The 57671-nt window shown below is 54.6% G+C and carries 47 protein-coding genes and 1 pseudogene (1 of these 48 running past the window's edge); 11 read left to right on the forward strand and 37 right to left on the reverse strand.

Annotated elements, in window-relative coordinates; genetic code table 11:
• Positions 1-393 precede the first annotated feature (393 nt).
• Positions 394-1449, reverse strand: a complete 1056-nt coding sequence (locus NFS35_RS08490; RefSeq protein WP_251206704.1) for a LacI family DNA-binding transcriptional regulator — start codon at positions 1447-1449, stop codon at positions 394-396.
• 279 nt (positions 1450-1728) lie between these two features.
• Between NFS35_RS08490 and NFS35_RS08495 the strand changes: the two genes are divergently transcribed.
• Positions 1729-3216 (forward strand): glycoside hydrolase family 5 protein, encoded by a 1488-nt coding sequence (locus NFS35_RS08495; RefSeq protein WP_251206705.1) that lies wholly within the window; start codon positions 1729-1731, stop codon positions 3214-3216.
• A gap of 8 nt (positions 3217-3224) precedes the next feature.
• Here NFS35_RS08495 and NFS35_RS08500 read toward each other — a convergent pair whose 3' ends face one another.
• The 3 genes from NFS35_RS08500 to NFS35_RS08510 are packed head-to-tail and all read right to left on the reverse strand — an operon-like array spanning position 3225 to position 5786.
• Positions 3225-3884 carry a LacI family DNA-binding transcriptional regulator gene (locus NFS35_RS08500; RefSeq protein ID WP_251206706.1) on the reverse strand — a complete coding sequence of 220 codons (660 nt, stop codon included), beginning with the start codon at positions 3882-3884 and terminating at the stop codon, positions 3225-3227.
• The gene (locus NFS35_RS08505; RefSeq protein ID WP_251206707.1) at positions 3881-4465 is read right to left on the reverse strand and encodes an IbrB-like domain-containing protein; all 585 of its coding nucleotides are present in this window, start codon (positions 4463-4465) and stop codon (positions 3881-3883) included. The genes NFS35_RS08500 and NFS35_RS08505 overlap by 4 nt, the downstream gene beginning before the upstream one ends.
• A gap of 1 nt (position 4466) precedes the next feature.
• Entirely contained in the window at positions 4467-5786 is a 1320-nt protein-coding gene (locus tag NFS35_RS08510; RefSeq protein ID WP_251206708.1) for a phosphoadenosine phosphosulfate reductase, read from the reverse strand.
• Between the two features lie 113 nt (positions 5787-5899).
• On the opposite strand from NFS35_RS08510, the gene NFS35_RS08515 reads away from it, so the two are divergent.
• Positions 5900-6580 carry a glycyl-radical enzyme activating protein gene (locus tag NFS35_RS08515; RefSeq protein ID WP_251206709.1) on the forward strand — a complete coding sequence of 227 codons (681 nt, stop codon included), beginning with the start codon at positions 5900-5902 and terminating at the stop codon, positions 6578-6580.
• Between the two features lie 3 nt (positions 6581-6583).
• Positions 6584-8744, forward strand: a pseudogene (locus NFS35_RS29635) (glycyl radical protein).
• A 51-nt stretch (positions 8745-8795) separates the two neighbouring features.
• On the opposite strand, the gene NFS35_RS08525 reads toward NFS35_RS29635, so the two are convergent.
• On the reverse strand, positions 8796-9059 hold the full coding sequence (locus NFS35_RS08525) for a Txe/YoeB family addiction module toxin (RefSeq protein ID WP_016223934.1): 264 nt from the start codon (positions 9057-9059) through the stop codon (positions 8796-8798).
• On the reverse strand, positions 9052-9303 hold the full coding sequence (locus NFS35_RS08530; protein ID WP_251206843.1) for a type II toxin-antitoxin system RelB/DinJ family antitoxin: 252 nt from the start codon (positions 9301-9303) through the stop codon (positions 9052-9054). The genes NFS35_RS08525 and NFS35_RS08530 overlap by 8 nt, the downstream gene beginning before the upstream one ends.
• 240 nt (positions 9304-9543) lie before the next feature.
• On the opposite strand from NFS35_RS08530, the gene NFS35_RS08535 reads away from it, so the two are divergent.
• The gene (locus tag NFS35_RS08535; protein ID WP_251206710.1) at positions 9544-10521 is read left to right on the forward strand and encodes a helix-turn-helix domain-containing protein; all 978 of its coding nucleotides are present in this window, start codon (positions 9544-9546) and stop codon (positions 10519-10521) included.
• A 75-nt stretch (positions 10522-10596) separates the two neighbouring features.
• Here NFS35_RS08535 and NFS35_RS08540 read toward each other — a convergent pair whose 3' ends face one another.
• Complete coding sequence (locus NFS35_RS08540) at positions 10597-11205, reverse strand: methyltransferase domain-containing protein (RefSeq protein ID WP_251206711.1); 609 nt, start codon at positions 11203-11205, stop codon at positions 10597-10599.
• Positions 11206-11281: 76 nt separating this feature from the next.
• Positions 11282-12115, reverse strand: coding sequence for a methyltransferase domain-containing protein (locus NFS35_RS08545; protein ID WP_251206712.1), 834 nt, complete (start codon positions 12113-12115; stop codon positions 11282-11284).
• A 280-nt stretch (positions 12116-12395) separates the two neighbouring features.
• Between NFS35_RS08545 and NFS35_RS08550 the strand changes: the two genes are divergently transcribed.
• The gene (locus NFS35_RS08550) at positions 12396-12833 is read left to right on the forward strand and encodes a hypothetical protein (protein WP_251206713.1); all 438 of its coding nucleotides are present in this window, start codon (positions 12396-12398) and stop codon (positions 12831-12833) included.
• A 109-nt stretch (positions 12834-12942) separates the two neighbouring features.
• Positions 12943-14571 carry an L-glutamate gamma-semialdehyde dehydrogenase gene (gene pruA / locus NFS35_RS08555; RefSeq protein ID WP_251206714.1) on the forward strand — a complete coding sequence of 543 codons (1629 nt, stop codon included), beginning with the start codon at positions 12943-12945 and terminating at the stop codon, positions 14569-14571.
• Positions 14572-14655: 84 nt separating this feature from the next.
• On the opposite strand, the gene NFS35_RS08560 is transcribed toward pruA, so the two are convergent.
• The 10 genes from NFS35_RS08560 to NFS35_RS08605 form a co-directional block, all read right to left on the reverse strand.
• A complete protein-coding gene (locus tag NFS35_RS08560; RefSeq protein ID WP_251206715.1) occupies positions 14656-15813 on the reverse strand; it encodes a metallophosphoesterase family protein in 1158 nt (385 codons plus the stop codon).
• 155 nt (positions 15814-15968) lie between these two features.
• Positions 15969-16517: a GNAT family N-acetyltransferase gene (locus tag NFS35_RS08565; protein WP_251206716.1), complete on the reverse strand. Its 549-nt coding sequence runs from the start codon at positions 16515-16517 to the stop codon at positions 15969-15971.
• Positions 16518-16604: 87 nt separating this feature from the next.
• Complete coding sequence (locus tag NFS35_RS08570) at positions 16605-18917, reverse strand: hydratase (protein WP_251206717.1); 2313 nt, start codon at positions 18915-18917, stop codon at positions 16605-16607.
• An 82-nt stretch (positions 18918-18999) separates the two neighbouring features.
• Positions 19000-20001, reverse strand: coding sequence for a metallophosphoesterase family protein (locus NFS35_RS08575; protein ID WP_251206718.1), 1002 nt, complete (start codon positions 19999-20001; stop codon positions 19000-19002).
• Positions 20002-20016: 15 nt separating this feature from the next.
• Entirely contained in the window at positions 20017-22518 is a 2502-nt protein-coding gene (locus tag NFS35_RS08580; protein WP_275564673.1) for a glycogen/starch/alpha-glucan phosphorylase, read from the reverse strand.
• 291 nt (positions 22519-22809) lie between these two features.
• A complete protein-coding gene (locus NFS35_RS08585; RefSeq protein WP_251206719.1) occupies positions 22810-23865 on the reverse strand; it encodes a GyrI-like domain-containing protein in 1056 nt (351 codons plus the stop codon).
• Between the two features lie 16 nt (positions 23866-23881).
• A complete protein-coding gene (gene ileS, locus NFS35_RS08590; protein ID WP_251206720.1) occupies positions 23882-27085 on the reverse strand; it encodes an isoleucine--tRNA ligase in 3204 nt (1067 codons plus the stop codon).
• 482 nt (positions 27086-27567) lie between these two features.
• Positions 27568-31350 (reverse strand): hypothetical protein, encoded by a 3783-nt coding sequence (locus tag NFS35_RS08595; protein ID WP_251206721.1) that lies wholly within the window; start codon positions 31348-31350, stop codon positions 27568-27570.
• Positions 31351-31453: 103 nt separating this feature from the next.
• On the reverse strand, positions 31454-32185 hold the full coding sequence (locus tag NFS35_RS08600) for a hypothetical protein (RefSeq protein ID WP_251206722.1): 732 nt from the start codon (positions 32183-32185) through the stop codon (positions 31454-31456).
• A 12-nt stretch (positions 32186-32197) separates the two neighbouring features.
• Positions 32198-32527, reverse strand: a complete 330-nt coding sequence (locus tag NFS35_RS08605; protein WP_251206723.1) for a hypothetical protein — start codon at positions 32525-32527, stop codon at positions 32198-32200.
• A gap of 32 nt (positions 32528-32559) precedes the next feature.
• Here NFS35_RS08605 and NFS35_RS08610 point away from each other — a divergent pair, with 32 nt between their 5' ends.
• Positions 32560-34014 (forward strand): nicotinate phosphoribosyltransferase, encoded by a 1455-nt coding sequence (locus NFS35_RS08610; RefSeq protein ID WP_251206845.1) that lies wholly within the window; start codon positions 32560-32562, stop codon positions 34012-34014.
• 37 nt (positions 34015-34051) lie between these two features.
• Positions 34052-35545, forward strand: coding sequence for a hypothetical protein (locus NFS35_RS08615; protein ID WP_251206724.1), 1494 nt, complete (start codon positions 34052-34054; stop codon positions 35543-35545).
• A gap of 17 nt (positions 35546-35562) precedes the next feature.
• On the opposite strand, the gene NFS35_RS08620 is transcribed toward NFS35_RS08615, so the two are convergent.
• From NFS35_RS08620 to NFS35_RS08680, 13 genes are all read right to left on the reverse strand, one after another.
• Entirely contained in the window at positions 35563-36492 is a 930-nt protein-coding gene (locus NFS35_RS08620; protein ID WP_251206725.1) for a phosphotransferase, read from the reverse strand.
• 126 nt (positions 36493-36618) lie between these two features.
• Positions 36619-38085, reverse strand: a complete 1467-nt coding sequence (locus tag NFS35_RS08625) for an ATP-binding cassette domain-containing protein (RefSeq protein WP_251206726.1) — start codon at positions 38083-38085, stop codon at positions 36619-36621.
• Positions 38086-38154: 69 nt separating this feature from the next.
• Positions 38155-38700, reverse strand: a complete 546-nt coding sequence (spoVT, locus tag NFS35_RS08630; protein WP_251206727.1) for a stage V sporulation protein T — start codon at positions 38698-38700, stop codon at positions 38155-38157.
• Positions 38701-38902: 202 nt separating this feature from the next.
• Positions 38903-39706 (reverse strand): ABC transporter permease, encoded by an 804-nt coding sequence (locus NFS35_RS08635; protein ID WP_251206728.1) that lies wholly within the window; start codon positions 39704-39706, stop codon positions 38903-38905.
• Between the two features lie 86 nt (positions 39707-39792).
• Complete coding sequence (locus NFS35_RS08640) at positions 39793-40650, reverse strand: ABC transporter ATP-binding protein (protein ID WP_251206729.1); 858 nt, start codon at positions 40648-40650, stop codon at positions 39793-39795.
• Between the two features lie 150 nt (positions 40651-40800).
• Complete coding sequence (locus NFS35_RS08645; RefSeq protein ID WP_251206730.1) at positions 40801-41535, reverse strand: LytR/AlgR family response regulator transcription factor; 735 nt, start codon at positions 41533-41535, stop codon at positions 40801-40803.
• Positions 41536-41642: 107 nt separating this feature from the next.
• Complete coding sequence (locus NFS35_RS08650) at positions 41643-43013, reverse strand: sensor histidine kinase (RefSeq protein WP_251206731.1); 1371 nt, start codon at positions 43011-43013, stop codon at positions 41643-41645.
• Positions 43014-43039: 26 nt separating this feature from the next.
• Positions 43040-44569, reverse strand: a complete 1530-nt coding sequence (locus NFS35_RS08655; RefSeq protein WP_251206732.1) for a Sapep family Mn(2+)-dependent dipeptidase — start codon at positions 44567-44569, stop codon at positions 43040-43042.
• Positions 44570-44610: 41 nt separating this feature from the next.
• Complete coding sequence (locus tag NFS35_RS08660) at positions 44611-45999, reverse strand: MATE family efflux transporter (protein ID WP_251206733.1); 1389 nt, start codon at positions 45997-45999, stop codon at positions 44611-44613.
• Positions 46000-46259: 260 nt separating this feature from the next.
• Complete coding sequence (locus NFS35_RS08665; protein WP_251206734.1) at positions 46260-46577, reverse strand: 4Fe-4S dicluster domain-containing protein; 318 nt, start codon at positions 46575-46577, stop codon at positions 46260-46262.
• Positions 46567-47649: a hypothetical protein gene (locus tag NFS35_RS29265; RefSeq protein ID WP_330640140.1), complete on the reverse strand. Its 1083-nt coding sequence runs from the start codon at positions 47647-47649 to the stop codon at positions 46567-46569. The genes NFS35_RS08665 and NFS35_RS29265 overlap by 11 nt, the downstream gene beginning before the upstream one ends.
• The gene (locus NFS35_RS08675; protein ID WP_251206735.1) at positions 47579-47992 is read right to left on the reverse strand and encodes a hypothetical protein; all 414 of its coding nucleotides are present in this window, start codon (positions 47990-47992) and stop codon (positions 47579-47581) included. The genes NFS35_RS29265 and NFS35_RS08675 overlap by 71 nt, the downstream gene beginning before the upstream one ends.
• A 63-nt stretch (positions 47993-48055) precedes the next feature.
• Positions 48056-48571 (reverse strand): DUF1836 domain-containing protein, encoded by a 516-nt coding sequence (locus NFS35_RS08680; RefSeq protein WP_251206736.1) that lies wholly within the window; start codon positions 48569-48571, stop codon positions 48056-48058.
• 231 nt (positions 48572-48802) lie between these two features.
• Here NFS35_RS08680 and NFS35_RS08685 point away from each other — a divergent pair, with 231 nt between their 5' ends.
• Complete coding sequence (locus NFS35_RS08685; RefSeq protein ID WP_251206737.1) at positions 48803-49633, forward strand: DegV family protein; 831 nt, start codon at positions 48803-48805, stop codon at positions 49631-49633.
• Between the two features lie 85 nt (positions 49634-49718).
• Here NFS35_RS08685 and NFS35_RS08690 read toward each other — a convergent pair whose 3' ends face one another.
• From NFS35_RS08690 to NFS35_RS08705, 4 genes are all read right to left on the reverse strand, one after another.
• Positions 49719-52544, reverse strand: a complete 2826-nt coding sequence (locus tag NFS35_RS08690; protein WP_251206738.1) for an alpha-L-rhamnosidase — start codon at positions 52542-52544, stop codon at positions 49719-49721.
• A gap of 106 nt (positions 52545-52650) precedes the next feature.
• Complete coding sequence (locus NFS35_RS08695) at positions 52651-53556, reverse strand: carbohydrate ABC transporter permease (protein WP_251206739.1); 906 nt, start codon at positions 53554-53556, stop codon at positions 52651-52653.
• Between the two features lie 14 nt (positions 53557-53570).
• Positions 53571-54530, reverse strand: a complete 960-nt coding sequence (locus tag NFS35_RS08700) for an ABC transporter permease (protein ID WP_251206740.1) — start codon at positions 54528-54530, stop codon at positions 53571-53573.
• Positions 54531-54617: 87 nt separating this feature from the next.
• The gene (locus tag NFS35_RS08705; protein ID WP_251206741.1) at positions 54618-55160 is read right to left on the reverse strand and encodes a type 2 periplasmic-binding domain-containing protein; all 543 of its coding nucleotides are present in this window, start codon (positions 55158-55160) and stop codon (positions 54618-54620) included.
• A gap of 158 nt (positions 55161-55318) precedes the next feature.
• On the opposite strand from NFS35_RS08705, the gene NFS35_RS08710 reads away from it, so the two are divergent.
• Positions 55319-56155 (forward strand): helix-turn-helix domain-containing protein, encoded by an 837-nt coding sequence (locus NFS35_RS08710; protein ID WP_251206742.1) that lies wholly within the window; start codon positions 55319-55321, stop codon positions 56153-56155.
• Here NFS35_RS08710 and NFS35_RS08715 read toward each other — a convergent pair whose 3' ends face one another.
• Both NFS35_RS08715 and NFS35_RS08720 read right to left on the reverse strand, forming a co-directional pair.
• Positions 56156-56605: a hypothetical protein gene (locus tag NFS35_RS08715; protein ID WP_251206743.1), complete on the reverse strand. Its 450-nt coding sequence runs from the start codon at positions 56603-56605 to the stop codon at positions 56156-56158.
• Entirely contained in the window at positions 56547-57146 is a 600-nt protein-coding gene (locus NFS35_RS08720; RefSeq protein ID WP_251206744.1) for an AAA family ATPase, read from the reverse strand. Before NFS35_RS08720 ends, NFS35_RS08715 begins: the two co-directional genes overlap by 59 nt.
• Positions 57147-57384: 238 nt before the next feature.
• Between NFS35_RS08720 and NFS35_RS08725 the strand changes: the two genes are divergently transcribed.
• A protein-coding gene (locus tag NFS35_RS08725) for an AAA family ATPase (protein ID WP_251206745.1) crosses the window boundary here: on the forward strand, positions 57385-57671 show its 5' portion. The gene runs 250 nt beyond the window's last position; the window shows 287 of its 537 coding nt (coding positions 1-287); its start codon is at positions 57385-57387; its stop codon lies beyond the right edge, outside the window.

Consider the following 57671-nt stretch of genomic DNA (forward strand, 5'->3'; position numbering starts at 1 on the left):
ATGGGAATAACATAGCACTTTTTAAGGTCCATTAAACGGACTTAAAAGACATACCGACCCATTTACTGACTAACACCATATGTATTTATATGCCTATATTGACTTTGTGATTTATATACAGTTTCTAAGCGCATATTTTGTATATTATATACAATCAATTTCTCTGGCACTAAAAAAGAGAGGATATTACAACCTCTCTTTCTCGCATTTACGTTTTTATATCTGCAATCGGTATCATATTTCCGTGCTGTCTCTGTCCGGCAATGCGTGTCATCCCCGCTTTCCGCTTCCCAGGGCGAAAACGCAGCGGGCCCGGCAGCCGTCTTTAGGTCTGCCAGGCCCGTTTATGGAATCCAGTCATTCTCCAGCCTCTTATCCTTTGCAGGCATCGAATCACCGTGCCCTGGCCGGGCCGCTGCTCTCCCGCACCACCAGCGTAGGCTCCATCATCTGCAGTTTCGGAATCTTCTTCCCCTCCAGAACCCCTATAGCCGTCTCCACCATCTTCTGTCCCAGTTTCTCATAGTTATAGTCGATGCTGGTGAGCTTCGGCATCATCATCTCGGCTATGTAGGTATTGTCATAGCTGACCAGCGAGACATCCTCGGGTATCCGGTAGCCGTGCTCCGCAAGGCTCCGGGCGATTCCCGCCGCGGAGAAATCGTTGATGGCAATCACCGCCGTAGGCACGATTCCCGCTTCCACCATCCTGTTCATCTCCGCGTAGGCCCCTGCGTCATCATAATGCCCCGCCTCCTGTACCAGCTCCTGCCGGAACGTAATCTGGTTCTGCTTCAGCAGCTGCTTGTACCTCTGTATCTTCTCAAAGGTGGACAGCACATTCGCCCGGCCGCCCACCAGCGCGATCTCCCTGTGGCCCAGAGCAATCAGATACTCCAGCAGCAGATCCATGGACTTCCTGGCGTCAATCTGTACCTGAAAGCACTGGGTGCCGTCCAGCTTGCCGTTGATCACCATGGGAGTCCTCTCCGGCATGGCGTTCACCAGCTCCACGTACTCCAGATTCGACACCAGGTCGTCCACCCGGCCGCCCAGCTGAATCACCGCGTCCACCCGCTGCTCCTGGAGTTTCTCCAGCTGCTGCCGCTCCAGTCCGGCCTCTCCCAGGGAATTGCACAGCAGGACCGTGTACCCCAGCTTCCTGGCCGCCAGTTCGCAGGCCACGAAGACCTCGGAATAGAAAGGATTCCTTACATCCGCCGCGATGATGCCGATGACCCGGCTCCTGGTATCGGACAGGCCCCTGGCCATGGCGTTGGGCGTGAAATTGTATTTTTCGATGAGCTCCTCGATTTTCTGCTTCTTCTCCGGCCTTACCTTGGCGCTGCCTGTCAGCACCCGGGAGACCGTGGCGGGGGATACGCCCGCCTCTTTTGCTATATCATAGATAGTGATGCTTCTTCCGCCTGTTTTCTTGTCCGCGTCCATATGCAGTACCTCGTCTTTACTCTGTTACCTGAAACCGATTTCCCCCATTTTTTTATCATATGATTTTTCGGGCTGAATGTCAAGAGAGTTTCTTATCTGCGAATTTCTCTTGTAACCTCTGCCGGGATGCCGTATACTGGAAATAGAAAAAGGAAGCCGAGGGAGGTTCAAAATGATTGACGGATATCTGCGCGCACAGGGAGGGAATAGAACGGCAGCGGGGAAACAGTGCTGCTAAAGGGCTGGGGACTTGGAAACCGGCTCCTGCAGGAGGGCTATATGTGGTATGTCTTCGGAAACAGGCGTTTCGACCGCCCCCGCCGGATCGAGGCAGTGGTGGAGGAGCTGACAGGAAAGGAGTATGCCCACCGGTTCTGGAAAAGGTTCCGGAAGAACTATGTGACCAGAGAGGACATCCTGCGGATGGCGCAGCTGGGCTATAATTCCGTGCGGATTCCATTCTGCTACCGCCTGTTTCTGGAGGAGGGACCCGGAATCGTCTGGAAAGAGGAGGGATTCGAACTGCTGGACAGGTGCATCGACTGGTGCGGGGAGGCGGGGATATATGCCTTTCTGGATCTCCACGGCGCCCCCGGCGGGCAGACAGGAGCCAATATCGACGACTGCATCGATGATGTGCCCTGGCTGTTCCTGGACAGGGAGCAGTGGGACAGGGGAATCGCACTGTGGGCCAGATTGGCGGAACGTTATAAAGACAATGTCGTAGTAGGAGGATATGACCTTCTGAACGAACCCATCGCGCCGCCCAGCCAGGAGGCCGGAGACCACGAATTCCTGATTCCCAGGCTGAAAGAATTCTATCAGGAGGCCACCGCCGCCATCCGCAAGGTGGACAGGCATCATCTGCTCTCCATCGAGGGCGCCCACTGGGCCACCGATCTGCGGATTTTTGACCACAGATACGACGACAATATGGTGCTGCACTTCCACCGGTACGGTACATACCCCGATTACGCCTGCCTGGAGCCTTATGTGGAAAAAGCGAAAGAGCTGGACGTGCCCCTGTGGCTGGGGGAGACCGGGGAGAATGTAGACGAGTGGTATACGGCCCTCTGCCCCCTGGCCGAGTCTCTGGGAATCGGATACAATCTGTGGCCCTGGAAGAAAATGGCCTGCACCAACTCCCCTTATTCCGTGAATCTGCCAAATGACTACAGCCTCATCATGGATTATATCGACAGAGGCCCCCACCCGGGCTACCGGAAAGCCCAGGAAATCTTCGATGAATATCTGGAGAACATAAAGCTTGAAAACTGTCAGGAAAATGCCGCCGTCATCCGCCATGTGCTGCGCCGGATTCCTTTCTCCCTGCGGGCCACGGACTTCGACCAGTGCCCGGGCAAAGGGCGCGCTTTCTCCGGCACTGCCAAAGAGGATGATACAATCGATTATCGCGGAGGCTGCGGCATGAGGCTGGTGGAACTGGAAAAGCCAAGCGGCGAGAAGAGGCCCGGCTTCGACTGTGGATGGGACCGCTACGGACTGCTTTTGGAAGCGGGGGAATACGCCTGCTACCAAGTCGAAATCCCGGGGCCCACAGCGCTGACAATCTCCCTTGCGCCCCGGGAACGCCCCGCTCTGCTGCAGATTTCCGACCGGGCGGGCCGGGAAGAATATGGAACCATTCGGGCAGAAAAGGACTCCGACAGCATCTCCCTCCCTCTGTCAGGGAACCAAAAAGGCATTCGGATCACTGCGAAAGAGGGAACCGTGTGCCTGGTGCGCCTGTCTTTCAGCCAGGCATAGCCCCGGCCTCAGTCCCTCTCCCGTTTTCTGTACGGGATACTGCTCTCCCTCACTACCAGGAGCGGCTCCACCATCTGAATCCGCTCCACTTCCCTGCCCTCTATCAGGCGGATTGCCGTGTCCACCAGCGTCTCCCCGTATTTCGTATAATTGTAGTCCACGCTGGTAAGCTTCGGATTGGCGCTCTCCGCCATATAGGTATTGTCAAAGCTCACCAGGGAAATGTCCCCGGGAATCCCCAGGCCGTGCTCTCTGATACTGCGCATGATGCCGAAAGCCGCGAAATCATTGACGGCAATCACCGCCGTAGGCCTCTCCCCCCCATCCAGCAGCCCGTTCATCTGCTCATATCCGGACTTGAAGTCATACCCGCCCTCCCCGGCGGCCATGCTCTCGCCATACTCTATCCCTCCTGTCCTGCACAGCTGCCTGCACCTTACGGCTTTTTCATAAGTGGCCAGCACGTCCATCCGCCCGCCCACGAACGCCACCCTCTCATGGCCCAGGGCAGAGAGATGCTCCATCACCAGCTCCATGGAACGCATGGAATCGATGCACACCGTATTGCATCTGATCCCGTCCAGCCTTCCCGTGGTGATGACCGGTATGGTCTCCCCGGGGGCGTTTTTTGTCCCTGACTGCCTGATCCTATCTTCTCTTTTTATCAATCACGCGCTTCTTCCGGCGCCTCTGCCTCTTTCCTTTCCCCGGTCTCCTCCCCGGCCGGCACGCACACCTCCTCCGGCACCCACGCCCTGCCGAACTCCGTGTCCCGGAACAGCTCCGTCAGCCCTGTGATCTGCTTCAGCCGCAGGATTTCGTCCGGATCCATGCCCAGATGCCTGGAAATCCAGGCATCGCTCCTGCCGATTTCATGAAGCTCCCGCACGATATTGCTCATCAGCTCCACATCGTGGGAGCCCCTGGCCCTGTTGTGGCGAATCGTGCTGGCCATGCGCTGGTCCAGTGGCTTGTCGATCACGGTCACGGGCAGCATGCCCTCCTCCCTGCGGTAGATGTCCGGATAGTCCCTCATCACCCGGTAGCGGTGGAAGCCGTCCACGATGATATAGACATCCCGCTTTTTATCGTAATAACAAACAATCGGCATCGTGTAGCCGTCTTCCTTGATGCTGTCGTACAGAAGACGCATCTCCGGCGGCGCCACCGCGTTTGGGTTATAGCTGTTTGGCTCAATCTTCTCGAAAGGTACTCTCACCACATCGTAGACCGGACTGCGGTATGCCATTTTAAATGCCCTCCATATTCCGATATTTCTCCTTGATAATCTCCAGCCGCTTCTTGTCCTCCCGCATGAGCCCGAAGCCCATGAACCGGCAGAGATGGTCATTCTTCAGGATGCAGTAGCACATGCGCTTCCAGGACGGGACGTCCTTGGTACTCCTGATGTCATCCGTGTCGTCCGGAATCTCCTGTTTGAAGATGATTCTGGATTTCCTGTCCAGCGTATAGTTTGATACGCCGTTCCGTTCAATCTTGTATCCGTGGTCTTGCAGCTCTTGGATAGTCTTCTCCGACAGCCCGCCTCCTGTATTATGCCAGAAGTCGATGGATGTCCGGAACTTTTTCTCATAATTCATCCGCAGCTTATCCGGCAGCGTGTCCAGGAGGAACATGGTGTAAGACTGCCATGTATGGCCCGCGGGGAGCTTTACGTCCCTATAGCCCATGGCCCGTGTCTTCCCATAGATGGATGTGAAATTAGCCCCCTGTACCCGCCCCACCAGCTTCGTCCATGTCTCCGGCTCCAGGATCCGGTACAGGTTCAGGGATTCCTTGGCATAGTCGTTGAAAGGCGATGCCACCCTCATCTGGGTGGGCAGGAGCCCCGCCTTATGGTAAAGGTCGTACAGCCTGTTGCAGGGGTAGCCGAACCTGGAATAGGCTGTCCATACATCGGAGGTGCTCCAGTCGTACATGGGGGACGCTGCCCACACATCCTTGAACTGCCTGGATATCCAGCACCTTCCCTCATAGCCGTTCCTGTTGTTCAGAAAGCCGCTGTAGCGGCGCAGGGATTCCTCCGCCCGCATCCCAAGCAGACAGACAGTCCTGCGGTTTCCGTGCTTCTGCCTGAACCATCTGCCGAACTGCTTCGCCAGATCCTCCTCCAGCATCTTGTATTTATAGAGGCTGAAAGGATTCCTGCCCATATGGATCACATAGGGTTTCCTGGGCATGGGCCGCACCCAGCTCTCCTGCATGGTATCGTCCCAGGGATACCAGTACATCTCATAGCTGCTCAGCGCCGTGCGCACCGCCATGGGCAGGCACACCCAGTAGGGCTCGGTCCTGGACAGGTACATCTCGAATACTTTCTCCACATATTCCGTAGTCACCTGATACTGGGCCTCGAAATCCTGATGGAAGACCCCTATCTTTTTCCGGATTCTCTTCCTCTCCATGTAGTCCATGACCATATGCAGCAGCAGGCCGCTGTCCTTGCCGCCGCTGAAAGAAACATATATATTATCAAACTCCTGAAAGATTATGTCCAGACGTTCCTGCAACGCCTCGTATACATTTATGTCCAGGTACTTCTTCTCCAACGCTCTCCCTCCCCCCTTTGTCCCTTTCCGCCAAATCTCCATTTCGACTATACATAATTTGCCGGAATGTGTCAAGGCGCTTCTGCCCCCCTGTCCCCAGGGCAATCCCCCGCATGGACCGAACCTTATGTCAGATATGCGGCGCATGCGTCGCAGCCTGTCCCCACAATGCCAGGGAGATAGCCGGAAAGGAATACGAGCTCCCTGCCCTGATCCGGGAGCTGGAAAAGGACAGGATGTTCTACGAACAGTCCGGCGGCGGCATCACCCTCTCCGGCGGCGAGCCCCTGGCCCAGGACATGGACTACATAGAAGAGCTGGCCAGACGGCTGCACACAAAGGGCTACAGCGTGAACATCGATACCTGCGGATGCGTCCCCTACGAGCACATCCGGCGCGTCCTCCCCTACACGGACACTTTCCTCTACGACATCAAGCTGATGGACCCAAAGGCCCACAGGCAATACACGGGCGTGGACAACGGGCTGATTCTGGAAAACCTGAAAGCCCTAAGCGCCGACGGCGGGAAAATCAATCTCCGCCTCCCCCTCACAGGCGGGGTGAACGCCACCAAACAGCATCTCACCGACATCATTCAGTTCCTGCAGAAAAACGCAGTCAACCCCTACCGCATCCATCTGCTGAAATACCACAGCGCCGGCAGCGGCAAATACGCCAGGCTGGACCGTCTCTACGACCACTCCTCCATGGCGGCGCCGGAGGCCGGGTGGCTGGAGCAGACAGCGTCCCTCTTTCGGCAGAGCGGTTTCCAAAATATCCAGATAGGAGGTTAACCCATGGCAAAGACCCAAGAACGCGGCATGAACGACCGCATCAGAAGACTTCGGAAACTCAGCACCGAGACCCAGCCCCATATCTACATAGAGCGGGCCGTCCTGGAGACAGAGGCCTATCAGAGGTACGAGGGCAAGGTATCCGTCCCGGAACTTCGGGCGCTGGTGCTGAAGCATTTCTTCTCCCATAAGAAACTCTACATCGGCGAGGACGAGCTCATCGTAGGGGAAAAGGGCGACTACCCCCAGTCCGCCCCCACGTTCCCAAAGCTGTGCTGCCACACGTTGGACGGCATGCACAACATGAACGACCGTTCTGTAGTCAATTTTACGGTCACGGAAAATGACCTGAAAATCCAGGAGGAGCAGATCATCCCCTACTGGGAGGAGCGCTCCATGCGCCACCGCATCTTAAGCAGCATGACCGATGAGTGAAAAGAAGCCTACGCCGCCGGAATCTTCACGGAATTCATGGAACAGCGGGGCCCGGGCCATACCGTAGGCTCCGTGAAGCTTTATGAGAAAGGTTATCTTGACTATCAGGAGGACATCAAAGAATCCCTGGGCAAGCTGGACTATCAGAACGACCCGGAGGCCCTGAACAAGCGCGACCAGCTGAACGCCATGTACATCGCCTGCGACGCCATCATGATCCTGGGAAAGCGCTACGGGGAGCTGGCCAGGCAGATGGCTGCGGAATGCACCGATGAACAGCGGAGAAAAGAGCTGCTGCAGATAGCGGAGGGCTGCGATGTAGTCCCCGCCCACAAGCCGGAGACTTTCTATCAGGCCATCCAGACCTACTGGTTCACCCATCTGGCCGTGACCACGGAGCTGAACCCCTGGGACGCCTATTCGCCGGGACATTTCGACCAGCACCTGGGGCCTTTCTATGAAAGGGATACGGAGGCCGGAATACTCACCCGCGACCAGGCTCTGGAGCTGATGGAATGCCTGTGGGTGAAATTCTATAACCAGCCCGCGCCGCCCAAGGTAGGCGTCACCCTGAAGGAAAGCAGCAGCCATCATCCAGGAGCTGATGAATGCCGGGAAGACGCTGGAGGACGCCCGGAAAGGCGGGTGCTCCGGCTGTGTGGAGACCGGCGCATTCGGCAATGAGGCCTATATCCTGCTGGGGTATTTCAATCTGCCCAAGGTCTTCGAGCTGACATTGTTTAACGGGGTAGACCCCATGACCGGCAGGCAGCTAGGGCCCAGGACAGGGGACGCTAAGGATTTCAAGACCTTTGACCAGCTCTGGGAGGCTTACACGAAGCAGATTGACCATTTCCTGGACATCAAGGTGCGGGGCTCCAATGTGATCGAGTCCCTGTACGCGAAATATATGCCGGTGCCGTTCCTCTCCATCCTGACCAACGACTGCATCGCCAAAGGGCAGGACTACAACGCGGGCGGCGCACGCTACAACACCAGCGTCATCCAGGGCGTGGGCACCGGCACCATCGCGGACTGCCTGTCCGCCGTGAAGTATAATGTCTACGATAATGAGAATTTCACCATGGAAGAACTGCTTGCCGCCATGAAGGACAATTTCCAGGGGCATGACAGGCTGTTTAACCTGGTGCGGAACAAGACGCCCAAGTACGGCAATGACGACGATTACGCGGACAATCTCATGCGGAAAGTGTTCAATTACTTCCTGGACAGCGTCAGCGGCAGGCCCAACATGCGGGGCGGCACCTACCGGGTGGATATGCTGCCCACCACCTGCCATGTGTATTTCGGGGATGTGATGATCGCCAGCCCCAACGGCCGCCTGGCCCGCAAGCCGGTGTCCGAAGGCATCTCCCCTGAAAAGGGCGCGGATATCCACGGCCCCACCGCCGTCATCAAGTCCTGCGCCAAGATGGACCATCTGAAGACCGGCGGGACGCTGCTGAACCAGAAATTTACTCCGGAAGTGGTAACCGGGGAGGCAGGGCTGAATCATATGGCGGATTTGATTCGCACCTATTTCGACATGGACGGCCATCATATCCAGTTCAACGTGGTGGGGCGGGATACCCTGATTGCGGCCCAGAAGAACCCGGAGGAGTATCGCGACCTGATCGTCCGGGTGGCAGGGTACAGCGACTACTTCCGCAACCTGGATAAGCCGCTGCAGGATGAGATCATCGAGCGGACGGAACAGAATTTTGGGTGATTGGGAAACAGCGCGGCATTGGCCGCGCTGTTTTTCTGTATAAATCCACTCTTACTTATCTCTATAATGAGAACCACATTGAACAATCTTTATCGTATTATCTTCTATACGATAAACAATGCGATTCGCATCATCTATCCGCCGACTCCAATAAGCTGCCAGGTCACCACTTAACCTTTCCGGCTTACCTATTCCGTCATATCCATTACGGTCAATATCTTTCAGCAGCTGAAGAATCCTTCTTAACGTTTTCTTGTCCTGCTTCATCCAATATTCAAAATCTTCCCATGCCGCATCAGACCACGACTTAATCATCAATGTTCACCTCGTGTACTGTCCCCCCTGTAGCTTCCATTTGTGCTATTGATTCCTTCAGCCTGGTCATATTTTCCTGCGAATAAAAAGGATCTACACCCACTTCAAATGGTATCCTCTTCTCTCGTCCCAGTTTTTTAAGATAAATATTAATAGCCGTAGATAAAGACATTCCAATATCAGCACAAGCTTGTTCTGCCATCTTCTTTACATCATCCTCTACCCGTAAACTAATTTGAGCCATCATATCACCTCTTCCTTTTTGATGTTATTAATATACTCTACATCATAGCATTTGTAAAGCATTTTGCTGGTTTTTACCCCCTTTTTGATTCAAGGAACGCTTGAATTTTCCAGAACTGCCAGATATCGGGCAGAATCTGAAATTCAATTATTTCTTTATAGCCGGAATCGGCGTATCCGTGCTACAATCATTTCAGAAAAAGCTTTTTCCGAAAATGACGAAAATGAGAGGAGAAAAACTATGTTTAACATGAAGCAGGTCGGCAGAAAAATCGTGGCATTGAGGAAAGCGCAGAACATGACTCAGACGGAATTGGCTGATAAAATGAACGTGAGCTTTCAGGCTGTCTCCAACTGGGAAAGGGGCAACAGCATGCCGGATATCTCAAAGCTGCCCCAGCTGGCGTCTCTGTTCGGATGCTCTGTGGACGAACTCCTGGAGGAAAAATCAGAACTTCTGCATTCCGCCATGAAAGATGGTCTTCAGGAATATGTGGAGAATAATGAGGTGTCCAGAGAGGAACTGGAAGCCGCCGTTCCCGTGCTGAAACCGGATCAGGTCGAGAAAATCGCCAACAGCATGCTGTTGAAAAACGGTGACAATATAAATATTTTTTATCCGTATCTGGACGATGACGCGCTGAGGGAAGTGGCGGAGCGCAAGGTCAAAAAGGGCGAATCCATTGACGATATGCTGGAATATCTGGAGGAGGATTATCTCGGAGAACTGGCCTTGCTTCTGTATGAGCAGGGCAGGCCTGTGGATTCGTACTATGACTACATGGAGGAAGACCAGCTGAGCGAACTGGCCAGACGCAAGGTTAAAAAAGGCGAGTCCATTGATGACATGCTGGAGTATCTGGAGGAGGATTATCTCGGAGAACTGGCCTTGCTGCTGTATGAACAGGGCAAGTCCGTAAATTCGTTCTACGAGTACATGGAGGAAGACCAGCTGGGCGAACTGGCCAGGTGCAAGGCTAAAAAGGGCGAGTCCATTGATGACATGCTGGAATACCTGGAAGAGGACTACATCGGCGAGTTGGCCTTGCTTCTGTATGAACAGGGCAAGTCCGTAAATTCGTTCTACGAGTACATGGAGGAAGACCAGCTGAGTGAGCTGGCTAAGCGTAAAATCAAAAAGGGCGAGTCCGTCGAAGATATGCTGGAATATCTGGACAGCGACTTCATCAAGGACATTGTTCTGGAGCTGATGTCCTGAGTTATGATTGGAATAAGGTCTTGACAATTATGTTTCATGCCGGAGACGGGAGACTCCATTGCCAGACGGAAGATTTTACTGCCGCCTGGCAATGATTCTCTCATAGGCATGTTCATGATGTATCCCGCCGGGGTGGGTATCCGTAAACGTCCCTTCCTGATGACGGACGATTTCCCAGTCCTTATATTTCAGAGGCAGTTCCCCTACGGCAAAAAGGCTGTGGGTAAAGGGAGCATTGTCAGGCGTAGCAGGCAGCCTGTCGGTGAAGACGCCGATGACATTATAGCCGCCGGGCTTGGTGTGTTTTTGCATTTTTGCAATGAACCGGTCCCTGACCTGCTTCGGCGGCAGATGGAGGACACCGTGGGATAAGATGATGTCATACTTTTTTTCAAAGATAAATTCTCCCAGGTCACAACAGAAAAAGTTGACTGAAAGACTCAGAGAACAGGCAATCCTTACGGCCTTTTCAACTCCGGCCGCAGAGATGTCGAAAGCATCCACCTGATGTCCCAGACCGGCCATGAAAACAGAATTCCGGCCCTCTCCACAGCCCACGTCCAGCACGGAGGCATTCTGCGGAAAAAAGGGATAAAATTCGTCGATGTCTACGGTTGGCCCTTTGGAAAATGTGGAAACATCGTTATCTGCATAAGTCCGTTCCCAAAACGGATGCTCTGGCATACTTGCACTCTCCTTTCATGTATTCCATATTCTTTCTTGACCTCCGCAATGAACTCGTCAGTAGCAGAAACGACTTTTACGAAAGGTGCATGGTTTTCTGGCCAATCAAAGTATCCATACAATGCTTATGAGGGACGCCGCCGCTGTTGCAGTCGAAGACCTCCTCCCTGCAGATATGGAACAGCCATTCATGGTAATAGCCGAACAGTTCCCCGGAATACCAGGGATGGCGCAGTTTCTCATCCTCCGGGTTATCCCAGGAGCGAGTGATGAAGGGTTTCCGGACGAACACATTCAGGGCATTGATGCCGTTCTCCGCGGTATGCGCTTTCAGCCTTTCACAGAGTTCCTTTCTTCCGGGCCGGGGGATGAAGTGAAGCATGCCGCTGCAGAAAATGATGTCATATTCCATATCCGGATCATAGTCCGATATGTCAGCCTTGAAAAATCTCACGCCCACTTTGTTGTGCTCCGCAAGCCGTTTCGCCTTTTCAATCCCCTGTTCGGAGATATCGAAAGCGGTCACGGCGTATCCGCATTTCGCCAGAAAGACCGCGTCCTTCCCCTCCCCGCAGCCGATGTCCAGCACCCGGTAGGGCTTTATGGGGGGAAGAATCTTCATGATATCATAGCAGATGCGGTTGGGCAAAAGCCCCCAGTAATACTCTTCCGTCTCGTACCGCCTGTCATAGTCCGTCACCACGCTCCTGTAGCCCAGCAGGGCGTCCACTGTGGTGTGGAGCGCTGCCGCCAGCTTCGGCAGCATTTCGATGTCGGGATAGGCAGAATTGTTCTCCCATTTCGAGACCGCCTGGAATGAAATGTTCAGGGACTGTGCCAGCTGGTTCTGTGTCAGGCCCAGCTCTTTTCGCCTTTTGCTGATGACTTCTCCTGTTTTCAGATGCTCCATGTCTGCCGCCTTTCTCTTTCCTGATTAACTATATTATATACGATATATTATCTGTTTACCTTTTTTCGAATCGGTACATGTTACATATTTATCCTAATATAAGAAAACGCAAAGCGCAATAACGCAGAGAGGGAATCCGTGCAAAGAATTCATCCGGCAGTTGAATACCACCCCGGTAACTGCGATTTTTTATTGGCATGTTAGCTGTATTGCGATTCCTGCCGGAAATATCGCCGGGAGGGCCGGTTCTTTGATGAAATATTAGAGGCAGGTGAATAAAATGGAGTATCTTACACTTGAAAAACGACAGCTTTGTGATATACAGGGCCGATTGTTTGAACTGGCACAGAAAACCGATCTGGACTGCCCTTTCTTTATAGAATCCTTTATGAACAGCAAAACGGCGGCGGCTCTTGATGATGTCTATGACAGACTGCAATGGGTCGGTGAAGAGTATCTTCTGGAAGAATTGAACGATGAAGTACATGGCCTGAAAAAGGCCGGTGCGACTTATCCCCTGGAGGTAATGTATTGGACAGGATATCTCTATCGCTATTGGCATTATTACACAAATGAATATAGTCGCGATATCTATAAAATTGCTGATGCCAGGACAATGAATGAATGCTGGCTTGGATTCCATACTTTTGATTCGGAGATGGCTATTGACGATTTAAAAGAGATTTACAGGCAAAAAAACATTTTGGATAATCCTTGATAGGTTTATAAGCTCGGGACATTCCCCATTCTTGACACTAAAAACACCCATAGTATACTAAAAACAGAATTGCACATACATCAATCATCAAACAAGGAGGTACAACCCAATGCCAAATGCATATTTCACGATTCAGAAACCGGCCAACGATCCTTTCAAGGGATATCTGCCCGGCAGTCCCGAGCACGCCGCGCTGAAAGCAGAGCTGGCAAAGCAGTCCGCCGAAGTGGTCAAGATTCCCCTGATCATCGGCGGCAAGGAAGTCTGGACGGAGGAGACCATTTCCGTCACCATGCCGCACGACCACAAGTACGTCATTGCAGAGTGCTGCATGGCCGGGGAGAAAGAACTGAAGATGGCCATTGATGCCGCCCTGGAAGTCAAGGACGCATGGGAGGCCATGCCCTGGGAGCACCGCTCCGCCATCTTCCTGAAGGCTGCCGACATGATCACCGGCTCCTACCGCCAGGTGCTGAACGCCTCCACCATGCTGGGACAGTCCAAGACCGTGTTCCAGGCAGAGATCGACATCGCTGAGCTGGCCGACTTCCTTCGCTTCGGCGTCTGGGCGGCACAGGAGATTTTCAAGGACCAGCCCGCCAGCAGCGACGGCATCTGGAACAGACAGGATTACAGGCCCTTGGACGGCTTCATCTGCGCCATCTCTCCCTTCAACTTCACCTCCATCGGCGGCAATCTTCCCACTGCACCGGCCATCGTAGGCAACGTGGCCCTGTGGAAACCCTCCCGCACGGCTGTATTGTCCAATTATTACTATATGAAACTGCTGCAGTGGTGCGGCCTGCCCGCCGGGGTCATCAACTTCGTGCCCTGCACTGGCAGCGATATGTCTAAATATGTGGTGAGCCATCCCAAGATGGCGGGATTCCACTTCACCGGCTCCACCGGGGTCTTCCAAAGCGTCTGGAAACAGGTGGGCGAGAATATCGCGTCCTATGCCAATTATCCCAGACTGGTGGGCGAGACCGGCGGCAAGGACTTCATCTTCGCCCACAATACCGCAGATATCGAGCCTTTAGTGGCCGCTATCGTCAGGGGCTCCTTTGAGTACCAGGGACAGAAGTGCTCTGCCTGTTCCCGTGCTTTCGTGCCCGCCAGCATCTGGCCGGTGGTGGAGAAGCGCCTGAAAGAGCAGACTGCCACTCTGAAAGTGGGCGATGTACAGGAGTTCGATACCTTTATGGCGGCTGTCATCGACAAGGCTTCCTTCGAGACCTGCAAGGGCTATATCGACAGAGCTGCCGCTTCGCCGGAGTGCGAGTTCGTGGCCGGGGGCACCTATGACGACAGCAAGGGCTGGTTCGTGCAGCCTACGGTTATCCGCTGTAAGACGCCTACCTGCGAGTCCATGGTAAAAGAGATTTTCGGGCCTATCGTCTCCATCTATGTATATGAGGACGACAAGCTGGACGAGACCCTGGCCATCTGCGACAGCGCTTCTCCTTATGCTCTCACCGGCGCTATCTTCGCACAGGACAGAGAGGTCATCGTGAAAATGGAGCGGGCGCTCCGCAACGCCTCCGGCAACTTCTACATAAACGACAAATGTACCGGCGCAGTGGTTGGACAGCAGCCTTTCGGCGGTGCCAGGGCTTCCGGCACCAATGACAAGGCGGGCACGGCCCTGAACATGATCCGCTGGGTCAGCGCGCACACGGTGAAAGAGAGCTTCTGCCCCTCCAGCGCCATCGCTTATCCTTATATGACGGAAGCATAACATCCGCAAATGAAACTCCCCGCAGTGCAAGAAGCATCGTTCTATCCCTGCTTCCTGCACCTATACGACCAGTCCCGGTTTTTATCATTTTTTATCTATATTCAGCACATCAAACAGCTTTCCCTCATAATCAATTGCCTGTAGCTCCAGCCGGTAAGGCGTGAGCGCAACCCGCACATAACCGGGCCGGTTGCCGACGCTCCGGGCCGAGAAACCATTCAGCCTGGCCGGAAACCAGTCGTCAAACTTCTCAAATCCCCCTACCAGAATATACCGCACACCCACCGGTGCGACTTTCCCTCCGGCAATCGGGTGGGAGCGGTCATACAGAATGGCATGGGAGTTAAAGACGATATCCACCCCATACCGCTCCAGAATCGGAGCCAGCACCTGCAAAGCCGGCACATCCACGTAGGATGAGGTATACGGCGGATAATGAAAAACGACAAATTTCCAGGGCTTATCGCAGCCCGCCAAGTCCTGTACCAGGAATCTGAACTGTTCCGATTCCCTGTAGTCCTCCGGCAATTTTGGCATGTAACTCACCAAATCCTCATAAGGGCATAAGTTAGGCGCGTCTAACACGCAGAAGTGGGCACAACCGTAATCAAAGGAATAGTAATGGGGCATGGCAAAATATTGACTGTAATAAGCATATATCTCCGGCTGCCGCCCATTCGCAATCTTGTCCCCCACCTCATGGTTCCCGATGCAGGGATAAAAAGGCGTGCTGCGCAGCAATGCGGCAAAAGGCCCGAAAATATAGGTATTCCAGGCCTCCTCCTGTGTTCCGTCGTTGACCATGTCCCCCACAGAAAGCAGGAAGTCAGGGTGCTCATATCCCATCAGCTCAATCAGAGGCCGGGCATAAATGCCATCAGGAGCGCTGCTGCCGCCATATTCCGCGGTCAGCACGAAACGGATTGCCGCATCCTCCTTTGGCGCCGTGCAGAAAGGGAAGCATTCCGTAAGGGCCGTCCCATCCTCCGACACCAGTTCATAGCAATAGTTCTTCCCGGCTTCTAACCCTGTGACCTGTACCCTGTGCATCCTGTCCGCCCCGCAGGAAAACTGCCCGCATGGCCGGCTGCGGTCAGGCTTCTGCCGGTTCGTGGCCTGATACACCCTGACATAGCCAGGCACGGACTCACTGGTCTCCCACATAATGGTGATGCCATCTTTCACCGGCAACTGCAGATAAGGTCCTTTCTTCAGACCGATTTCCTGATTCCCATGCTCCATAATCTTTCTCTCCTGTTCTGAGCACGGCTTTTTGTCTTCCTCTGCCTTTTTGGCCCCATGCCGTCCTCCGCCTGGCTTTCAGCTTATCATCCTTTTTTGAAATTTACAAGTTCATGAGCCATTCTATCCAGTCTGTGTTCACTCCCACGAAGGGTTCACAGCATCTTAACCATGATCACTTCGTCATGGTATGAGCCGTCTTTCAGCTTAAATGCCCTGGGCTGGATTCCATATTGCCGGAAACCGTATTTCTCATACAGGCGGATGGCCCGGGCGTTGTCCGCGAACGCCCCCAGCTCCATCTGCTCGAATCCGTTTTCCCGCGCCTGGTTCAGCGCGATTTCCACCAGGATGCTGCCAAGGCCCAGGTTGCAGTAGCGCTCCTGGATGGAAATGCCCATGTATGCCCTGTGGCGGTATTTCTGATGGCTGCGGACATAAGATACCCCCAGGTCCGCGATGACCCGCTCCTCCAGAAACGCCGTCACCATATAGCATTTGGGGCTCTCCGCGATTTCCGTCAGATTGGCCTGCATGACATTTATGTCCATATTGCACTCCTCGGGATACCTGGCCATGAAATCGGTTTCCGATGATGTAATCATCCGATGGATGCACAGAGACTCCGCATCTTCCGCTACCGCGCTCCTGATTGTCACCCGCTCTCCCGATGGGAATGTCATCTCCCTTGGCTTTATCAGCATTGTGTCCACCGCCTTTCCATGCTTACTATGCTTTCCACTTCCCGGTTTTAGAAGCTATTTGAGCCGCTGTCCGGGCCGCGCCTGTCCTTAATCCACCCGGTTGTAATTGATCAGGCAGCCTTTCAGGATAATCTGACGCTCCTCGTCGGTGAGCTCTCCCAGCCGCAGTTCAAAGGCCCTCAGCCCGTCTCTGCCCACCCGGCAGGCCACAATCGTCTCCGCCTTCTCCTCCACGGCCTTCCGGATGCCCGGGAGGAAGAGATAGTCCAGGTTCTGAAAGGGCAGCTCTCCCTCTTCGATCAGGAAGGGCAGCATGCCCCAGTTGATCAGGTTGGAGCGGTAACGCTTCGTCGCGTATTCATTGGCGATATTGGCCCAGCCCCCCAGCACCTTCTGGCAGGAGGCGGCCTGCTCCCTGGCGGAGCCGTCCCCGGGCTTCACGGCGAAGATGGTGGAGCCGAAGCCTGTGTTGGAGTGGTTGGCCTCCGGGTACTGCCCCTTGATCACGCCCATCAGCTCCTTCAGGATGGGCAGCTCCTGGCAGGGGTGCCCTCCGGCCATGCGGGCCTTCTCCGCCTTCTGGATTGCCTTGGCACGGCCCACATATTCCGGATCCTTGCGGCTTAAGGTGAACTCCGCCAGCCCCAGGGGATTGGAGCGGTAGGAGGAGGTCTCCCCGGAGGGAATCAGCTCGTCCGTGGTGGTGACAGGGTCGTGGATCTCGCTGACCACCTGTAGCAGGAGGTTCTCCGGCAGCGCCCCCATCTGGGGCCAGTCCTTGATGTTGGGCCCAAGCTGGATTTCCACGTCAGGGTCGGCCGCGCCCTTGGAATCGAAGACGCGGTTTGCGTATATTTTGCTGTCGAAATGATATTTGTATTTCCCGATCTCTCCGTCGAAGTCCGTGGCCGGGGTCAGCACGCCCTTGTTGGCCGCTGTGGCGGCGATGGAGCGGGCATCCATCAGGGCCACGGAGGAAATCTGGCCGTTCTGGAGCTTGCTTCCCTCCCTGTTGGGGAAGTTGCGGGTGGAGTGGCGGATGCTGAAGGCGTTGTTGGCCGGGGTATCCCCCGCGCCGAAGCAGGGGCCGCAGAAAGCGGTCTTCATGACGGCTCCGGTCTCCAGGATCGTCGCCGCACAGCCGTTCTTCACCAGTTCCATGTAGACAGGCATGGAGGCCGGGTACACGCTTAAGGTAAAGCTGTCGGAGCCGATGGAGCTGCCCTTCAGGATGTCCGCCGCGGCGCAGATGTTCTCGAAGCCGCCGCCTGCGCAGCCCGCGATGATGCCCTGCTCTACCATGAACTTCCCGTTCTTCACCTTGTCCTTTAAATGGAATTCCAGCGGCGAGCCGTCCGCGGCCTTTGCCCCGCCCAGGCTCACCAGCGCGCGTTTTTCCGTCTCCTCCAGGATGTCCGTGAGATTGGCGTTCAGCTCCTCTATGGTGTAGGTATTGCTGGGATGGAAGGGCATGGCAATCATGGGGCGCACCTTGGACAGGTCTACCTGAATCATGCCGTCATAATAAGCCACTTCGCCGGGAGCCAGCTTCCTGTAGTCGCCTTTGCGCCCGTGGATTTCATAGAAGTTCTCAATTTCCTCGTCTGTCTCCCAGATTGACGACAGGCACGTAGTCTCCGTGGTCATCACGTCGATGCCGATGCGGAAGTCCGCGCTCAAGGATGCCACGCCGGGGCCTACGAACTCCATGACCTTGTTCTTCACATAGCCGTTCCCGAACACGGCGCCGATGATGGCCAGGGCCACGTCCTGAGGGCCCACGCCCTTCACGGGCTCTCCCGTCAGGTACACGCCCACCACCTGGGGCCTGCCTATATCATAGGTCTGGTTCAGCAACTGCTTCACCAGCTCCGGCCCGCCCTCGCCCACTGCCATGGTGCCCAGAGCGCCGTAGCGGGTGTGGGAGTCGGAACCCAGAATCATCTGTCCGCCGCCGGAGAGCATCTCCCGGGCGTACTGGTGGATGACGGCCTGATGCGGGGGCACATAGACGCCGCCGTACTTCTTGGCACAGGAGAGGCCGAACATGTGGTCGTCCTCATTGATGGTGCCGCCTACGGCGCACAGGGAATTGTGGCAGTTGGTGAGCACGTAGGGCATGGGGAATCTCTCAAGCCCTGAGGCCCTGGCGGTCTGGATGATGCCCACGAAGGTGATGTCGTGGCTGGTGAGCTTGTCGAATCTGATCTTCAGCTTGTCCATGTCGCCGGAGGTATTGTGGCTCTCCAGGATTCCGTAACAAATCGTCTGTTTTGACGCTTCCTCCCTGGTGATATCCTTTCCGGTCCTGCCGCGAAGCGCCTGCTGCGCCTCGGGCGTATCGGCTATGATCTCCCTGCCGTTGAGGAGGTACGCGCCGCCTTGCATCAATTTTACCATATAGTCGGTTCCTTTCTTCGTTTTTACTTGATATGCTTTTTTAATAACCCCAGATACCAGAAAACCACATATGCCCCTCTCTTTATTCGCCGCCGGTGATATGAACCAGTATGGCATTCCCCTGGAACCCCGCTCCTCCTACCAGCTGCAGCACCTGTCTTTCTCCTTCTATGACATCCCTGTCATAAAAGTGGACATGTCCCGCCAGCACCAGCTCCACCGGGCTGTCCGCAGCCGTGGTCAGGCTCACGAACCGCTCCGAATCCTCATTGGGATAAATCCCGCCGTAATTACCCGCCCCAATCACTACAGGGCTGCTCCAGGCCTCCCTGGCCTTTTCCAGCACTGACTGGGTCATGAACGGCACATGGGCCAGGACGATCACCGGCCTGCCCTCTGCCAGAATCTCCTCATATGCCGGGAACACGCCAACCTCCACCTGGCCCGGGCTGTCGTCAATGCCCACCACCGTGAATTCTCCGAAATCCAGCGTATGAATCACCGTATTATCCTGCATGAACGGCTCCAGCAAAGGCAGATAGGCCTCCTTCCCCGCCTCCGTCATATACTCCCAGGGATAGGTCCAGTCGTGGTTGCCATTGACATACAGATAGGGCATGTCCAGCTGCCCCAGCTGCTCTTCCAGCCACCTGAGATTGGCTTCCGAGGGCGTGTCGATGATGTCTCCGCCCAGCAGGACGGCATCCACCCCGTTCTCATTGGCATACCGGACCCACTCCGGGAACTGCTCCGCTGACGGCACCCCTTCCTCATTGAAAAAGGTGGGATACCGGGCCTCCTCGTTGGCCTCCTCCTGCTCCGAAGCCCCCTGGCTTTGGACGATTGCATGGGTATCCGTCAAAAACAGCAGGGTATACTCCCCCTCGATTCCCTTCAGCCGGACAGTCTCCTCCGTGATATGCTTCTCCCAGGCTCCACCAGGCCCCGTCCCTTCCTTTTGGCCTCCCTCACCGGCATTGCCGCAGCCCGTGAGAGCGGCCAGGCCCAGCAGGCATATTACTGCAAAGGCGTGCCCGATCGCACGCCTTCGCAACATTTTATCCTTTTTATTCAAATAAGACACTTCTATTTCTCCAGTTTACAGGGTCACCTTGTCCAGATGCCAGATTTCATCCACATACTGCTGGATGGTCCTGTCGGAAGTGAACTTGCCGGAGCAGGCCACATTCAGGATGGCGCTCTTCGCCCAGCCCTCGCGGTCTCTGTAGGCTGCCTCCACCTGTCTTTGCGCCTCCGCATAGGGCTTGAAGTCCTTCAGGATGAAGTAGGTGTCCGCCCTGGAGGTGGACAGGGTGTTCAGCAGGGAATTGTACAGGGTGCGGAACAGCTCCTTGTCCTTGTCATAGGTTCCGTCAATCAGCTGGGTCAGCACCTTGTGGATGTCCTTGTCGCTGTTAAAGATCTGCATGGGATTGTAGCCGCCGTTGTTTTCGTAATTGATGACCTCATCGGAGGACAGGCCGAAGATGAACGCGTTCTCCTCTCCCACCTCTTCCACGATCTCCACATTTGCGCCGTCCATGGTGCCCAAAGTCAGGGCGCCGTTGAGCATGAACTTCATGTTGCCCGTGCCGGAGGCCTCCTTGCTGGCGGTGGAAATCTGCTCGGACACATCCGCCGCGGCAAAGATGATCTCCGCGTTGGACACATTGTAGTTCTCGATGAATACCACCTTGATTTTGCCGCCGATGGAAGCGTCGTTGTTCACCACTTCCGCCACCGCGTTGATCAGCTTGATGGTGAGCTTGGCGTTCTTATAGCCCGCCGCGGCCTTGGCCCCGAAGATGAATGTCCTGGGGAAGAACTCCATCTCCGGATGGGCCTTCAGCTCATTGTACAGATACATCACATGGAGGATGTTCATCAGCTGCCTCTTGTACTCATGGAGACGCTTTACCTGTACGTCGAAGATGGAGTTGGAATCCACTTCGATGCCGTTGTGCTCTTTGATATATTTCGCCAGGCGCAGCTTGTTCTGGTACTTGATTTCCATGAACTCCTTCTGAGCCTTCTTGTCCTCCGCCAGGGCCTTGATGCCCGCGATCTGGGGCAGATCCGTAATCCAGCCGTCGCCCACCTTGGAGGTGACCCAATCGGCCAGCAGGGGATTGCCGTGGAGCAGGAAACGGCGCTGGGTGATGCCGTTGGTCTTGTTGTTGAAGCGCTCCGGGAACATCTCGTAGAAATCCTTCAGCTCCTGGTGCTTCAGAATCTCCGTGTGGAGCCTGGCCACGCCGTTGACAGAGTATCCGGCCACGATAGCCATATGGGCCATCTTCACCTGTCCATCGTAGAGGATGGCCATCTTGCGGATTTTCTCCTGTACGTCCACGCCATGGACGCCTCTGTATTTCTCCTCAATCTGACGGATGAACCTGCGGTTGATCTCGTCCACAATCTGGTATACCCTGGGAAGCAGCCTGGAGAACAGGTCGATGGGCCATTTCTCCAATGCCTCCGCCATGATGGTGTGATTGGTGTAGGCGCAGGTCTTGGTGGTGACTTCCCAGGCCTCGTCCCAGGTCAGATCATAGTCGTCCAGAAGGATGCGCATCAGCTCCGGGATGGCCACCGTAGGATGGGTATCGTTGAGCTGGAAGGTCACTTTCTCATGGAAGCGGCGGATATCGCTGTGCTTCCGCATATATTTGTCCACTGCTTCCTGGACGGAGGCGGAAATGAAGAAATACTGCTGCTTTAAGCGCAGCTCCTTGCCCGCGTAGTGGTTGTCGTTGGGGTAGAGGACATTCACCAGGTTCCTGGCCAGGTTCTCCTGCTCTACTGCCTTGCTGTAGTCGCCCTTGTCGAAGGAATCCAGCTGGAAGCCGCCCATGGACTCCGCATCCCACACCCGCAGGGTATTGACGATGCCGTTGCCGTATCCCACGATGGGCATGTCATAGGGGATAGCCTTAACTACCTGGTAGTCTTCCTGCACGTACCGGTTCTTTCCGTTCTCATCGGTGCGCATGGTGACATAGCCGCCGAATTTCACTTCCTTGGCGTACTCCGGCCTGCGCAGCTCGAAAGGATTGCCCTCGGCCAGCCAGTCGTCCGGAATCTCTATCTGAAAACCGTTCTCAATCTTCTGCTTGAACAGACCGTAGCGGTAGCGGATGCCGCAGCCGTAGGCGGGATATCCCAAAGTGGCCAGGGAATCCAGGAAGCATGCGGCCAGACGGCCCAGGCCTCCGTTGCCCAGCGCCGCGTCCGGCTCCTGGTCCTCCAGCACATTGATGTCCACGCCCAGCTCTTCCAGCACCTCCTTGGCGCCTTCATAGGCCTGCAGATTCACCATGTTGTTGCCGAAAGCACGTCCCATCAGGAATTCCATGGACATATAGTATACCATCTTGGGGTCTTCTTTGTCATAGGCTTTCTGGGTATTCATCCAGTTGCCGATGACCCTGTCCTTGATAGAGTAGGCTGCCGCCTGGAAAATCTGCTGGGGCGTGGCCTCCTCCAGAGTCTTACGGTACATATTCATGACATTATACAGGACACTTCTCTTAAAAAGCTCTTTGTCAAATGTGGACTTTTTTTCCGACGCTTCCTGTGTGCCTGCCTGCTTTTCCGCCACAGCAGCATCTGTCGTGTTCTTGTTCTTCACGGTCTTCTCCTTTCTTTCTCCCTCTATATTAAAACCAAATATCAATGCATCGGCTTTACAGCCCGACTGCCTTTTATTATACCAAAATTCACCAGCCATTCCAACTGCTTTTTGCACAAATTTAGAGAACAAATTTCCGAAACCGCATGATGGCATTCCCACAAAAGGCTTATACTTTTTTGAAACGGCCTAGTCTCTCCTATTCATTTTACACAGAAAATTCCTTAAAATATTGGATGCTCTTCGCCTGGGGCGGGGTGTTTACATCTGCCCGCGGGGGCGCACCGGTACGAACACAGAAGCGCAGTTCCCCTGCCGGAACCGGGCGACCACTTTCCGGGCGGAGTCGAATTCATATTCCGGATGGGCCTTGAAATACAGGCAGTCCATATGCCCGAAAGCCGCCTCATAAGGAATGGAAGGATTGTCTCCATTGAACTCCTTCTGCGTGATGTGGACATACTCCCCGCCAGGAAGCGTAATCTTCTCCACACAATCCGGCAGCCCCTCAAAGAAGCTGACGCGGCAGCCAAAGCAGCTCATATAGCTGTCCCCATGGTCAACCGGAAAGCCATAATAGTCGCTGTCATGATAAAACCTGGCTGCCTCCGAGGCGAATACCTGTCCCTGAACCTGGAAGAAGTCGAAGATGCAGCCGTCTTCCTCATCGCCGTGAGGCCGCGTACAGCAAGCAATCTTCATGGGCGGCAGCAGCACAGGCATGCATTCCAGGGACGCGAACCGATCCGCTTCCCCTGCCGCTTTGCGGACAGGCTCGTATTTGGTCAGCAGATTTCCCCTTTCGTCCCAAGTATTCATGGGACAGGCTCCGGCATCATACACATACCCCGTCTCCTGCCGAAAGCTGCCGATAAAGTATTCATCCGCAGCCATCCGTTCCTCGTATCCTCTGCGGCCCGGCTGCTTCTGTTCATTGATTTCCATCTTCGCATAGCGGCAGGCAGGAAGAACCAGCTCTGCCGTATGCTCCGGCAGGAACAGGGGCAATTCCTTCCCGCCATCCACAGGGATTCCTATGACTACATGATAATTGCCGTCCCGTTTTACCTGATGCCGTGTGCTGACAATCTCCGTGTCCGCCAGGGCGACTCCAAGAGTTTTCGCCAGGAAGGAAATCGTCCCATCCATGATATACTTCTTTGCAATGTCATAGTCATTCAGCTGCCTGCCAAGATAGCTCCGGCTCTCGAAATTCACCGGCACTTCGATTCCCACAAGCCGCATTGACGGCCTGTCCACGATGCTGCAGCATTCATGGATTTTTTCTACTTGTGACTCCTCTGTCCGAAGCGTCATCTCATTCCTCTCCTATTCACACTTTCTCCACAGCGATGGTGACCTTCTCGCCGTTCACGTTCCATTCCTTCGCCACGGCGAAGTCGGCTCCGGATGTCAGCTCCTCGGCCAGCACCTTTCCGGAGATGGAGTCCTTGTTGCGGGCGGCGATGGCGCTGAGTTTCCCGTTTCTGTTGACGGACACTTTGATGTGGTCCATGACTTCGAAGCCTGCGTCCTTGCGCATGGTCTGAATCTTGCTGATCAGCTCGTAGACGAAGCCCTCCTCGATCAGCTCTTCCGTCAGGTTGGTGTCCAGCACTACGGTCATCTTCCCGTTCTCCTGGGACACGTAGCCCGGCTTCTGGGTCATATCGATTAACAGGTCATCTTTTGTCAGTTCCACGTTTACCCCGTTCACCTCGAAGCTAAGCTTTCCTTCTTTGTTCAGCTCGTCCATGGCGGCGTTGCCGTCCAGGGCGGCCAGGGTCTTCTGGATGCCGCCCAGCTGCTTGCCGTACTTGGGGCCTACCGTGCGCAGCTGGGGCTTGAAGGTGTAGGTGGTGTAGTCCCGCACGTCTTCGGTGTAGACTACTTCCTTTACGTTCAGCTCGTCCTGGATGATGGTGGTGTAGAAGCTGTCCAGGCCCACGGTTCCCTTAGCGGAGTCTGCTGCGGCTGCGGAGCCGTTCTGTCCGCCGGCTCCCATCTTCACGTACATCCTGGCGATGGGCTGGCGGTTCTTGATTGCGGCGGCATTCCGGCAGGCGCGGCCCAATACCACGGCCTCCAGCACCTCCTCCATGTCCGCCTCCAGCTTCTTGTCGATGAAACGTTCTTCCGCAGTCGGGAAATCGCACAGATGGACGCTCTCCGGCGCGGAAGCGTCGCAGGAGCACACCAGGTTCCGGTAGATTTCCTCTGTCATGAAGGGAATCATCGGGGCGGCGGCCTTGCACACTGTCACCAGCGCCGTGTGCAGGGTCATGTAGGCGTTGATTTTGTCCTGTTCCATGCCTTTTGCCCAGAAGCGCTCACGGCTGCGGCGCACGTACCAGTTGCTCATCTCCTCCACGAAGTCCTGCAGCGCCTTGGCGGCCTCGGGGATGCGGTATTTGTCCAGATCCGCGTCCACCTGTCCCACCACGGTGTTCAGCCTGGACAGAAGCCACTTGTCCATCACGGGCAGTTTTTCGTATTCCAATGTATATTTTGACGCATCGAACCCGTCGATGTTGGCGTACAGCACGAAGAAAGTATAGGTGTTCCAGAGCTTATCCAGGAACTTGTGCTGTCCCTCCAGCACGGTCTTGCCGGAGAAGCGCTTGGGCAGCCAGGGGGCGGCGCTGGTGTAGAAGTACCACCGGATGGCGTCCGCGCCGTACTGGGCCAGGGCCTCGAAAGGATCCACCACGTTGCCCTTGGACTTGCTCATCTTCTGGCCGTCCTCGTCCGCCACCAGCCCCAGCACGATGACATTCTCGTAAGGGGCCTTGTTGAAGAGCAGGGTGGACTCCGCTAACAGGGAGTAGAACCATCCTCTGGTCTGGTCCACGGCCTCGGAGATGAAGTTCGCCGGGAACTGCTGCTCGAACAAGTCTTTGTTCTCAAAAGGATAGTGGTGCTGGGCAAAGGGCATGGCCCCGGAGTCGAACCAGCAGTCGATCACCTCCGGCACACGCTTCATGGTCTTGCCGCATTTGGGGCAGGGGAAGGTCACTTCATCGATGTAGGGGCGGTGCAGCTCCACTGTCCTGGCTTTCTCGTCCCCGGTCAAAGTCACAAGTTCTTCCCTGCTGCCCACGGATTCCGTGTGGCCGCACTGGCACTCCCAGATGTTCAGGGGCGTGCCCCAGTAGCGGTTCCTGGAGATGCCCCAGTCCTGGATGTTCTCCAGCCAGTTGCCGAAACGCCCCTCGCCGATGGTGGGCGGAATCCAGTTGATGGTCTTGTTGTTGCGCACCAGGTCGTCCTTCACCGCAGTCATCTTGATGAACCAGGACTCTCTGGCGTAATAGATCAGGGGCGTGTCGCAGCGCCAGCAGAAAGGGTAATCGTGCTCGAATTTCGGCGCGGAGAACAGTTTCCCCTCCTTGTCCAGATCCCGGATGATATCCGGATCCGCGTCCTTGACGAATTTCCCGGCATAGGGGGTCTCTGCGGTCATATGGCCTTTGCCGTCCACGAACTGCACCAAAGGCAGGCCGTATTTTCTGCCTACATTTGCGTCGTCTTCACCGAAAGCGGGAGCGATGTGCACGATGCCGGTACCGTCGGACATTGTGACATAGGTGTCACATGTCACGTAGTGGGCCTTCTTGTTCTGCCGGGAAGCCTCCTCCCCCGCGCAGGCGAACAGCGGCTCGTACTCCTTGTATTCCAGGTCGGTTCCCTTGCAGGTCTCCAGAACCTCGTAGGCTTCCTTCCCCTCTTCCGCCAGGCTGCCCAGGACGGTGTCCAGCAGGGCCTGGGCCATGTAATAGGTGTAGCCGTCCGCGGCTTTTACCTTTACATAGGTCTCGTCCGGGTTCACACACAGAGCCACGTTGGAGGGCAATGTCCACGGGGTCGTAGTCCATGCCAGGAAAAAGGCATCCTCGCCCACGCACTTGAACCTGGCTATGGCGGAGCGCTCTTTCACCGCCTTGTAGCCCTGGGCCACCTCGTGGCTGGACAGAGGAGTGCCGCAGCGGGGGCAGTAGGGCACGATTTTGAAGCCCTTGTACAGGAGCCCTTTGTCCCAGATGGTCTTCAGGGCCCACCACTCGGACTCGATGTAGTCGTCATGGTAGGTCACGTAAGGGTCGTCCATGTCCGCCCAGAAACCTACGGAGCCGGAGAATTCCTCCCACATGCCCTTGTATTTCCAGACGCTCTCCTTGCACTTGTCGATGAAAGGAGCCAGGCCGTACTCCTCAATCTGCTCCTTGCCGTCCAGCCCTAAGAGTTTCTCCACCTCCAGTTCCACGGGCAGGCCGTGGGTGTCCCAGCCGGCTTTCCGGGGCACCATGCAGCCTTTCATGGTGCGGTATCTGGGGATCATGTCCTTGATGGTGCGGGTCTCCACATGGCCGATGTGGGGCTTGCCGTTGGCCGTGGGCGGGCCGTCGTAGAAGGTGTAGACCGGGCCTTCCCTGCGGCTGTCGATGCTCTTCTGGAAAATCTGGTTCTCCCGCCAGAATTTCTCTACTTCTTTTTCACGTTCTACCGTGCTTACGTTTGCTGAAACCTGTTTGTACATTGTCGCGCTTCCTTTCCTGTTTCTCCTGATTTTCCTGATTCTGGATTTTGGTGGTCGCCCTGGCGGGGCTTTTCTTTGACTGTTTTCATACAAAAAGGCTCCGTCCCGTAATAGGACGAAGCCTGCGCATTCGTTTCACCACCTGTTACACCGCACTTTCCTGCATGGAAGCCCACGCGGAAGTCATGCGTCTCCCTTCTAACGGCGGGATGCCGTCCGCGGCTACTGGGGGCGCGCCTGCGCCATCCTTTTGTCCCGGCTGCTCGGAAGTGATTTTCGCTGTCCCTCTACTGGCGCCGGTCTCACACCCTCACCGGCTCGCTGGGGCTTTCCCGGAACAGTTACTCTCTTCGTCATGGCATTTGCTGTCTGTCTTTTGGTTCTTGCTTTAGCTATTATAGCCAAGGCTTTTTTATTTGTCAAGGGCTTGCCCCGTTTTCCCGCTCACAGCACGGCGGGCAGCGGCATGCATGCATGCCCTCTCAGTCAAAAAGGCATTTCCGGATTTCGTTCTCCGAGATGTCCTCCGCGTCCTTCGCTACTGCGTATTCCACCACATCCGGCTCTACAGTCCGTATGAAAAGGGAGGCTCCCTCTGTCACATCAATGCTGATCTCCTTATAAGGGACATCCGCGACGGGCAGCTGTTCCATCTTGGAGTCCGCCATGGGATTGTTGGTGTAGTAGACGCGCACCACGCTCTTTGACGCCTTCTGGAACGGAACCCATTTCTTATATGCAATCTCCGCGGGAGAGAATCTGCAGTCAAAGCAGTGCCTGTGGTCTCTGCCCAGATAGTAGTGGAAACGGGACTGCTGCAGGGCGTCGGTTTCATGGTTCTTGATTATCTTAATGGAACTTCCGTCCCTGCTCTTCAACAGGCCGTATGCCACGCCGGTCTTGGCGTTCGGCACATATCCGCCGCCTCTTTCGTTTTCTCCGGTCAGGGGATCGATCAGCACGAAAGATACATTTCCCATCCCCTCGGACATCTTCTTGGATTTGGAGTAATATTCCTCTATCTTCCTCTGGAACAGTTCCCTTACGAAGACGGACTTGCTGGCATTCCCTGCCAGGAAAATATAAATGATATCATCCTCCGCCGTGACATCCTCTCTGTTCTGGAATACTTTGATCATGCACTGGAAAAAGCTGTCTATCCCCTTCTGTATCCGGTTCTTCAGTATCTCCATCAGCTCCTGGCTGGAAAACTCCAGGACGCACTGGGGCACCGGCTCGCCGTCCATATTGTACAGGGAAACTACCATCCCCTCTTTGTCCACCTCATTCTGGGAATCGCCCTCCAGCTGATACTTCTTCCTCCATCCCTGCTCCTGGTGCCACAGGGGGCGAAGCTCTTCCTTCAGAATCGCCATGTTTCTCCTGGCAATCTGGGAATTAATCAGCAGCGTCTCGCTTCCCGCAAAGCCTTTCTCCCCCAGAGGCAGCGTTAAGGTAATTTTCTTCTCACGGAGCATGTCCAGGTTCCTCTGATAGACCTGGTATGCTATCAGCTCCAGTATGTTCTCACCTCCCAGCGTCACATCGGAGTCCGCCCCGAAGCATTCCAGTACGTAGTCATACGCCTCTTCTTCGTACTCTTCCTCCGTGGCTCCCCGGCAGATGCCGAAGTCAAAGTCCGTGGTGCCTCCGCCGAAGTCGAAGATTCCGTACATCCTCCGCTGTGTCTCGTCCTCAGGCTCCAGATTGCTCTGTTCCAGTGCCGTGACGGCATATGCCGCCGGTTCGCTGATGCCCAGCTCCACTTTGAACTGCTCCATGCACTCCCTGTCGTTTATGACACTGGAGGGCAGCGACTTCTTGATGCCTTCATAAAAGCTCTCGGCGATGAAATCCCTTGTCTCCTTCGCATACCCCACAGGAAAGGTCATCAGGTATTTCAAATAGATGCCATTGCGCATATTGTTGATGGCAAGACCGATATAGTAGGCGTAGAGCTCAATGGGGTTGACTACGCATGCGGCTTCTTCTATTTTCGCGCCCAGGGTGTACTCCGCTTTCTGCTTGTCCTTGACGACCACATTTCCTTTTTCGCGGTTTGCCCACTGCTTCAGTTCCCTGAAATACGCACAGAAGTCCTCCGGTTTGCAGTTCCGGAAATCCTCGTACGCATCGTAGGAGACGAGGACATCGTTGCAGGAAGTATGGGGCCTTCCGGCTTCTTTCTGATAGTCCTCCAGGAATTTCTCCACATTTATGAATTCAATGATGGAAGGATTTTCAAAATCCTCCTCTTTCACTTCGCTGCTGAGATTTCCCGTACCGATGCGAAGCGGGACAATCCGGTTGGTGGCGTCCTGCCGAACCACTACGGTGCTCTTGGTCCCAAAGTCGATGCCTATGACGCCCTCCCTGATATCCAGCCTCGGATCCCTGGGTATCAGTTCCTGCCCGCTGTCATCGCAATACTTTTCCCCTTCCTGGACTAATTCCCAATGCCCCCTTATGATATCATACAATATGTCCTTATCATAGGGCTCCAAACGACATCTGTTCTTATCGCAATCCAGCAACTGCTGTATTTCGTCCTGTCCCCGCACAATCCCCATTTCCTCTACTCTCCCACTTTGTTCTGTCTGTCTCTCCGATTCCTGGCCGTCCTGCCCTTCGGTGGTTTCTTCCCTGCCGGGAACGCTCTGTTCCTCAGAGCATTCCGGCTCTGCGGGATTGACTCCCTTTTCCTCTTCTGTGGCTGCGGGTTTCTTCCGATCCGTCCGGGGTGCCTCCGCTGGCTCTTCCAGGATACCCGACTCTGCAGCGGCTTCCGGATTCTCAGCTATCCCTGGCTCCGCAGCGATTTCCGGGCTCACAGGAATCCCTGGTTCCTTCTGCTTTTCCGACTTCAGCCCAGCGACTTCCCTGGACTCAACAATCGATTCGGATACCGCTTTATCCTCTCCGAAGCCTTTCCTTTGCGCTTGTCCTGCGGCTTCCCCTTGGGATTTCGGCATTGCCGCCCCCGGCTCCTCCTTTTGGGATTCTGTCCCCATGGAAATCTCAGCCTCTACAGCTTTCGACTCCTCTCGGGCTTTGGCTTCTGCAAAGGACTGCGGCACTGCTGACTTCGGCTCTTCTCGGGATTCCGACTCCACAGCAGACTCCGACTCTACGGCTTTCGGCTCCTCCCGAGCTTCGACTTCTGCAAAGGACTGCAACGCTGCTGACTTCGGCTCCTCTCGGGATTCCGGCCCCATAGCAGGCCCTGGCTCTGCTGCTTTTGACTCCTCCCGGGCTTTGGCTTCTGCAGAAAGCTGCGGCACTGCTGACTTCGGCTCCTCTCGGGATTCCGGCTCCACAGCAGGCCTCGTTTCCGCTGACTTCAGCTCCTCTCGAGATTCCGTCTCCTCCCGAACTTCGGCCTCTGCCATTGCCGGCTCCAGCTCCTCCCGGGACTCCGGCTCCGCAGCAGACCCCGGCACTGCCGCCTCTGCAGATTCCGGCTGCGCTTTCTCCTCCGGCTTCAGGGCGGTGCCATCCCTCAGCTTTGCTTCTGCCGCTCCGGCCATATTCTTATCCGCCGAGGCCGCCTCACTAACCGCCCCCGCGGATTCCGGTACCGTCCCGCTTTCCGTCTTCTCCCCTTGCAGGACGTAATCCGTAAAATCAATGTCATTAAAATTATCTCTCAAAAACTGTATTGTATTCCAGCATTCCTTGATATTGCACAATACAGCCGGAACCACGCCAATCCTCGCCCAGAGATAGATATCGTAACGCCATGAATCGCTTTTCTGGTCTTTATGTACTCTCCCGCTGTATGCATTCTCGACATGACAGATCTGCAGGACTGTCGCCTTCTCATTATTCTGCAGAAAACGTATGCCCCTGCATTTTCCGTCATATACCTTTCCGCCCTTTAAGAAAATAGTTGCGGTCTGGCAGATTTCGCTCAGGTTGTGCTTGCCGGAAACCTTCGGCAGATTCAGGCCGGCCAGGTTCGGCAGAATCTGCTGCGCTTCCAGGTCATCCAGATAATCCCAGTCCAGATTTCCTGTCTTCAGGCGGATTACGCCTTTCTCCGGCTTTCCATCCGTGCCGAACGCATGTTCCAGATACCCCTGTTCCACCGGAACAAAAATACCTGTTCCCCTGTGGTAATACCATGTCCCCTCCAGGCTCACCAGCCGGATGAATCCATTGGTCCAGACTTTCGGCGATTGAAATATTTTCTGTGCGATAGTTTCCAGTTGACGGCATCTTTCACATATTCCGGGTCTTTCCGCAATGCTCCATTTGTTGCCCATAATTTATATCCATACTCCTTTCTCAGTCAGTAAAAATCCATTCCTCGCACAAAAACACAGGCCTCCCCCACCGGGCGCACAGCAGCTGCCCTCGGATTCCGCCCTATTGTACCACCACTATAGGCTTTATGGCATCGTCCTCTGTACTATAGCCATTCAAAAGAACCGCCATGACCACTCCGTTCACTACGCTTTCCGATGTCTTGATCCACTGTCTCGAATCAAATTCCTCGCCTATAGGCACTTCGATTCTATCATAACGCTCTTTTCTGATATTGGTCATATTATAAACGCTGATGCAAAAATCAAAATATTCCGACAGCACCCGGATGTTCTCCGGTTTTCTGTCCGAATTCATGATTTCGTCCCTGATGAAATTCCACAGCTGCCTGATTCCGTTCTTATCCTTTCCCAAAGCCACAAAGGACTTCACGTCCCATGAGCCGCACAGGTTCTTCAGGTACAATCTCTGGCTCTCGTCCAATCCTGAGATTCCATTCCAGATTTCTTTTATATCTTCCAGCGGCGCGAAGTCCTTTTCCCGGCCGCGGAGCATGCGGTACGCTTCTTCCCTGGAGGCGCGGGCTTCCCTGTTTTCTTCCATCAGCCTGCGGCACTCTTCGCGCAGCTTCCCGCATTCGGTCTGCGCTTCCTCCAGTTGGCGGTACAGAAGCCTTTTTTCTTCCTCCAGCACTTCGGCTATTTTCCGGAATTCCTCTTCCTGCTCCCTGTCCTTCCTCGCGATTTCCGCTATACTTTCCCGGATTTCCATATCTTTCAGCAGTTCGCACAGAATCTGCTTCAGACCGTTCTGTATCTCATCCATTCTTTCCATCCCCCGGTTTTCCTAACGTCCCGGCCGACTTGCAACCCTCTCTGGAACGAATCCTTTCCAGCGCGGCAAGATGCCGGATTCCACGGCTGCGAGACGGATTTTCGTGCACGGATGCATTGCATTCCATTTATTTTGTCCAAACCAAAATACTTTCTTATCATACCACATTTCCTCCAAATATTCAACAGCAAATCCGGGGGGCAACAGCTCAATCAGGTTAAACTTATAAACTGTCATGCAAAGCAACACCGTTTTGCCGCCAGAACTTCCCCTTGCAATTCCCGCCCAAATGCTATATGATGGGAAAAAATCGACACATACTGTGGGGCCATCTGCCGCCATGAGCCTTTCCCATGGCAGAAAGAGAGGAAACTTTGGACAGACAGAATCTTACATTAATGACAGACCTGTACGAGCTCACCATGATGCAGGGTTATTTCATGCACAAGGACCGCAATGAGACGGTCATCTTCGACGCTTTTTACCGCACCAATCCCTGCAGCGGCGGATACGCCATCTCCGCCGGCCTGGACCAGGTCATCCGGTACATCGAGGAGCTGCGGTTTAACCGGGAGGACATCGAATATCTGGCTTCCTTAGGGCTCTTCCGGGAGGATTTCCTGGAATACTTAAGCACATTCCGGTTCTCCGGCGATATCTACGCCATACCGGAGGGCACCGTCATGTTCCCCAGAGAGCCTGTCATCAAGGTGATAGCGCCTATCATGGAGGCCCAGCTGGTGGAGACCGCCATCCTGAACATTATCAACCACCAGAGCCTGATTGCCACCAAGGCGGCCAGGGTCTGCTATGCCGCCAAGGGGGACGGTATCATGGAATTCGGCCTGCGCAGGGCCCAGGGGCCGGACGCCGGCACGTACGGGGCCAGGGCTGCCATGATCGGCGGCTGCATCGGCACCAGCAACGTGCTCTGCGGCCAGCTCTTCGATGTGCCGGTCAAGGGCACCCACGCCCACAGCTGGATTATGAGCTTTCCGGACGAATATACCGCTTTCAAGACTTACGCGGACATGTACCCCACCGCCTGCATCCTGCTGGTGGATACTTATGATACTCTGAAATCCGGCGTCCCCAATGCCATACGTGTCTTTACGGAAATGCGGGAGGCGGGCGTTCCCTTAAGCTTCTACGGCATCCGCCTGGACAGCGGCGATCTGGCCTATCTGTCCAAACAGGCCAGGAAGATGCTGGACGGAGCCGGATTCCCCGATGCGGTCATCTCTGCCTCCAACGACCTGGACGAATACCTGATCGACAGCCTGAAAGCCCAGGGAGCCGCCATCACCTCCTGGGGCGTGGGCACCAACCTGATTACTTCTAAAGACAATCCCTCTTTCGGCGGCGTCTACAAGCTGGCGGCCATCCGGGGCGCGGACGGGCATTTCGTCCCCAAAATCAAATTATCGGAAAACAGTGAAAAGATTACCAATCCGGGAGACAAAAAGATATACCGCATCTATGAGAAAGATACCGGAAAAATCAAGGCCGATCTGATCTGCCTGGCTGAGGAGGAATACCGAGCGGAGGATGACCTGGTGCTCTTCGACTCCCTGGAACCCTGGAAGAAGACAAAGCTGGCAGGCGGCACCTATCGCCTGCGCCCCCTGATGGAGCAGATTTTCAGGAACGGCAAGTGCTGCTACACTTCGCCCAAGGTCATGGATATCAGAGCCTACTGCCAGCGGGAGCTGGACACTCTCTGGGAGGAGACCAAACGTCTGGTGAATCCCCACGAGGTATATGTGGACCTGTCCCAGAAGCTGTATGACACCAAAATCCGGCTTCTGGAGGAAATGAGCGGGAAATAAGTCTACCATGCCAAAGAGAAAGGAAAGCAGGCAATCCATGAAATCACACAACAACGGGAAAAAAACTTTCCTCGTACCGGAAATCTTATTTTATCTGTCAGTGTTCGCGGCAATCACCTGTTTTGCCATGGTGCAGTCCTACGGCGAACCGCCCGACGAGGTCAATCGCTTCAAGGTGGTGAGCTTCATATGCAGGCACGGATATCTGCCCCATGGGGCAGACCCGGAGGTATTGCTGGACGGATATGGGGCGTCTTATGCCTTTCAGCCTATGCTGACCTATATCATACAGGGATTTCTGCTGCGTTTTCTGAAGCTGTTCACCACAGACAGCTATGTGCTTTTGGTATCGGCCAGAATGGTGAATGTGGTGTTCGGCGTCCTTATGGCCTATTTTGTGCGCCAGATATCCAGGGAATTGTGGGAAAATCCTTATCTGCAGTGGACTTTCACCGTCATGACCGTGTTCCTGCCGCAGAACATCTTCCTGCATTCCTATATCAACACGGACTCCATGGCCATGCTGGCGGTAGCCGTCATATGCCTGGCGCTGCTGCGCGCCCAAAGGACCGGATATGACAGAAAAGACTGCATTCTGCTTGCAGTCGGCATCATTCTCTGCGCCATGTCCTATTACAATGCCTATGGCATCATCCTGGCAGCCATACTCGTCTTTGCCCTGAACTATGTGCACATCGGAAAGCACGCAGGCACGCAGAACGCCCATGGCGCAGCTGCCGGGAAGACAGGCTTATGGATAGAATGGGGCCCCCTGCTGGGCAAGGGCATCTTCATCTCTGTCATCGTGCTGGCCGGCATCAGCTGGTGGTTCATACGCAATGGTCTTCTCTATGACGGCGACATCATCGCCATGAATGCCAGGCGTGAATGCTCCATCCAGACCGCCACGGAGGACTTTAATCCGCTGACGCGCTTTACCTATCTGAATGCCGGCATCCCCCTGACGGACATGCTTTTCGGGACATCCTATATCACTCTCGTCTTTAAAAGCTTCATCGCCATGTTCGGGGCCATGGGCATCCCCACCCACAGGCTGATTTACCATTTCTACGGATACTTCTGGCTGGCGGCCTGTGCGGCAGCCCTGTTCCTCCCGAAGCGGTTCTGGTGCCCCGCAGAAAAAAGCGAGTGGGCCAATCCGGGAAAAAGCCTGCAGAAAGGCGGCAGAAAGGCAAGGCTGCTCATTTATATCGGCATGGCGCTGTTTAGCCTGATTACCATAGGCCTGAGTATCTTTTACTCTTACACATGGGATTTCCAGCCTCAGGGAAGATATATCCTGCCGGTGCTGATACCGTTCATGTATGTCGTGACAACGGGCGTGCAAAAGCTGTGCGGCCTGCTGGAAAAATGGATATCCAGGCCCTCAGGAGCAGTACTCGGGAAACTGTTCTGTGCCGGCATCATGGCTTATGTGCTGCTGGCTTTCCTCTACAGCCTGTTCCGCTGCGTCCTGCCTTATTACAGCCATATCGACGGCCTGTTCTCGGTGTATCAGCTGATTCTGTAAGGAATCCTCTCTTGTTTTTATCGATATTGCGCCTGCAGCACATCGTTCAACCGTTCTGCCAGGGCTTCCACAGCCTCCAAATTCACCTCTACCCGGGCGTCATGATAATGGCTCACTTCCGTGTAGAGCTCGTAAAAGCGCCGCTTTGCCTGAAAGTTCCCGCTCAGGGGCATCTTCCGGGAATATCTTTCCAGCAGGCCGTAGCCCTTGCCGTTGGCATTGTCCAGCTGATACAGGTCGAACTCGCTGTCCGCCCAGCAGCAGTGGAACGGATCGATCACGGCCACCGCCCGGCTCCTGTCCCTGTCCAGCATCACGTTCCAGGTATTGTAGTCCCCGTGTATCAGCCTGGCCCGGGTAATGGGCAAATGGAAAATATTGCGGAACTGCTCTATGGACCGCCGGAAGGTCTCCATCACCTGATCCGAAATCTGCCCTTTCTCCCGAAGCCGCCCGGCCTTTTCCACAATGCCCCGGGCGATTGGATAATAATACTCCTGCCAGCTGGGGCAATACCTCCCGGAGGACAGGATGCCGAACCCTTCGGGGTTCACCACCCGGTGGTACCCAATCAGGTTGTCCACGATGCTTTCACCGATAGCTTCCCTGGCCGTCTCCGGCAGCTCGGCGGCATCGAAGTCACCGGCATTTACTCCCTCTATGTATTCCATGAAAAGCGCGTCCATGGGCAGTCCTGTCTGCTCCTTCTCCAGCACCTTATAGATACGCGGCATCTTCAGCAGGGAATGCTCCGACAGCAGCCTGGTCTGCTCGGCCTCCCTGGCCGCAAGCCCCGGGAACAGGTACAGCTTCAGAACCACGGAAAAAGGCTCCGTCTCCAGCGAGACCAGAAAGACCCTCCCATAGAATCCGCCGCCCAGGCTCCTGACGTTCCCGGGCGGAACCCCATAACATTGCAACACAGCTTCCCGAATCGTTTCCTGCATACTCGCTCCTCCATCCTGATACATTCCTTATACATTTACCCGTTCCGGCACGGCTGCCCTTCCCCTGGCAGAGTCCGGTCTCCGTGCCCAAGCCTCATGTCTGTCTCTATGGTTCCATTATATTCCTTATTTGGGAAGGTGGCAATAGATGCTTCGGCGGTACTTCTTCAGATTTTGGACTGACCGCCCGCAGAAAAACCAGCCGCCAAGCTCAACTAACCTCGCATTCCCCATAGGCCGTTCCCCGGCAATCACCCGCAGCACGGTGCGTCCGTCCCGCTCATTGCGCAGATTGCTTACGTTCAGCTCCGCCACATACCTGTCCGCATGCCCGGCGGGGACTGCACATTCCCACACCTGCCCCTGGATTTCCGAGATAATCTCGCCGGGCCTGCCGCAGTGGACGATCTGCCCGGATTTCATCACCAGAATCCGCTCCGCGATGAACTCCACATCCGACACGATGTGGGTGGACAGGATGACGATCCGCCCCTTGGAAAACGCGCTGATCAGGTTGCGGAAGCGCACCCTTTCCTTGGGGTCAAGCCCTGTGGTAGGTTCGTCCAGAATCAAGATCCGCGGGTCGTTGAGCATGGCCTGGGCAATCCCCAGCCGCTTCTTCATGCCGCCCGAAAAGGTCTTTATCCGGTGCCTGGCCTCACAGGAAAGGCCCACCTCCTCCAGAAGCTCCCAGGCCCTCCGCTCCCCGGCCTTTCCTTCCAGCCCTTTCAGGGCGGCGATGTACCGCAGGAAATCGATCGCCCGAAAATCAGGATAGTATCCAAAGCCCTGGGGCAGATACCCCAGCAGACCGCGGTACCCCTCCCCCAGCTTCTCTATGTTTTTCCCATCCAGCAGTATCCGCCCCTCCGTGGGGCGCTGCAGGGCGCACAGCAGACGCATCAGCGTGGTCTTCCCCGCACCGTTGGCCCCCAGTGGCCCGTTTTTGAAAAAAGCCGTCACTTTTGCGCCGCTGGCGCCGTTCTCCACCTTCAGCCACCCGCCGTGGCGCTCGCTGAGCAGCCTACAGATATAAAGCCCCAGCCCGAAATGCTCCTCCCGCCTTTCCTCCCCCGTGACATAGGAGTTCCATGCCTCCCGGAGCATCTTCCCGTCGAACCCGGGGCCGTCATCGGCCACCGTCAGGGCCAGCCCGCCGTCCCGCTCCTCCAGGATAAGCGTGACCTGGGTGTCCGCATACCGGGCCGCGTTTGCCACAAGGTTGCCGCACACCTGAGACAGGAACATTCCGTCCAGCCGGAAATGCCCGGAGACTGCCTGATTCCGGAGGCAGATTTTCTTGTCGTTTTCCCGGCAGATAATATTCGCGTTTTCCTCTATCTGTGTCAGGAGCTCCGAAAGGGATATCCGCTGATATTCCGGCTGTCTGTCCTCCAGCCGCTGAAGCTGGCTCATGCTGTCCACATAGCGCTCCATGCGGGCGATATGCTTCCCCATGGTGACAGCAACGCTTCGAACCTGGCTGTCCTCCCCAGCCTGAAGCAGCTCGTCATAGCCTTTCAGAACCGTCAGGGGCGTGCGCAGATCGTGGTTACTGCAAGAACGTTCCTCATATGACAAAAGCTGCCGCACATACGATTCTTCTATCGTACATGCGGCAGCTCCCTATGCGTTTTTGTCTCTCGTCAGCCCGTTCTGCCCTTACTGCTCCATCTGCCTCCCCAGGAACCCGGCGGCAGACTGCAGAAGCTTCTGCTCCACCTCGCCCATGCGGGTCTTGTTGTCGTTCTGGAGCAGCACCACGCTGCCGATGATGTCCCCCTCGCAGAGGATCGGCGCGATGGCCTCGTGCTGGTACTCGTCCCCGCCCTCGTCGCAGACCGGGATGAAGCTGCGGTCTCCCCTGGTGGCCATGATGGTCTCCCGGTTGTGTATCTTCTCCTCCATCTGCCTGCTGACGGACTTGTTCACCATCTGCTTATAGCCCCCGGCCGCCGCGATGAACTGGTCCCTGTCCGCGATCAGCGCCGCGTGCCCCGACACCTGTGCCAGGCTCTCCGCGTACTGCTTGGCGAAAGTGCTCATCTCCCCGATAGGGGAATACTTCTTCAGGATGACCTGTCCCTCCCTGTCCGTGAAGATCTCCAGGGGATCCGACTCCCTGATGTGCAAAGTCCTGCGGATTTCCTTGGGGATGACTATTCTGCCCAAATCATCTATTCGTCTCACAATTCCTGTCGCTTTCATAAATACATTCCCTCCATTTATCGAGTTTACCTAAACCTCTGTCCGACTTCAGTCCCTTCACAGAAGCCTTCTGCCTGAAAACGTCCGGCGCAAAACGGCCCTGGAAAGCACAAACCGCCAAAGCCGCTTTGTCATCATCCGGTGTGGAGTTAGTATCTGTAAAAAAAGGAATTATATACAAGTTTTCTGCATTGCAAAAAAACTAATCTTTCTCATACCCATTCCGCTTATAAAGCACCAAAAATACCAGAACGCTGATCAGCAGCTCCCCGAACAGCACCGCCATGTCCAAAGGCGACATCACATATGTCTCCCCTGCCGCCAGGCATTCCGTCATCCCCGTCATGACCCCGGTGAACAGGAATCCCGAGATTTTGTGGAGCGCCTCCGACATGTTCCCGAATATCGGCACCATCATGAACACCATCAGGAAGGGATAGGAAATCAGATTGGCGTTCATCTGGTTCTTGGCGCAGATTCCCACGATCATCCCCAGCACGCAGCTGGTGAGGGAGACCACCATGCTCACAAAGAAAAAGGGAATCCAGGGGACGATGTCCATGGGAATCCCGCTGATGAAGAGCACGATGTAGTTCACCGCCATCAGCATCACAAAGGGAAACAGGATACTGCCGATAAAATACTGCATCCCCGTAATCGAAGATGTCATCAGCACCCGCAGCGTATGGCTCTCCTTCTCCTCCGCTATGGACGTGCCCACCATGATGAAGCCCTCCGCGCAGATGTTCATGGTGATTCCGATGTTCAGAAGGACCCCTCGCAGAAACGGCACCAGCGTGCCCCCTGAATTGATTCCATAGAGGATTTTGCATACATACACCATCCCGATGACCAGCACCGGCCCTATCATGATCATGGCATTCCGGCTGATGCACAGCCATTTGATCCGGGCTACCGCGGCCAGTTTATGCAGATTCCCTGCCCTTTGCGCGCTGGGGCAGCCGCCCATTTCCATCGTTTGCACATTTCCATTCAAGCTATTCATGTCCGTAAACTCCTTTCCATATGCTTTTCCTAAGCTTTTCCATGCGTTTTTTCATACTCTTTTTCCCGATTTTTCCATATGTTTTTTCATACATTCAGATCTTTCCCTGTGACCTCCAGGAACACGGTCTCCAAAGTGGGCTCACAGGAATGGATCCGCATGATCTCGTCCCGCTCCATCCACCCGGCGATTTTCCGGACGTTCTCCGGATTCTGGGCCAATACCAGCTCCCTGTCGCCCTCCAGCAGCACGCTGTATTTCTTGTTGCGGTTGTGCTTCAGGCAGATTTCCTGAGGGGAGCCGAACTCCACGATCTCGCCGTCGTGCAGGAGCGCCACCTTGTCGCAGAGCTTCGCGGCCTCCTCCATGTTGTGGGTGGTGAGGAAGATTGCCATCCCCTCCTCCTTCAGCTCCAGCAGCATCCGGTGGATGGCCACGGCGGTGGAGGGATCCAGGCCGCTGGTGGGCTCATCCAGGAATAAGACCCTGGGCTTGTGCAGCACCGCCCGGGCCAGGACAAGCCGCTGGGTCTGGCCTTTGGAGAGCTTCCCGGCGGGTTTGTTCCTATGCTCCCCAAGCCCTACCTGAGTCAGCACCTTCTCCACCCTCTCCCGGGACACCTGCCATATCCCGGCGAACACATAGAGGTTCTGCCATACGGTCATCTTCTTGTAGATGCCGCTGTTGTCCGAGACCACGCCGATTTTTTCGTAAATGGACTCGTCGATGTTGGAGGAGTCCGTGCCCAGGAGCCTGGCCTCCCCGGAGGTCTGCCGCAGCTGTCCGGTGATGATCTTGATCGTGGTGGTCTTTCCCGCCCCTGACGGCCCCAGGAAGCCCAGGATTTCGCCCTGGTGCAGGGTCATGTTGATGTCCTTCAGCGCCTGTTCCGTCTTGAACCGCTTGGAAATGTGGGACAGGGAAAGCAGTACATTCTGTTCCATATGATAACCTTCTTTCTTTGTTTTTTCGTGTAGATGTGGCTGGTTTTATGTCCAGACGCTTTGCATCTCCACTGCGCATATCTTACCACCCGCCCCAGCGCCTGTGTGGAAATGTGCCTGAATGGAAAGAGGCGCTGCCTGAGCGGAATCTCACATCCTCTCCAGCAGCGCCCCTTTCACATTCCTGGAAAAAAGGCATCTCTCCCCATTCTTCATTCGTATCTCCCGCCCTTTCAGATCCAGCTCCGCAATCTGCTCCACATTCACCAGATAAGCCCTGTGGGTCCGGAGGAACCTGCTGCCCAGCTGCCCCTCCAGCTCCCGCAGGCTCCCGATGAAGTCGAACCAGTCGTTCATACCGTGGAGGGCGATCCTGTGGGTGCGCGCCGTGGCCTCAAAAAACAGGATTTCATCCACCGGCACATGCTTCACCACATCCATCACCTTCACGGAAAAGTACTCCCTGCGCTCTCCCTGCTCCGCCCGCATCCGCTGGGTAATCACAAAAAGGCTCTGCCTGAGCCCCTCCTCCATCTTCTCCCTGCTCTCCTTCACGATGTAGTCAAGGGCCTCCAGATGATAGCGGAACGTCTCAAACGCCAGGTTCCCATAGGCCGTCACATACACCAAAAACCCCCTGGGATCCAGCTTCCTGATTTCCCGCCCCAGGGCGAACCCGTCCATGGCCTCCCCTTTCAGCTCCACGTCCAGGAAGTAGATTCCCCGCCCCGGAGCCTCCCTCACCGCCTCCAGGATCTCCAGCGGGCTGCCGCTGCACAGGGCGACCTCCATGTCATATCCCTCTATCATAATCTGTTTCTCCAGGCATTCCCTCTGAATCCCCCGGACGTTCTCCTCGTCCTCGCAAATGTATACAGGCAGCATTTCCTCACTCCTTACCCCGCTATCATAATCCGCTTCTCCAGGCATTTCCTCTGAATCCCCGGACATTCTCCTGATCCCCGCAAATGTATACAGGCAGCATTTCCTCCCTACCCGGCGTTCCTCTCCTGAATCTTAAGCTCCTGGACAAAATAGCCCTCCTGCACCGCTGTGGCCGGCAGCACGTTCCCATACCCATCCAGAATCTTCCGATAGCTGGCCAGCCCGATTCCCCGCTCCGCCCCTCTGGTGGAATAGCCCTGCTGCCAGATTCTGTGGACGTCAACCTCGTGGTACAGCCGGTTCTTTACCCGGAATGTGGTATACCCCCCCTGGCAGCTGATCATGATATGCACCCGGGCATCCTCCTTTCCCCTGACCTCATCCATGGCATTGTCAATCAGAATCCCCAGGCATCTGCACAGATCCGTCGTCCTGCATCCCGTCTCCCGAAAGGGCCGCATCACCTCCAGCTCACAGACCGTGCCCTCCTTCTGCATCTGGGAAATCTTCGCCAGGAGGAGCCCTCTCACCTCTGTCATGCAGACATTGCCCAAATGGGACATCTGCCGGATCTGCCCGCCAATCTGGCTGTCGAAATCCTCCGTCAGCTCCCGGATATAATCCATGGCCTCCGTCAGCTCCCCCTCCCTCGCCGTCAGGTACATCCCCGACATCATATTTTTGTAGTCATGCCGGAAGCGCCTCATCTCCTCCTGCATCCCCTCCAGCGTCCTGATATAGGCCTCCTGCTGTTGGACGATCAGCGACTGGGCGGCAGCTTCCTTCCGCTGCCACTCCTCCCGCCCCTTATAGTGGAAGACTATCAGCGCCGCAGTCAATACCAGGTAGGCAATGCTCATGCTGCTGTTGCGGCTCATGCCTCCATAGGTGAACAGCGCCATCATACTATATACCAGAACGGGATAAGCGCTCAGGCAGAGCATGCCCCAGTTCCAGACGTCCCTGTGCTCCAGCCACCGGCGGTACGCATCTCCCACCTTCAATTGATGCAAAAGGAACAAAATCAGCAGAACGGCAGCCGGCCCCAGTATATAATTGGACAATAAATACCGAATCCTCTCTTCCCCGATGCTCAGGTCATAGGGCCTTTCAGACGTCAGGATAAAGACCATCATCACAGAAATCTGCGCCGCAATGCCCGCAAACAGCACAATGCCCCAGCACCGTCTGAACCTCTCCCGGAAAAGAACACCGATGCAAAGGGCGTTCCCGATCAGCAGTACATATTCCATCAGAATGGACACAGAATAATACCGCAGCAGGCCCGCCTTGTAAAGCAATGCCGCAGCCCCTGCTTCCATCACGATCCACACAGCCGCCAAAACGATTCCGCCGCCCCGGAACTTCCCCTTGTCAAAAGAAAGAGTCCTTAGAACAAACAGCCCCGTACAGACAACCATTGCCAGGCTGAAAGCGCCTGAAAACAAATCATAGCCAAACACACTCAGAAAACTCATGCTCCGCCTTTCTGCCTTTCTCCCTGTCAAAGCTCCACATCGTTCAGGGCCACAATCGCGCAGGCATAGATTTTCAGTGCCTCCAGGAACAGCCGCAGGTTCAGCGCCTCGTCCGGCTCGTGCCCGCCGCCGTGTCCCGGCGCGAACATGCGCTCCCTCGCCTCCCTGTCCTCATCGCTCTCTTTCATGCCGCCGGGGCCGTAGGAAAAGGCGTTTGGCAGCTTCCTGGCGTAAGTACCGCCTCCTATCACATAACTTTCCGCCTGGCTTCCCGTAAGCTCATTGTAGACACGGGTCAGAGTATCCACCGCCGGATGCTCTTTCGGAAAATAGTTCGGCCCGGAATTGCGCTCCAGCCGCCAGTCCAGCCCGTTGGAGACCCCATAGGCCCCAAGCGCTTCGATGTTCTCCTGATCCTTTGCCGTAATGGCATAGCGGATATTCAAAGTCAGGCTCAGACGCCCCTCCTCCATGGCAAGCACCGTGCCCGCGCAGGTGGTCTGGCCGGACACTTCGTCCCGGTAAGCTATCCCTGTCTCCTCCCCGTCATACTCCCTGGTAAGCCGTCCGATCCTCCCGAACAGCTGCCTGTCATTTTCCGACAGAGATGTCATATTTTCAAGGAAAACGCACAGCTCATGGATGGCGTTGACGCTGCCGTGGGGAGCCGCGCTGTGTTTGCTGGTTCCGTAAGCCGTAATCCGGATGCCCCCGGATTCGATTTCATAGGATATCTTCCCGGCTCCCATGCCTCCGGCAGCCCCGTCTCCCCGGCCAGCGGCAGCCGCGGTATCTCCTGTCCCCTCCGCCACCCTTTCGGGAGCAACGCCGCCCTGGCCCAGCAGCCTCTCCAGCTCCCGCCGCAAAGCCCCGCTGTCCTCAACCAGCGCCCAGGCCCTGTCGGGAATCATATTGCTGGCATTGCCGCCCCCGGCATCCACCACCCGGGCGGACACCCTGTCCTCTGTGACCATCTGCCCCTCAATTATCCCTTTCTCCCCATAGCACACCGGGAAGCCGCTGTCAGGGGTAATGGACAGCTTCGGCGCGGGATAATGGGCCGTGTAATATTCCATATCCTCCATCCCCCGCTCCTCGTCCGTCCCCACGAACAGGCACAGTTCATGCCTCAACGGCACCTTCAGCTCCCGCAGGCACTGCATCACATACAGGATGCCCACCGCAGGCCCCTTATTGTCCTGAACCCCCCGGCCGATCAGGAATCTTTCTTTCACTACCGGCTCAAAAGGCCCGTTCTCCCAGCCGTTCCCCGTAGGCACCACGTCCAGATGGCTCCAGAAGCCAATCAGGTTCTCCCAGTCCTTCTCCTGCCCCCCGATGCTGCCCACGATGTCCCCATGGTTCTCACAGTGGAAGCCATGCTCCCTGCCGATGGCCAGCATCTCCTCCAGCGCCCGCAGACACCCCGTCCCAAAAGGCGTCCCGTCCGTCCCCGGGCGGGAGACACTGTCTATGCGCACCAGCCGCTTGATGTCCTCTACCATGGCCTCTTTGTGGTCATCCATCCACGCTCCCACTTTCCCATACAGTTCCATGTCCATTCCCTCCATTCTTTTCCCCAATATGCCTTTCCACGCTATTCCGCCACAATATTATTCAGCCAGACGCCTTTCTTCACCAGGATATATCCAATCACACATTTTATCAGATCCAGCATCTGGCAGCTCAGATACAGCGCCGCTATGGCCATGCCCGTATGGCGGCTGAGCACATAGGCCACCGGAATGCTGACGCACCAGAGGAACACGCTGTCGAACAGGAAAGTGATGATTGTCTTCCCTCCCGAGCGCAGCGTAAAATATGTAGTATGCAGGAAAGCGAACACGGGCATGCACACAGCCGCCACGCGCAGCAGGAGCGCAGCCAGACGCTTCACCTCATCGCTGGTATTGTACAGCTGCGGGAACAGCGGCGCCAAAAGGACTACCACCGCGCCTATGGCCACACTGCTCAGCACGGCAAAGGCGATAAGTTTCCTGTCCGTATCCATAGCCTCTTCCATCTTCCCGGCGCCCAGCAGCTGCCCCACGATAATGGACACAGCGCTCCCCATGGCCACGAACACCACATTGAACAGGTTGGATATGACCGTGGAGATATTCAGAGCCGCCACCGCGTCCAGTCCTCTGGTGGAATAGCACTGGGTCATTATCGCCACGCCCGCCGACCAGAGAATCTCGTTGAACATGAGAGGCGTGCCTTTCTTCGTAATATTCCAGGTCAGCTGGGCAGGAACCCGCAGCTCCCTGTAAGCCCCCACGATAAAGGGCATCTTATCCGGGTTCCTGTGGGTCCAGACGATTACCACCGCCGCCTGCACATACCGGGATATCACGGTGGCGATGGCAGCTCCCACCACCCCCAGTTCCGGGAAACCGAATTTACCGAATATCAGCAGATAATTCAGCGCCAGATTCACCAATACGGCAACCACGCCCGCGATCATGGGCACTTTCGTCTCGCCGCCCTCGCGCAGAGTGCTGGCATATACTTCTTCTATGACAAACGGAAACAGCCCGGCCAGCATCACCCACAGATATTCTTTCCCATATGCCAGCGTGGCCTGCAGAGCCTGATCGTTGCCCTCCCCGTGCAGATAGAGCATGATGAGCTGTTCCCCGCCGGCCACCAGCGCAAAGATGCCCAGCACCAGAATCCCCATGCACACATAAATCTTGAACCGCAGCGTATGCCGGACGCCCTGGTGGTTCTTGCAGCCGAAAAACTGCGCGCTGAAAATGCCCACCCCGGAAATCGCCCCGAAGATGGCCAGATTGAATACCATTAGGAGCTGGTTCACGATGGCGATGCCGGACATCTGCTCTGTCCCGATCCGCCCCACCATGATATTGTCCAGCAGCCCCACGAAATTGGTGATGCCGTTCTGAATCATGATAGGCACCGTCACGCCCAGCACCATTCTGTAGAACGCTTTATCTCCGAATAACTTTTTCCTGATGTTCATTTTCCTCTTGCCTCCCGTACTCCAAAGTGCAGTCTATTCTACACTAAGAATGCCGGATTTGTCTATGTATTTTCTTGACAATCCTATAAAAATCATAAGAAGGGACTGCTGCCCCAAAAGCTCATGGCCTCCGCGGCCTGGCATCCTGTTTCCCACGATATATGAATCCGCAGAGTACCTTGCGGCGAAAGCCTCCCCTCAACACAGACAGGCCAGAAGACTGCCCTGCAGCATGCCTCCTGGCCTGTCATCTGCAAAATTCACGCTTTCGGCCTTGCCGCAGGGACGAATTTCGCCTGATTCATCAAGGGATGGCGCAGGGATATAGCGCCCTTTCCGGGGCATTCCATGACGCATGCGCCGCAGTAATAGCACTCGCCGGGATACATGACCACCGGATGCTCGCCTTTCCGCTCGGCCGGGAACAGAATATCGCATTGACAGACCTGTACACACCTGTTGCATCCGATGCAGATATCAGGGTCAAAACAAATGGGATTTAAGCTCGCCGGGCTCTGCCGCACACTGTACTCTGTCCCGGAATCCTCTCCCATGCCCTGTATTTTCCTATCTTCCATTCCCTGCCGCCTCTCTTTCCATATAGTCCCTGTTGCGCTTTTCGTATTCCTCCTCCAGATCTCCGAAGAAATCCAGGGGCACCTGCCTTATGACTACACTTTCATCTTCCTGTCGGATGACGATATATTTCCTGTCCCGGGGCGAATCTGTCTCCGGATAGTCGCTTCTCATAAAGCACAGCGGCTCGGAACTGGATTTCCTGGCGAGGGATGCCTGGAGCACAAGCCGGGCCACCGTCAGGATGTCCATCACCTCATGGACCCGCATCAATTCATGGGGATTGGCCGCGTAAAGGACAGGCACAGCCTCTTCCTCATATTTCTTCAGCAAATCAAGCCCCTCCAGCAGCAGCGAATCGCATTTCACTCCGCCGCAGTAGTTCTGCATGGCTTTTGAGATTGCCTTGTTCAGCTCTTTCCAGCTGATTCCTGACTTCTCATCCCTGGAAAGCGGCGCGTACAGCCGTTCCTTTTCCGCGCGGATATCCTCCTGACTACACTGGCACAGCTCCACGCCTTCCGCATAGTCCGCGGCCTTACGCCCTGCGTAGTAGCCCGTGGCGCAGGCCGCTCCGGCGCAGTCCGAGGCGTAAAGCTGGTCTCCGCAGGCATAGATCTCGTCTATATTGGTCTTCAGATCCCAGTCGTGCATCAGGCCCCCCGGCGCGCCGAAGAACTGCCTCTCCTGCTCCAGGAAACTGGCGGACTGCCAGCCGGTCCCATAGCTCTGCAGCATATGCCTGTCAGGGTCAAAGCCCCGCTCTGTATAGTTCTGATAGACGGGAACCTTGGTCTTGGCCTCCTCCCCAACCATCATGCCCCAGATGACTTTCCGCTCGCTCTCCGGCATCCTGCTCAAATCCGCGTAAAAAGGCAGCTGGTATCCCCGCCTGATCAGTTCGTCAAAAGGAAGCGTCTCAGGCCCGCGGTATTCATATTTGGGATTGTCGATTACCCCGCCTTTTAAGAAAAACTTCTGTCCCGGCGCAGGATAGTACCGCTCAGACACAGTCCGAAGCTCCCTGCCGTCCCTGTCTGCATAGGGGATTTCCACCCCTCTGGCGTCCACCATGGTGGCGGCATACCAGGTATTGTGGTTGTTCCCGGTGCCATAGGGCGGGAAACTTCTCCCGGCAGCCGAGAACTCCGCACGCACGGTCTTTTCCATCATGGTAAATTCCAGTCCTGCCCGCCAGCCCGATGGTCTTTACCATGAATCCGATTTCGTCCATGTGGGCGGCGTACATGATTTTCTTCGCCCTGTCCCCGCCGGTGCCCTTCTTGCAGACGATCAGGTTGCCCATGGCATCCGTATATATTTCGTCCCCATAGGGCTCCGCCTCCTTTTCGATGAACTTGCGCACTTCCTTTTCAAAACCTGCGACACCCCAGAGCTGCGTCAGTTCTCTCAGCAATTTCTCGTCTCTCTCACCCTGCCTCCATCTTATTTTTATCGTTTTTTCATTCTTTTTCTTCTGTTATATCATTCCCCCGGTTTCTGATTCTTCTGCCCTCTCCATGGCTTCAAAACAGTATCTCAGATAGATGATATGCGCCATGGCAGTGATGGCGCAGCGCAGTATCTTCTTCTCCTCGCTGGCCGTGCTCCCCACCTCCTCCAGCGACTCTTTCATCCCGAAGATGTACTGCAGCATATTCTCCAGTTCCTGGCAGAAATAGTCATAGGCCTCCCGGGTGTCATGGGTGCGTTTCTGCATTTCAAACAGCCTGCTGATATTTTCCATGGACAGGACGTTCTTGGCTATGGACATGAAAAAAAGATACGCGATCTGCTCCGCGTAATACTGCTTCTTTATCGGGCTGGCTATGTACCCCTTCTTCACATAATTGCTGACCATGGAACCGGTAATCTCCTGACATCCTAAAGGCTCCAGCACATTGTTGATGTACCTCGTCACCTGATCCAGATACAGCCCCATATCGGGCAGCTCGCGATAGCGGGGCATATGCAGTTTGCTCATGTTGACGCTCATATAGCATTCTTCCTTCATCCGGGACAGCCAGCGCACTGCGGCCCTGACCGCCGGATTCCTTCTGTAAATGATTCTAAAACCTCCAAAATATTATAAAGCAGATTTACAAAAGCGTCAATAAAATACGCAAAACCACTTGACAGGTTTTTCAAAAACTGATATATATATAGCTTATAAAAAGTTTTCGAAAAACCGATATTATAGTTTTTTATACTTCTAGGAGGTTCCCCTATGAAATACAAAATTGTATCCGATTCTGCCGCCGATCTCCTGACCCTGAATCAGGTTCCCTTTTCCAGCGTCCCTCTGCACATCATCGCGGGCTCCCACGACTTCGTAGATGACAGCGCCGTGGACCTGGCGCTGATGGAGGATGTCCTGTCCTCCCATAAGGGCCGCTCCAGCACCGCCTGCCCGGGAGTGGACGACTGGCTGGAGGCTTTCGAGGATGCGGAAAACGTATTCTGCGTCACCATCACCAGCGCCCTGTCCGGCAGTTACAATTCTGCCCAGTCCGCAAAGCGGCAGTATGAAGAACGCTTTCCCGAGCGCCATGTACATATCATAGATTCCCTGTCCGCAGGGCCGGAGATGAAGCTGATCGTGGAGCGGCTGCAGGAGCTGATTCTGTCTGGCGCGACTCCTGAAATCATCCAAAAGGAAATCATGGACTACACCCGGCATACCCACCTGCTGTTCTCTCTGGAGACATTGAAAAATCTGGCAAACAACGGCCGCGTCAGCCCCGCAGTGGCGAAACTGGCAGGCATCCTGGGCATCCGCGTGGTAGGTCAGGCAAGCGCCCAGGGGGAGCTGCAGCTGCTGAACAAATGCCGCGGGGAGCAGTGCGTGCTGTCCAGTCTTCTGAAATATATGAAAGAACAGGGATATCACGGCGGAAAAGTCCGAATCTCCCACAACAACAACGAAAAGATGGCTGCTGCCCTGGCAGGGCAGATAAAAGAGCTCTTCCAGGCTTCGGATGTTCAGATTTATGGCGCCCGCGCATTGTGCAGCTACTATGCGGAAAAAGGCGGCATGCTCATCGGGATGGAATGCTGAATCTCACTCTCCCATAAAAAATATGGCGGTACGCAAAAACGCAGACCGCCATATCTTTTTCCTATTTCAGGTATCTTTTTCGTTCTTATCCAAGCTTTCCGAGGGCCTTATCCAGCTGCTCCAGCACGCCAGGTTCCATGGAACCCCCGAAGTGTCCCGCGATATCACGGAGGCTGTTGGATCTCACATGATCGGGCGCCTGGTTCACCTGCGGGAACTTCTCCGTCAGGAACTCCCGGATAGACGGCACGCTCAGCAGCTCTCTCAGGGAGGTGTCCACGCTGTAAACCTTTCTCAGCGGACGTGTAGCCTCATAGCTTACGCTGTAATCTCCCGCCTCCAGATAGCAGACGCCGTCTTCCACATGGGCGAACATGGCATTTCCCTTGTCCCCGAACAGACCCTCCGGCGCATAAGGCAGCATCAGTTCCGCCTTACATCCAAAAGGCACTGTCACTTTCAGTTCCATATGGCAGTCATTCTCCACTTTCCATGACACCTTCCACAGGCCCATGGCCGACTGATATTTCGCATCCACATATCCCAGATGGGAATCCACCACAGGGCTGATGCACACATGCCTAAAGCCCGTGCTGTCCTCCGCCTGCCGGATACCTGCCACATAGGCGTACATCCATTCCACGATGGAACCGTAGGAATAGTGGTTGAAGCTGTTCATGCCCATGGAGGAGACGGAGCCGTCTTCCAGCATGCTGTTCCAGCGCTCCCAAATGGTGGTGGCCCCCAGCTTCACCTCGTAGAGCCAGCCGGGATATTCCTCATTGAACAGCAGCCCGTAAGCCAGCTCGGACAGCCCCGCCCTGGTCAGCTCCTCGCCCAGGATAGGCGTGCCCACGAATCCTGTCTGCAGCTTTCCATTGTTGTCATCGAATTTCTTCTTCAGGCGTTTCGCCGTCTGCTCCGGATCCACTGTCAGACCGTGTCGCAGACTCAAGAGCAACGCCGTCTGGGTGTCAAGGCAGCAGCGCCCGGAGGGTGTGAAATAATCATGCCTGATTGCCGCCAGCAGCTTGTCCGCCAGTCCGGCATAGTATGCCTCTTCCTCTTTCTTCCCAAGCACTCCCGCCGCCTTAGACGTCAGCTGCGCGCTGTAGCGCAGGTAGACCAGAGCGATAAAGGCATTCTCCGTAGCGCCCATCACGCCGTCCACGCCTCCGGGGCCATCCAGGGCCAGCCAGTCTCCATAATGGAAATGTTTCCTCCATCCCTGATCCTGTTCCTCCAGTCCATTGATATGATCCACCCATCCTTTCATGCTGTCGAACTGCTCCTCCAGAATGGCTTTATCTCCGTAAAACCGATATACTACCCACGGAATCACGCACGCCGCATCTCCCCACGCGCAGGAGATTCCTTTATGCCCAAAGGAGGGAATCACATCCGGCACCGCGCCCTCTCTCGTCTTCTGCTCTGTGGCCATGTCATGGAGATACTTGGCGAAGAAAGCGTAGCTGTCCATCTGGTAGCAGGCGGTAGGCGAGAACACTTCCGCGTCCCCGGTCCAGCCCATGCGCTCGTCGCGCTGAGGACAGTCCGTGGGCACGTCCACGAAGTTGCCTTTCTGGCCCCATTCCGTGTTCAGGATGAGACGGTTCACCAGCTCATTGCCGGTCTCCAGCCATCCGTTTCTGGGCAGCGCGGAATACATGGCCAGACCTGTGAAATCTTCTTTTTTCAGATTCGGCACGCCCTCCACTTTCGCATAGCGGTAGCCGTAGAAAGTGAAACAGGGCTGCAGGATATGCTCCTCGCCGTCTGAGATATAGATGTACTCCGCTTTCGCAGAGCGCAGATTGTCCCGGTAAAAGCAGCCCTGCTGCAGCACCTCGCCCACCTGGACATGAATCTTTGTCCCCCTGGGCTCATGGACGCGCAGGCGGAAAGAACCTGCCATGTTCTGTCCCAGATCCACCACGGTCTCTCCGGCAGGCGTGTGAATCAGCTCTGCCACAGGCAGCTCCTCCAGCACCTTTACAGGCAGGCTCCGCCTTGCGGTGAGCTTGCCCTTGGGCGGCTCCACTTCCTTGGCCGCAGCCGCCGCCACAGGCTCCAGGGTGCCGTCCATCTGCTCGCCGTCATAGATATTGGAGAAGACAATATTGCTGTAGGTCACCTGCCAGCTTTCGTCCGTGCCGATTACCACTTCCGTGCCGTCCTCATAGGTCAGGCGCAGCTCCGCCAGGAGCTTGCGCCCCTTCCCGTAATAAGGCTTCCCATCCGGGTCGTTGAAGCCGAATCGCCCGAAGTACCAGCCGTTGCCCAGCAGCACGCACAAAGTGCCCGCCTCCTGCAGCTGCTTAGTCACATCATAGGTCTGGTACTGCACCCATTCGTTGTAGTTGTTGCAGTAAGGGGCCAAAAGCTCATCCCCGATTTTCGCCTCTGCCCGCAGGGACTCTATGGAACCCGCATCTACGGCATCCTTTCCCGGGACATAGTATGCCTCATAAAGTCCCAGGCCGCAGATGTAGAGCCTGGCGGATTTCACAGGCTTCGCAGGCGCGATATGCCTGGAGAAAAGAGGATGGCGCTCCCCGCTGTCCCCGATCCACTTCGCGCTCCAGCTCTCCCCTTCCTTGCCAGTCTCGAACCAGTTTTCCCCGCTCTCCGCCTCTTCTCCGGCATCCGTGCACACCGTCACCTTCCAGGTATAGCGGGTGCGGGGGGCAAGCTCCATGTCCAGCGGCACAGCCAAGTTGTCAAGCTGCCCAAAGCCTGTGTCCGCCACCGTCTCTCCCCCGCGGCAGACTATGAGCCTGGCCTTGGTCTGCGCCTTCCCCGAAGCCTCCTCCACCTGCCAGGAGAATACCGGCTTTTCCATCCAGTACCCCAGCGGGTCGGTCAGATGATTGACCTTACAGTTCGTAATCCTCATTGCTTTTTCCTCCATATATGATTTTCCTGTCCCATAAAAAAGTACACTTAATACACACATTATACTATATCAGACCGCATGTGACCAGTCTAAAATGAATCAGATGGAGAATCCACTGCGCTCATCCTTTCACCGCACCGATCATGACACCCTTCACAAAATATTTCTGCAAAAACGGATAGATGCACATGACAGGAACGGTCGTCAGTATAATGGTAGCATATTTGATTGCCTCCGCGAACTGGTTCACCTGATCATTATCTGCCGCAGCCGAATTCAGGACGTTCGAGTTTGCAATCAGGATGGAACGCATGATGTTCTGGATGGGCAGCTTGTCGTTGTCCTTTAAATAAATGGACGCATTGAACCAGGAATTCCAGTGCCCTACTCCATAATAAAGCAGAAGGACCGCCAGCGTAGGCTTAATGAGCGGAACTACAATCTTAAATAAAATCGTCAAATCCGTCGCGCCATCTATATAGGCCGATTCCTTTAAGGAATCCGGTATCGCCTCAATGGCCGTCCGGCAGATGATCGCATTATACACGCTCATCGCGCCCGGTAGGATCAACGCCCATAGAGAGTTGTATAAGCCTAAGGAACGGATATTTAGGTAGGACGGAATCATGCCGCCGGAGAAAAACATCGTAAACAGAATCAAAAACTGGATGACAGGTTTAAATATCATCTTTTTGGACGCCATGAAATAACCGCACAGTATCGTCAGTAAAATATTGACAGGCAGCGAAACGCACAAAACAATCAAAATATTCTTATAACCGGACAATAAAAGCGGATGTGTCAGCGCCAGCTTATAGGCGCCCAGGGTAAAGCCATGCGGCCGAAGGAGCAGGCCCGGATGGGATACCAGATAGGTGTTTTCCGTAAACGATGCGCATACCACATACCAGATAGGATACAGGGTGACGACACACAAAAGGAGCAGGATGACGACGTTTACGACGCCAAAGATCCTATCTCCCGTAGATTCCTTTACCTTATGGCTTTTTACATACTTTTTACTCATCTAATACGCCTCCTTTAGAACAGACTGGATTCCGTGGATTTCCGGCTGATTGCGTTCGTGATCAGGAGGAACACCACATTTACCAATGTATTGAACAGACCGATGGCCGTTGATTTGGAGTACATCGGCGTTCCGCTTGCCGGGAAGGACAGCCGATATGTATAGGTCGAAATAACGTCTGCCACCTCGTAGGTAGCGGGATTATACAAAAGCAGTACCTTTTCATATCCGACATTCAAAATATTACCCATGCGCAGGATGAACAGAATCATAATCGTCGGCATCAGGCCCGGCAGAGTGATGTGGAGCATCTGCTGGAAACGGTTCGCGCCGTCCACCTTCGCCGCCTCGTACTGCTCCTGATCGATTCCCGCAAGGGCCGCAAGGTAAATAATGGAGTCCCAGCCGATTTTCTGCCATATCTCCGACAGTACGTATATAGCACGGAAATATTTGGGGCTTGCAAGGTAGTTCTGGCCCGTCCCTCCAAAAAATCCGACGAGCTGTGCGAAAAGCCCTTCCTGCTTACAGAAAACATTCAGGATACCACACATGACGACCATAGAAATGAAGTATGGCATGTAGGTGATGGTCTGGACTGACTTTTTAAAGGTCTTATTGCGCACCTCGTTGATAAGAAGCGCCAGGATGATGGGTGCGGGAAACCCAAAAAGGATTGTCAGGGCACTTATCGTAAAGGTGTTCTTTAAAATACGGGGAAAATATGGGTCTGTCACAAAGCTTTCAAACCACTTGTACCAGGGTTCAGACCAGGCCGAGCCTTCGATTCCCCTTGTCAGCTTGTAATCCTTAAAGGCGATTACAAGACCATACATCGGCTTGTAGCAGAAAAATGCCAGATAGACCAGCACCGGAAGAATCATGATATATTTCCATTTATTCAGGTTCCAGTCCCTTGCCAGTCTCTGCCCGAAAGTCCGGCTATTTTTATTTTTTACAGCATCCGGCTTCATAGTGCTCTCCTTTCACAAATCAGCGGTTTCTTAAAGAAAAAGCAGTACAGAGCGCTGCTCTGCACTACTTTTACAAGTCAATCCCTATTAACGAGCGATATACCGGTCATAACAGGCCTGGCGGATTTCAAGCACGCGGGACAGATTATAAGTTTCCAGATCGGAAAGATAGGATTCCCATACAGCATCGTCATCAATATCCTTAGAGCCATTTAAGAAAGCAGCAAAACTTTCTTCCACATAGATTGGGATATTTCCTGCAATTTGATCCAGCTCGTCCGCCTCTTCTGTCAGGAAAGTCGTCCCTACAGGCCATTTCCAGCCGCTGGTAACTGCCAGATTCTTCTCTTCGTCATCCGGATAAACATAGAACCAGGTGTTATTCGCTTCAACTGACGCCTGACTGTTCTTTAAGTACAGCAGATTGGTCGCTTGAATGCCAGGACACCCCCAGGTAGTTCCGTTATATTTTGTCATCGGGTCGGTATCCAAATCATCCGTTACAAGGCTGGTGAATTTCGGAACACTATTCTCGTCATACTCCCAGGAAGCGCCCTCTTCCCCATAGTTCCAGTATAAAAATCCCTCTTCCGTATAAGCGTAATTGAGAACCTGGAGACAGAGCTTCATGGTTTCCTCATCTGCATTTTTGGTGATAACTGTAGTGATCCTGTCAATTCCGGGGCCTCCAAATATAGCAGAAATCGTTCCGTCATCAGCTGTAGGATAAGGGATACCAATCCAAACTGCTAGCATTTCATCAACAGGAAAAAATTCATGGAGGAAATATGTATACAATAAACAAAATGGCGGGGGATCCCGACAGACTCTACGTGTCACATCATCTATCTGCTTACAGAACTGAACGCTCATTACACATCCATCCGGTTTCATATGAACTCATGCTGTTTAAGAGCGGAAATGTAGATTATTTTATCAATGACGTGACATACCACTTAGAACCCGGAGATTTGACCCTGGTATGTCCAAACGATCTTCATGGACTTTTTATAAAAGATGAAACCCCATACGAGCGCATACCAGTGCATATAGGGCAAATCTATACAGAAGAATTTTCGACAAAGAATACCGACCTTTTTTCCTGTTTTCATCATTCCGCCTCCAATCGGGTCTACCATCTGTCTCAGGCAGAATGTAAGCTATATGAAGAATATGCACTTCATATCCTTCACAGCATTAATCAAAAGGAATTTGGCTATGATATCCGGATAAAATCCTATGTTTCCCTGCTACTGCTTTTAGCAAATCAGGTATCCAGAATTCACCCTTCCAAAAACGATGATATATCCCCTTCCATCATAAAGGAAGCCATGAACTTCATTACGGTTCATCTGACGGAAGAGCTTTCTGTTCAAGCCATTGCCAACGCCCTGAATATCAGCCGTTCGCGCTTAAGCCATCTGTTCAGGCAATTTACCGGAACCACCCTCTGGAACTATGTTACTGTTCGCAGGGTTCAATTTGCCCAGACCTTATTAAACAATGGTTCCTCCATTACAGATGCCTGCTACGATTGCGGCTTTAATGACTATGCACATTTTTGCAAGGTTTTCGCATCCGTTGTCGGCATGCCGCCTGGGAAATATATAAAGTCCCAATTATAATCACAAAAAACCGGGACAAGCCTCGCTGCTTTTCACTTCCCTGACAGACTTTGAAAATTCAATCCTGATTTCCTCATTGGGAATCCTGGCAGTCCCCGCATCCCCATCATAGGCCAGATATCCCAGATGTATCAGCAACGTCAGCATATCATCTCTGTTCCTGATAGATTGCACATCATTGTTAAAGCCGTCTGTATCCACCGGAGTCTCAAAGCCTCCCAGCAGTTCCAGGACAGCCTGGAACAATCCATCATAATCTGCCGCGATATAATCCTCCAATGCATCGGCCGCAGAGGACATCCGCCAATAGGATCTGAACTTTTTCAGGACGACTGCTTTCATGACAGAGTAAGGGTTGTAGACAGAGCCCACCGCATCGAAAGAATACCCGTCATACCATCGCTTTGCCTCTTCGAAACTCAGATGATGCTCCGCACAGAGCTTTTTCACATCCTCTTCTGTAAAACCCACATAGGGCTGGAATTCTCCCGGCTCCAGCATGGAATATTCCCAAAAATCGGAAATCTGCGGCACGAATCAGAGTCGTGGAAAGAGACTCATCATCTGCCTGTAATGAAGGATATGCGCTCACCAGCTCTTCGGTCAGCTTACGCCTGATACGGGACACCATGCCGTCTTTCCCCATCTCGCCCATGATGTTGGTCATATCGAGATATATAACATCATACTGATTCAAGTGTTTCTCATACGTATCGTTAAATGCGCCGTCTGAAGCAATGTCAAGGTCATCAAACAAAGCCGCCGAATCGCATGTCTTATCGTAATAAGCACACAGCATCTGTGCCGCAAAAGATTTCCCAAAACGGCGCGGCCTGCTGATACAGGTCAGTTTCTGCACTGTCCCTATCGTTCGGTTCATCAGCCCAATCAACCCTGTCTTATCCACATAGATACTGTTCCTTATTTTTTCAAAACCGCTGTTGCCCGGATTCAGATAAGTCCCCATCTGTTTCCCCTTTCCTACACGCAAACCAAAATCCCCTCTGGAACTGTCAAACACGCTTCCCCAAATGCCCCGCATTAAACTTACATTACCACAGACATAACAAAAACACAAGGATTTCGCCTAGCTTTGACGATTAAAAAAACAGAGATGAAACTCTCCCGTTTTTCAGGAAAATATGAGATAATGGACGGAGCACAACTGCCAGTGGAAAAGAGATAACAGGAATGAAAAAATCCAGAAAATCCAAGAGAGAGAGGAATCTATGAAAACAGGAATCTTACTATGCGGCCTCAACGGCGCCGGAAAGAGCACGCTGGGAAAAGCCCTTGCGGAAGAGCTGAATGCCCTGGGAGGAAAGCCATTCCATTTTATCGACAATGAGAATCTGTACTTCCCCAAGACAGACCCTGACTATGTGTATGCCATCCAGCGCACCCGGGAAGAAGTGGAAAAGCTTCTCCTGGATGAAATTCAGGCACATGAAAACTTTATTTTCACTTCTGTGAAAGGCGATTACAGCGAGGCTGTCAGGGCGCACTTCCGATATGC

Source organism: Acetatifactor aquisgranensis, from assembly GCF_943193215.1.
Taxonomy (GTDB): domain Bacteria; phylum Bacillota; class Clostridia; order Lachnospirales; family Lachnospiraceae; genus Acetatifactor; species Acetatifactor aquisgranensis.

Coding starts and splice junctions, on each gene's coding strand:
- NFS35_RS08490 (WP_251206704.1), bottom strand. CDS start 1,449: ATGGACGCGGACAAGAAAACAGGCGGAAGAAGCATCACTATCTATGAT.
- NFS35_RS08495 (WP_251206705.1), top strand. CDS start 1,729: ATGTGGTATGTCTTCGGAAACAGGCGTTTCGACCGCCCCCGCCGGATC.
- NFS35_RS08505 (WP_251206707.1), bottom strand. CDS start 4,465: ATGGCATACCGCAGTCCGGTCTACGATGTGGTGAGAGTACCTTTCGAG.
- NFS35_RS08515 (WP_251206709.1), top strand. CDS start 5,900: ATGGACCGAACCTTATGTCAGATATGCGGCGCATGCGTCGCAGCCTGT.
- NFS35_RS08525 (WP_016223934.1), bottom strand. CDS start 9,059: ATGATTAAGTCGTGGTCTGATGCGGCATGGGAAGATTTTGAATATTGG.
- NFS35_RS08530 (WP_251206843.1), bottom strand. CDS start 9,303: ATGGCTCAAATTAGTTTACGGGTAGAGGATGATGTAAAGAAGATGGCA.
- NFS35_RS08535 (WP_251206710.1), top strand. CDS start 9,544: ATGTTTAACATGAAGCAGGTCGGCAGAAAAATCGTGGCATTGAGGAAA.
- NFS35_RS08540 (WP_251206711.1), bottom strand. CDS start 11,205: ATGCCAGAGCATCCGTTTTGGGAACGGACTTATGCAGATAACGATGTT.
- NFS35_RS08545 (WP_251206712.1), bottom strand. CDS start 12,115: ATGGAGCATCTGAAAACAGGAGAAGTCATCAGCAAAAGGCGAAAAGAG.
- NFS35_RS08550 (WP_251206713.1), top strand. CDS start 12,396: ATGGAGTATCTTACACTTGAAAAACGACAGCTTTGTGATATACAGGGC.
- pruA (WP_251206714.1), top strand. CDS start 12,943: ATGCCAAATGCATATTTCACGATTCAGAAACCGGCCAACGATCCTTTC.
- NFS35_RS08560 (WP_251206715.1), bottom strand. CDS start 15,813: ATGGAGCATGGGAATCAGGAAATCGGTCTGAAGAAAGGACCTTATCTG.
- NFS35_RS08565 (WP_251206716.1), bottom strand. CDS start 16,517: ATGCTGATAAAGCCAAGGGAGATGACATTCCCATCGGGAGAGCGGGTG.
- NFS35_RS08570 (WP_251206717.1), bottom strand. CDS start 18,917: ATGGTAAAATTGATGCAAGGCGGCGCGTACCTCCTCAACGGCAGGGAG.
- NFS35_RS08585 (WP_251206719.1), bottom strand. CDS start 23,865: ATGACGCTTCGGACAGAGGAGTCACAAGTAGAAAAAATCCATGAATGC.
- ileS (WP_251206720.1), bottom strand. CDS start 27,085: ATGTACAAACAGGTTTCAGCAAACGTAAGCACGGTAGAACGTGAAAAA.
- NFS35_RS08595 (WP_251206721.1), bottom strand. CDS start 31,350: ATGGGCAACAAATGGAGCATTGCGGAAAGACCCGGAATATGTGAAAGA.
- NFS35_RS08600 (WP_251206722.1), bottom strand. CDS start 32,185: ATGGAAAGAATGGATGAGATACAGAACGGTCTGAAGCAGATTCTGTGC.
- NFS35_RS08605 (WP_251206723.1), bottom strand. CDS start 32,527: ATGGCGGCAGATGGCCCCACAGTATGTGTCGATTTTTTCCCATCATAT.
- NFS35_RS08615 (WP_251206724.1), top strand. CDS start 34,052: ATGAAATCACACAACAACGGGAAAAAAACTTTCCTCGTACCGGAAATC.
- NFS35_RS08620 (WP_251206725.1), bottom strand. CDS start 36,492: ATGCAGGAAACGATTCGGGAAGCTGTGTTGCAATGTTATGGGGTTCCG.
- spoVT (WP_251206727.1), bottom strand. CDS start 38,700: ATGAAAGCGACAGGAATTGTGAGACGAATAGATGATTTGGGCAGAATA.
- NFS35_RS08635 (WP_251206728.1), bottom strand. CDS start 39,706: ATGAATAGCTTGAATGGAAATGTGCAAACGATGGAAATGGGCGGCTGC.
- NFS35_RS08640 (WP_251206729.1), bottom strand. CDS start 40,650: ATGGAACAGAATGTACTGCTTTCCCTGTCCCACATTTCCAAGCGGTTC.
- NFS35_RS08645 (WP_251206730.1), bottom strand. CDS start 41,535: ATGCTGCCTGTATACATTTGCGAGGACGAGGAGAACGTCCGGGGGATT.
- NFS35_RS08650 (WP_251206731.1), bottom strand. CDS start 43,013: ATGAGTTTTCTGAGTGTGTTTGGCTATGATTTGTTTTCAGGCGCTTTC.
- NFS35_RS08655 (WP_251206732.1), bottom strand. CDS start 44,569: ATGGAACTGTATGGGAAAGTGGGAGCGTGGATGGATGACCACAAAGAG.
- NFS35_RS08660 (WP_251206733.1), bottom strand. CDS start 45,999: ATGAACATCAGGAAAAAGTTATTCGGAGATAAAGCGTTCTACAGAATG.
- NFS35_RS08665 (WP_251206734.1), bottom strand. CDS start 46,577: ATGGAAGATAGGAAAATACAGGGCATGGGAGAGGATTCCGGGACAGAG.
- NFS35_RS29265 (WP_330640140.1), bottom strand. CDS start 47,649: ATGGTGGACGCCAGAGGGGTGGAAATCCCCTATGCAGACAGGGACGGC.
- NFS35_RS08680 (WP_251206736.1), bottom strand. CDS start 48,571: ATGAGCGTCAACATGAGCAAACTGCATATGCCCCGCTATCGCGAGCTG.
- NFS35_RS08685 (WP_251206737.1), top strand. CDS start 48,803: ATGAAATACAAAATTGTATCCGATTCTGCCGCCGATCTCCTGACCCTG.
- NFS35_RS08690 (WP_251206738.1), bottom strand. CDS start 52,544: ATGGAGGAAAAAGCAATGAGGATTACGAACTGTAAGGTCAATCATCTG.
- NFS35_RS08695 (WP_251206739.1), bottom strand. CDS start 53,556: ATGAGTAAAAAGTATGTAAAAAGCCATAAGGTAAAGGAATCTACGGGA.
- NFS35_RS08700 (WP_251206740.1), bottom strand. CDS start 54,530: ATGAAGCCGGATGCTGTAAAAAATAAAAATAGCCGGACTTTCGGGCAG.
- NFS35_RS08705 (WP_251206741.1), bottom strand. CDS start 55,160: ATGAAGCTCTGTCTCCAGGTTCTCAATTACGCTTATACGGAAGAGGGA.
- NFS35_RS08710 (WP_251206742.1), top strand. CDS start 55,319: ATGTATACAATAAACAAAATGGCGGGGGATCCCGACAGACTCTACGTG.